Origin of the sequence: Glycocaulis sp. (assembly GCF_051859565.1) — a bacterium.
Lineage (GTDB): Bacteria > Pseudomonadota > Alphaproteobacteria > Caulobacterales > Maricaulaceae > Glycocaulis.
Genome location: NZ_JBHYFK010000005.1, coordinates 57130 through 114800, shown reverse-complemented (window position 1 = coordinate 114800; position 57671 = coordinate 57130). Strand labels below are relative to the sequence as shown.

47 protein-coding genes, 1 tRNA gene and 1 other RNA gene (1 of these 49 running past the window's edge) are annotated in these 57671 nt (G+C 63.5%); 13 read left to right on the top strand and 36 right to left on the bottom strand.

The window, feature by feature from the left end:
- Window positions 1–50: 50 nt before the first annotated feature.
- The 20 genes from ftsA to ACTIGC_RS08640 form a co-directional block, all read right to left on the bottom strand.
- Complete coding sequence (gene ftsA / locus ACTIGC_RS08735) at window positions 51–1364, bottom strand: cell division protein FtsA (protein ID WP_439634028.1); 1314 nt, start codon at window positions 1362–1364, stop codon at window positions 51–53.
- 6 nt (window positions 1365–1370) lie between these two features.
- Window positions 1371–2192 carry a cell division protein FtsQ/DivIB gene (locus ACTIGC_RS08730; RefSeq protein ID WP_439634027.1) on the bottom strand — a complete coding sequence of 274 codons (822 nt, stop codon included), beginning with the start codon at window positions 2190–2192 and terminating at the stop codon, window positions 1371–1373.
- A 92-nt stretch (window positions 2193–2284) separates the two neighbouring features.
- Window positions 2285–3202: a D-alanine--D-alanine ligase gene (locus ACTIGC_RS08725; RefSeq protein ID WP_439634026.1), complete on the bottom strand. Its 918-nt coding sequence runs from the start codon at window positions 3200–3202 to the stop codon at window positions 2285–2287.
- A complete protein-coding gene (murB, locus tag ACTIGC_RS08720; RefSeq protein WP_439634025.1) occupies window positions 3199–4134 on the bottom strand; it encodes a UDP-N-acetylmuramate dehydrogenase in 936 nt (311 codons plus the stop codon). The genes ACTIGC_RS08725 and murB overlap by 4 nt, the downstream gene beginning before the upstream one ends.
- A gap of 154 nt (window positions 4135–4288) precedes the next feature.
- A complete protein-coding gene (murC, locus tag ACTIGC_RS08715; protein WP_439634024.1) occupies window positions 4289–5698 on the bottom strand; it encodes a UDP-N-acetylmuramate--L-alanine ligase in 1410 nt (469 codons plus the stop codon).
- A gap of 25 nt (window positions 5699–5723) precedes the next feature.
- The gene (gene murG / locus ACTIGC_RS08710; protein WP_439634023.1) at window positions 5724–6821 is read right to left on the bottom strand and encodes an undecaprenyldiphospho-muramoylpentapeptide beta-N-acetylglucosaminyltransferase; all 1098 of its coding nucleotides are present in this window, start codon (window positions 6819–6821) and stop codon (window positions 5724–5726) included.
- Entirely contained in the window at window positions 6818–7966 is a 1149-nt protein-coding gene (locus tag ACTIGC_RS08705) for an FtsW/RodA/SpoVE family cell cycle protein (RefSeq protein ID WP_127565619.1), read from the bottom strand. Before ACTIGC_RS08705 ends, murG begins: the two co-directional genes overlap by 4 nt.
- Entirely contained in the window at window positions 7963–9375 is a 1413-nt protein-coding gene (murD, locus tag ACTIGC_RS08700; RefSeq protein WP_127565618.1) for a UDP-N-acetylmuramoyl-L-alanine--D-glutamate ligase, read from the bottom strand. Before murD ends, ACTIGC_RS08705 begins: the two co-directional genes overlap by 4 nt.
- 9 nt (window positions 9376–9384) lie before the next feature.
- A complete protein-coding gene (mraY, locus tag ACTIGC_RS08695) occupies window positions 9385–10485 on the bottom strand; it encodes a phospho-N-acetylmuramoyl-pentapeptide-transferase (protein ID WP_439634022.1) in 1101 nt (366 codons plus the stop codon).
- A 5-nt stretch (window positions 10486–10490) separates the two neighbouring features.
- Window positions 10491–11900: a UDP-N-acetylmuramoyl-tripeptide--D-alanyl-D-alanine ligase gene (locus tag ACTIGC_RS08690; RefSeq protein WP_439634021.1), complete on the bottom strand. Its 1410-nt coding sequence runs from the start codon at window positions 11898–11900 to the stop codon at window positions 10491–10493.
- Entirely contained in the window at window positions 11897–13375 is a 1479-nt protein-coding gene (locus ACTIGC_RS08685) for a UDP-N-acetylmuramoyl-L-alanyl-D-glutamate--2,6-diaminopimelate ligase (RefSeq protein WP_439634020.1), read from the bottom strand. Before ACTIGC_RS08685 ends, ACTIGC_RS08690 begins: the two co-directional genes overlap by 4 nt.
- Complete coding sequence (locus ACTIGC_RS08680; RefSeq protein WP_439634019.1) at window positions 13372–15183, bottom strand: peptidoglycan D,D-transpeptidase FtsI family protein; 1812 nt, start codon at window positions 15181–15183, stop codon at window positions 13372–13374. Before ACTIGC_RS08680 ends, ACTIGC_RS08685 begins: the two co-directional genes overlap by 4 nt.
- The gene (gene ftsL / locus ACTIGC_RS08675; RefSeq protein WP_127565614.1) at window positions 15180–15545 is read right to left on the bottom strand and encodes a cell division protein FtsL; all 366 of its coding nucleotides are present in this window, start codon (window positions 15543–15545) and stop codon (window positions 15180–15182) included. The genes ACTIGC_RS08680 and ftsL overlap by 4 nt, the downstream gene beginning before the upstream one ends.
- A complete protein-coding gene (rsmH, locus tag ACTIGC_RS08670; RefSeq protein ID WP_439634181.1) occupies window positions 15542–16537 on the bottom strand; it encodes a 16S rRNA (cytosine(1402)-N(4))-methyltransferase RsmH in 996 nt (331 codons plus the stop codon). Before rsmH ends, ftsL begins: the two co-directional genes overlap by 4 nt.
- A complete protein-coding gene (locus ACTIGC_RS08665; RefSeq protein WP_439634018.1) occupies window positions 16537–16998 on the bottom strand; it encodes a division/cell wall cluster transcriptional repressor MraZ in 462 nt (153 codons plus the stop codon). The genes rsmH and ACTIGC_RS08665 overlap by 1 nt, the downstream gene beginning before the upstream one ends.
- Before the next feature lie 227 nt (window positions 16999–17225).
- Window positions 17226–17636, bottom strand: an RNA gene (gene rnpB / locus ACTIGC_RS08660) — RNase P RNA component class A.
- A gap of 32 nt (window positions 17637–17668) precedes the next feature.
- Complete coding sequence (locus tag ACTIGC_RS08655) at window positions 17669–18349, bottom strand: N-acetylmuramoyl-L-alanine amidase (RefSeq protein ID WP_439634017.1); 681 nt, start codon at window positions 18347–18349, stop codon at window positions 17669–17671.
- Window positions 18346–19257: a DMT family transporter gene (locus tag ACTIGC_RS08650; protein WP_439634016.1), complete on the bottom strand. Its 912-nt coding sequence runs from the start codon at window positions 19255–19257 to the stop codon at window positions 18346–18348. The genes ACTIGC_RS08655 and ACTIGC_RS08650 overlap by 4 nt, the downstream gene beginning before the upstream one ends.
- A 73-nt stretch (window positions 19258–19330) precedes the next feature.
- Window positions 19331–19612: a hypothetical protein gene (locus ACTIGC_RS08645; RefSeq protein ID WP_439634015.1), complete on the bottom strand. Its 282-nt coding sequence runs from the start codon at window positions 19610–19612 to the stop codon at window positions 19331–19333.
- 153 nt (window positions 19613–19765) lie between these two features.
- On the bottom strand, window positions 19766–20467 hold the full coding sequence (locus ACTIGC_RS08640; protein WP_439634014.1) for a TerB family tellurite resistance protein: 702 nt from the start codon (window positions 20465–20467) through the stop codon (window positions 19766–19768).
- On the opposite strand from ACTIGC_RS08640, the gene ACTIGC_RS08635 reads away from it, so the two are divergent.
- A complete protein-coding gene (locus ACTIGC_RS08635) occupies window positions 20466–24107 on the top strand; it encodes a hydantoinase B/oxoprolinase family protein (protein ID WP_439634013.1) in 3642 nt (1213 codons plus the stop codon). The genes ACTIGC_RS08640 and ACTIGC_RS08635 overlap by 2 nt on opposite strands.
- Here ACTIGC_RS08635 and ettA read toward each other — a convergent pair.
- The 3 genes from ettA to ACTIGC_RS08620 form a co-directional block, all read right to left on the bottom strand.
- The gene (gene ettA, locus ACTIGC_RS08630) at window positions 24104–25768 is read right to left on the bottom strand and encodes an energy-dependent translational throttle protein EttA (RefSeq protein ID WP_439634012.1); all 1665 of its coding nucleotides are present in this window, start codon (window positions 25766–25768) and stop codon (window positions 24104–24106) included. The genes ACTIGC_RS08635 and ettA overlap by 4 nt on opposite strands.
- A gap of 94 nt (window positions 25769–25862) precedes the next feature.
- The gene (locus tag ACTIGC_RS08625) at window positions 25863–26828 is read right to left on the bottom strand and encodes a glutathione S-transferase family protein (protein WP_439634011.1); all 966 of its coding nucleotides are present in this window, start codon (window positions 26826–26828) and stop codon (window positions 25863–25865) included.
- Between the two features lie 50 nt (window positions 26829–26878).
- Complete coding sequence (locus ACTIGC_RS08620) at window positions 26879–27715, bottom strand: pirin family protein (protein WP_439634010.1); 837 nt, start codon at window positions 27713–27715, stop codon at window positions 26879–26881.
- Window positions 27716–27933: 218 nt separating this feature from the next.
- Between ACTIGC_RS08620 and rimK the strand changes: the two genes are divergently transcribed.
- Window positions 27934–29409 (top strand): 30S ribosomal protein S6--L-glutamate ligase, encoded by a 1476-nt coding sequence (rimK, locus tag ACTIGC_RS08615; RefSeq protein WP_439634009.1) that lies wholly within the window; start codon window positions 27934–27936, stop codon window positions 29407–29409.
- A gap of 70 nt (window positions 29410–29479) precedes the next feature.
- On the opposite strand, the gene ACTIGC_RS08610 is transcribed toward rimK, so the two are convergent.
- Window positions 29480–29974 (bottom strand): fasciclin domain-containing protein, encoded by a 495-nt coding sequence (locus ACTIGC_RS08610; RefSeq protein ID WP_439634180.1) that lies wholly within the window; start codon window positions 29972–29974, stop codon window positions 29480–29482.
- Between the two features lie 562 nt (window positions 29975–30536).
- On the opposite strand from ACTIGC_RS08610, the gene ACTIGC_RS08605 reads away from it, so the two are divergent.
- Window positions 30537–32489, top strand: a complete 1953-nt coding sequence (locus ACTIGC_RS08605; RefSeq protein WP_439634008.1) for an AAA family ATPase — start codon at window positions 30537–30539, stop codon at window positions 32487–32489.
- The gene (gene mcrC, locus ACTIGC_RS08600) at window positions 32489–33565 is read left to right on the top strand and encodes a 5-methylcytosine-specific restriction endonuclease system specificity protein McrC (protein WP_439634007.1); all 1077 of its coding nucleotides are present in this window, start codon (window positions 32489–32491) and stop codon (window positions 33563–33565) included. Before ACTIGC_RS08605 ends, mcrC begins: the two co-directional genes overlap by 1 nt.
- Window positions 33566–33843: 278 nt before the next feature.
- On the opposite strand, the gene ACTIGC_RS08595 is transcribed toward mcrC, so the two are convergent.
- Together ACTIGC_RS08595 and ACTIGC_RS08590 are read right to left on the bottom strand one after the other, a co-directional pair.
- Window positions 33844–33917 (bottom strand) — tRNA-Gly (locus ACTIGC_RS08595).
- Window positions 33918–33974: 57 nt separating this feature from the next.
- Window positions 33975–35387, bottom strand: a complete 1413-nt coding sequence (locus ACTIGC_RS08590; protein ID WP_439634006.1) for an alkaline phosphatase — start codon at window positions 35385–35387, stop codon at window positions 33975–33977.
- Between the two features lie 141 nt (window positions 35388–35528).
- Here ACTIGC_RS08590 and ACTIGC_RS08585 point away from each other — a divergent pair, with 141 nt between their 5' ends.
- Complete coding sequence (locus ACTIGC_RS08585) at window positions 35529–36029, top strand: GAF domain-containing protein (RefSeq protein WP_439634005.1); 501 nt, start codon at window positions 35529–35531, stop codon at window positions 36027–36029.
- Window positions 36030–36145: 116 nt separating this feature from the next.
- Here ACTIGC_RS08585 and ACTIGC_RS08580 read toward each other — a convergent pair whose 3' ends face one another.
- The 4 genes from ACTIGC_RS08580 to ACTIGC_RS08565 all read right to left on the bottom strand — a co-directional run bounded on the left by ACTIGC_RS08580 (window position 36146) and on the right by ACTIGC_RS08565 (window position 42041).
- Window positions 36146–36634 (bottom strand): hypothetical protein, encoded by a 489-nt coding sequence (locus ACTIGC_RS08580; RefSeq protein ID WP_439634004.1) that lies wholly within the window; start codon window positions 36632–36634, stop codon window positions 36146–36148.
- Window positions 36635–36659: 25 nt separating this feature from the next.
- A complete protein-coding gene (locus ACTIGC_RS08575; RefSeq protein WP_439634003.1) occupies window positions 36660–37898 on the bottom strand; it encodes a hypothetical protein in 1239 nt (412 codons plus the stop codon).
- Between the two features lie 198 nt (window positions 37899–38096).
- Entirely contained in the window at window positions 38097–40337 is a 2241-nt protein-coding gene (locus ACTIGC_RS08570) for a S9 family peptidase (RefSeq protein WP_439634002.1), read from the bottom strand.
- Window positions 40338–40556: 219 nt separating this feature from the next.
- Entirely contained in the window at window positions 40557–42041 is a 1485-nt protein-coding gene (locus ACTIGC_RS08565; protein ID WP_439634001.1) for a sigma-54-dependent transcriptional regulator, read from the bottom strand.
- A 316-nt stretch (window positions 42042–42357) separates the two neighbouring features.
- Here ACTIGC_RS08565 and ACTIGC_RS08560 point away from each other — a divergent pair, with 316 nt between their 5' ends.
- The 6 genes from ACTIGC_RS08560 (at window position 42358) to ACTIGC_RS08535 (ending at window position 47249) form a co-directional block, all read left to right on the top strand.
- Window positions 42358–43284 carry an alpha/beta fold hydrolase gene (locus ACTIGC_RS08560; RefSeq protein WP_439634000.1) on the top strand — a complete coding sequence of 309 codons (927 nt, stop codon included), beginning with the start codon at window positions 42358–42360 and terminating at the stop codon, window positions 43282–43284.
- Between the two features lie 86 nt (window positions 43285–43370).
- On the top strand, window positions 43371–43664 hold the full coding sequence (locus ACTIGC_RS08555; RefSeq protein ID WP_439633999.1) for an aa3-type cytochrome c oxidase subunit IV: 294 nt from the start codon (window positions 43371–43373) through the stop codon (window positions 43662–43664).
- Window positions 43665–43761: 97 nt separating this feature from the next.
- Window positions 43762–44886, top strand: a complete 1125-nt coding sequence (locus ACTIGC_RS08550; RefSeq protein ID WP_439633998.1) for a Re/Si-specific NAD(P)(+) transhydrogenase subunit alpha — start codon at window positions 43762–43764, stop codon at window positions 44884–44886.
- 131 nt (window positions 44887–45017) lie between these two features.
- Entirely contained in the window at window positions 45018–45353 is a 336-nt protein-coding gene (locus ACTIGC_RS08545; RefSeq protein ID WP_127569283.1) for an NAD(P) transhydrogenase subunit alpha, read from the top strand.
- A complete protein-coding gene (locus tag ACTIGC_RS08540; RefSeq protein WP_127565590.1) occupies window positions 45350–46756 on the top strand; it encodes an NAD(P)(+) transhydrogenase (Re/Si-specific) subunit beta in 1407 nt (468 codons plus the stop codon). Before ACTIGC_RS08545 ends, ACTIGC_RS08540 begins: the two co-directional genes overlap by 4 nt.
- 187 nt (window positions 46757–46943) lie before the next feature.
- Window positions 46944–47249: a hypothetical protein gene (locus ACTIGC_RS08535; protein WP_439633997.1), complete on the top strand. Its 306-nt coding sequence runs from the start codon at window positions 46944–46946 to the stop codon at window positions 47247–47249.
- Between the two features lie 108 nt (window positions 47250–47357).
- Here the strand turns inward: ACTIGC_RS08535 and thrS are convergent, their stop codons facing one another.
- A complete protein-coding gene (thrS, locus tag ACTIGC_RS08530) occupies window positions 47358–49193 on the bottom strand; it encodes a threonine--tRNA ligase (protein ID WP_439633996.1) in 1836 nt (611 codons plus the stop codon).
- A 96-nt stretch (window positions 49194–49289) separates the two neighbouring features.
- On the bottom strand, window positions 49290–50786 hold the full coding sequence (gene glpK / locus ACTIGC_RS08525; RefSeq protein WP_439633995.1) for a glycerol kinase GlpK: 1497 nt from the start codon (window positions 50784–50786) through the stop codon (window positions 49290–49292).
- A gap of 84 nt (window positions 50787–50870) precedes the next feature.
- Between glpK and ACTIGC_RS08520 the strand changes: the two genes are divergently transcribed.
- Together ACTIGC_RS08520 and ACTIGC_RS08515 are read left to right on the top strand one after the other, a co-directional pair.
- A complete protein-coding gene (locus ACTIGC_RS08520) occupies window positions 50871–51818 on the top strand; it encodes an alpha/beta fold hydrolase (RefSeq protein WP_439633994.1) in 948 nt (315 codons plus the stop codon).
- Entirely contained in the window at window positions 51815–52735 is a 921-nt protein-coding gene (locus ACTIGC_RS08515; protein WP_439633993.1) for an alpha/beta hydrolase, read from the top strand. Before ACTIGC_RS08520 ends, ACTIGC_RS08515 begins: the two co-directional genes overlap by 4 nt.
- A 189-nt stretch (window positions 52736–52924) precedes the next feature.
- Here ACTIGC_RS08515 and ACTIGC_RS08510 read toward each other — a convergent pair whose 3' ends face one another.
- The 4 genes in view from ACTIGC_RS08510 to ACTIGC_RS08495 are tightly spaced (at most 2 nt apart) and all read right to left on the bottom strand, a layout consistent with a single transcriptional unit that may run on beyond the window.
- Complete coding sequence (locus ACTIGC_RS08510; RefSeq protein WP_439633992.1) at window positions 52925–54397, bottom strand: flavin-containing monooxygenase; 1473 nt, start codon at window positions 54395–54397, stop codon at window positions 52925–52927.
- On the bottom strand, window positions 54387–56204 hold the full coding sequence (locus tag ACTIGC_RS08505) for an AMP-dependent synthetase/ligase (RefSeq protein WP_439633991.1): 1818 nt from the start codon (window positions 56202–56204) through the stop codon (window positions 54387–54389). The genes ACTIGC_RS08510 and ACTIGC_RS08505 overlap by 11 nt, the downstream gene beginning before the upstream one ends.
- A gap of 2 nt (window positions 56205–56206) precedes the next feature.
- Window positions 56207–57070, bottom strand: coding sequence for a 3-keto-5-aminohexanoate cleavage protein (locus tag ACTIGC_RS08500; protein WP_439633990.1), 864 nt, complete (start codon window positions 57068–57070; stop codon window positions 56207–56209).
- A protein-coding gene (locus tag ACTIGC_RS08495; protein ID WP_439633989.1) for a biotin carboxylase N-terminal domain-containing protein crosses the window boundary here: on the bottom strand, window positions 57067–57671 show its final stretch. Its footprint extends 1360 nt past the window's final position; 605 of the gene's 1965 nt are visible here — the last part of the coding sequence; the start codon falls outside the window, past its right edge — the gene reads right to left on this strand; its stop codon occupies window positions 57067–57069. The genes ACTIGC_RS08500 and ACTIGC_RS08495 overlap by 4 nt, the downstream gene beginning before the upstream one ends.

Sequence of the window (57671 nt, the reverse complement as noted above, 5' to 3'; positions counted from 1 at the left end):
GATATTTTAGCATTGGTTACAGGAACATAGAGCGAACGAAGGGCTGTTGCTCAGAAACTCTCTGCAAACCAGCGCCAGATCGCCGACGGTCCGCTTTGGGAGGCGGGCCGGGCCACGCGGCGCGCGGAGGCGGCCGTGATGAAGCGCGGCGGGCCGGATAGTATCTCGGCCGGTGCGCGTGCGTGACGGGCAAGCGAGCCGGTGCTGGCGGCGAAGCCAGGTCCAGCCAGCGCATCGCCCAGCCCGGCGATCGCAGCCGGGCGGCCCAGCCGCGTCTGGCGGCGCAGTACGCGTCCGGCCAGCTCGACCACGCCGGGAAGCTGGCTTGCCCCGCCCGTCAGCACAAGGATTCGTCCGGAAGCTTCGCTGAGCCCGGCGGCGGCCAGCCGGTCGCGAATCAGTTCGAAAATCTCTTCCAGCCGAGGCCGGATGATCGCGTTGAGCATGGCACGCGGATACTGATTCATGCCGGCATCCGGGCCAGCAGCAACCGGCGGGGCCTCGATCATCGCCCGGTCATCGTCAGGGCTGTCGAGCGCCGAACCGTAAAGCGCCTTGATGCGTTCAGCGGCATGAACGGGTGTGGACAGGCCGCGTGCAATGTCACGCGTGACGTGATTGCCACCCACCGGGATCATGTCGACATGCACCGGCACGCCATCTGCAAACACGGCAAGGCTTGTCGTGTCCGCGCCCATATCGATCACCGTCGCACCCAGCAGCGCCTCGTCCCCCGCCAGAACAGACAGGGCAGCGGCATAAGGCGAGGCGATCACTTCGCTCGCTTCCAGGCGGCACTGGGCGACAGCATTCATCAGATTGCGCAGCGGATCAGCGTCAGCGGAGATGACATGCAGATCCACCGCCAGGCTGCGCCCGGCCATGCCGCGCGGATCTTTCACACCGCGATTATCGTCCACCCGCCAGGCAACGGGCATGGCGTGCAGCATGGCGCGGCCCGGCCGCGCGCACTGCTGCAGCCCGGCCGACAGGACGCGGTTACGGTCACGTTCACTCACCTCGCGGCCCGAGACAGGCGCCTCGATCGACACGCGTTCGGACGCCGGGCTGCCGGCAGTGGTGACAAGGCTGACTTCGCTGACCGCGTGACGCGCCATGCGCTCAGCATTGTCGACGACCGCCCGGATCACGCTGGCCGCCGCGTCGATATCGACAACGCCGCCCGCGCGCATGCCGGCGCTGGAATGGTGGCCTACACCCACCACTCTCGGACGGGGGCCCGTCAGGGTCGCTTCCATCTTGACGATAAAGCAGACGGTCTTGGCGGCGCCTATCTCCAGCGCGGCGTATATACCCGGCTTGCCGTTCGCCGCATCGGCAGTCTTGCGCGTAAACAGGCCCATTTCGGCTCAGGCTCCCCGCTCACGGGCCGAAGCACCGCCTGCACGTTCCGGCCAGGCGCGGATCGCCATTTCGCCGTCGCCGCGCAGATCAAAAGCCTGGGCGTCCAGCTCCAGAACGCGCTGGTCGGCGTGCAGGGCTGCGATCAGGGCCACGGCGCTGGCGACGCCGGTTTCGGGAAGCAGGATGTCGCTGCCTGACTGCAGGCGCAGATTCCAGCGCCGCTCGCCCACACGTACCGCATGGGTGACAAGAGCGGCAAGTTCCGGCTGGCGGGCGAGCACGGTAATGATCTCCTCCGCCGCTTCATTGGCACCGGCCCCGACAAGGCGGGGCAGCGCGGCGTGGTCTGACGGGTTTTCTCCAGCCAGCACGATGCCGCGCCGGTCGATTACGTAATGCACGCCTTCATTCTGCCAGAGCGCATAGGGCGCACGCTCGGTAATGATGACACTGACCCTGTCCGGCCAGAGGCGGATGACCTGCGCGCTTTCAACCCGGCTCATGGCTTCGATAGCGGCGCGCGCCTGCTCAGGATCAATCTCGATCAGACCCCGGCCGGGCCGCGCGCCGATGACCTGCGCAATCTCGGCGGCGCTCACGTCACGGGCGCCCACCACATCCACGGCGCGAACAACATAGCCCGAACGGGTGAGGTGATCAGCAAAGGCGGCGCGCATCCCGTCGCCAGCCGGGCCCAGCCCGCCCGTCATGGCCAGACCAATGAATGCCAGTGCGGTCACGCCCGCGACAGCAAAAAAGCCCAGACGCAGCGCGGTGATCGTGCGGTAGCGCGCGGTGCGTATCTGGGCGCTGGCCCAGTTGACCATGGGGCGCTGGGGGATGGAGGCGGGCGGCTTGCGGGTGCGGGAGCGCGTTGCGCCGGAACTTCCGGCACGGGTGGGAGCTGTTCGAGAGCGCCTCACCTCTGACAACTGGCATCCTCCGCTATCCATTCGACAAGGTCGGGAAATCCGATACCGCAATGCGCGGCCTGTTCGGGCGCAAGCGATGTAGGAGTCATGCCCGGCTGGGTATTAATTTCGAGTAACCAAAGCTTGCCGTCGCCGCCCTCATCCCAGCGAAAATCGGACCGGGTGAGCCCCCGGCAACCAAGCTCACGATGCGCGGTGACGGCAGCCGCCATCGCCTGGTCAAAGACATGGGCTGGGATATCAGCAGGCAGGCGGTGAACCGATCCGCCGTCTGCGTATTTTGCCTCATAGTCATAAAAGGCTGTTTTGGGCACGATCTCGGTGACGGTCAGCGCCCGGTCACCCATCACGGCGACGGTCAGCTCCCGGCCCGGAATGAATTTTTCGATGAGAATGTCATCGCCATAGGGCCAGCTGTCGGCGGCGAGCGCCGCAGGCGGGCGGTTAGCGCCCTCGCGCACGATCAGCACGCCCACTGACGAGCCCTGATCATTCGGCTTGGCCACATAGGGCGCAGGCATGACGTGATCGCGTGCAGCGTCAAACCGGCTGACAATCTTTCCGTCCGGGCAGTTAAGGCCCGCAAGGCGCAAGACCGCCTTGGTCTTCTGCTTGTCCATCGCCAGCGCCGAGGCCAGCACGCCGGAATGCGTGTAGGGGATGCGCAGATATTCCAGCACGCCCTGCACGCGCCCGTCCTCACCCCACAGGCCATGGAGCGCGTTGAACACGAGATCGGGTTTGAGCGCCTTGATGTCATCGATCCAGCGCTCGTTCGCGGGGTCAATCTCATGGACCTCATGCCCCTTGGCGCGCAGGCCCTTGGCACATTCGCGGCCCGAGACCAGCGAGACCTCGCGCTCAGGGCTCAAGCCTCCGAGCAGAAGGGCGATGCGCTTGCTCATGCGTTTTCTCCTGCGGGCAGGCCAATACGTTTGACCTCCCAGTGCATCTCGACGTTTTCCTTCGACGCAATCTCGGCGCGGATTTCCTCCACGAGCCCTTCAAGGTCTGCCGCGCTGGCGCTGCCATCATTGATCAGGAAGTTGGCGTGCATCTCGGAAAAGCGCGCCCCGCCCTTGCGCCGTCCGCGCCCGCCAACCGCGTCCACCAGCTGCCAGGCAGACCGGCCTTTGCTCTGGGTCTGGTCGGGGTTCTTGAAGGTGGAGCCGGAGGTTTTCTCGCGGATGGGCTGGGTCGCGGCGCGCTTCTCGCTGATCGCGTCCATGCGCTCCAGAATGGCGGCCGGCTCATCGCTCCGGCCTTCAAACACCGCTTCGGTGAATATCCAGTCTTCGGGCGCGGAGCAGTGGCGGTAGGCATGGCCCAGCTCGTCCGGCTTCACGATCAGGCGGCGGCCCCGCCGGTCCAGCGCGATGGCCTCAACCAGTACGTCCTTTGTCTCCGACCCATAGCAGCCCGCATTCATGCGGATCGCGCCGCCGATTGTGCCCGGTACGCCGACATAAAATTCCAGCCCCGCAATGCCCGCCTTGGCGGCGGCCTTGGCCGCCATCTTGTCGAGCAGTGCCGTACCGATGCGGATACGATTGCCCGCCAGCACTTGCGCGCGTGCAAATGCCGGCGTCAGGCGGATCACCACGCCCGGCACCCCGCCATCCCTTACAAGCGTGTTGGAGCCCGCGCCCAGCACATGGACGGGAATGTCCTCAGGCGTCTCGGCCAGGAAGCGCGCAAGGTCCGCCTCATCTGCGGGCAGGTAGAGCACCTGCGCAGGCCCGCCTACACGCAGCCATGTAATGTCAGACAGCGGCGCGTTCTCGATATACTGCCCGCGCACTTCAGGCAGTTGGGGAAGGAGGGAGGGGAAGGTCATTTGCCGCCACCCTCTTTCTCCCCCCGCCTGCGGGGGGAGTGGCCTGAAAGGCCGAGGGGGGGAACAGAGAAAAAAACTCCCCCCTCCGTCAGCTGCGCTGACACCTCCCCCGTAAACAGGGGAGGAAAAGAAGCAGCAGCTCTAAAGTGACCACTCACAACACCTTCTCCAGCCGTGCGGGAAGCTCTGCCGCCCAGGCGGTAATGTCGCCCGCGCCGAGGCAGACGACGAGATCGCCGGATTTCGCGCGCGGCTTGATGTCATCGGCGAGCGTTTCACGCGAGCTGGCGGACGCATCGCGATGGCCGTGCGCCTGCAAGCCGGCGATGAGCGAGTCCTGATCGGCGCCCTCAATCGGGCTTTCGCCTGCCGAATACACGTCCGCGACGAGCACGCTGTCGGCATCGTTAAAGCAGGTACAGAACTCCTCGAAAAGATCGTTGAGGCGGGTATAGCGGTGCGGCTGGACGACCGCGATCACGCGGCCATCGCCTGCCCGCTGGCGCGCGGCTTTCAGCACGGCGGCGATCTCGACCGGGTGGTGGCCATAATCATCGACCACCGTGACGCCCTTGGCCGTGCCGGTGATGGTGAAGCGGCGCTTCACGCCCGCAAAACCGCCCAGAGCTTCGCGGGCAGCACTTTCCGTACAGCCCAGCGCCTGTGCCACGGCCACAGCGCCGGTTGTGTTCTGGACATTGTGTTCACCCATCATAGGCAGGGAGATGTCTTTCCAGACCACGCGTTCCTCGCCCGGCGGCTGGAAGGCGATGTCGAACACGGCTCCTTGCGGGCTGGTGCGCAGATTCACACAGCGCACATCGGCCTGCGGATTGAAGCCATAGGTGATGATGCGCCGGTCCTCGATACGCGCGGCCAGCGCCTGCACTTCGGGGTGATCGGTACACAGCGCGGCGAACCCGTAAAAGGGCAGGTTCTCGACAAACTGGGCGAAGGCATCACGCAGCGCATCGAAATCGCCGTAATGCTCCATGTGTTCAGGGTCGATATTGGTGATCAGCGCGACCGTGCCGCGCAGTTTGAGGAAGGAGCCGTCGCTCTCATCGGCCTCCACCACCATCCACTCGCCTTCGCCCATTTTGGCGTTCGAGCCATAGGCCGAAATGATGCCGCCATTGATGACGGTCGGGTCAAAGCCTGCTGCATCCATCAGCGCAGCGATAAGGGAGGTCGTCGTCGTCTTGCCATGCGTGCCACCCACCGCCACGGCGTATTTCAGGCGCATCAGCTCGGCAAGCATCTCTGCCCGGCGCACGACGGGAATACGTTTGGCACGCGCGGCCACCAGTTCGGGATTGTCGCGCTTTACCGCCGACGAGACGACGAGCGCGCCAGCGCCCTCCACATTCTCGGCCCGGTGCCCGATATGCACGACTGCGCCCTTGGCCCGCAGGCGCTCCACATTGGCACTGTCCTTGATGTCCGAGCCGGAGACCCGGTAGCCCAGATTGAGCATCACCTCGGCAATACCGCTCATGCCGATCCCGCCAATACCAACGAAATGCACCGGGCCGGTAGCGGCAGGCAGGTCAATCGGAGCCATGAATACTGTCCTTGAAAAGTCTGTGTCAGGTGCGCGCGTTTGCCGCCTCCTGCAGGAGCGATGCCAGACGCAAATGCGCATCCGGCTTGCCGGCCTGCAGGGCGGCCTCGGCCATTGAGGCGAGAGCTTCGCCATCGGCCAGCAGGGTTTCAAGCCGCGCCCGCAGCGCGCCCGCAGCGATCTCGTCCTCGGTGATGATCTGTGCACCGCCAGCCTGCGCCAGCCCCATGGCGTTCGCGCGCTGGTGATCGTCTGCCGCAATCTCCAGCGGCACCAGAAGCGAAGGCCGTCCCAGTGCGGCGATCTCCGACACGCTGGACGCGCCAGAACGCGAAATGATGAGGTGAGACTTTGCGTAGAGCGGTCCCATATCCTCAAAGAAGGGCTCGCAATGGGCCTTCACGCCCGCTTCGGCATAGAGGCGGCGCGACGCCTCGATCTGCTCGGCGCGGGTCTGCTGGGTCACCTCAAGGCGGGTACGCAAACCTTCAGGCAGACCCGAAATCGCTTCAGGCACGCCTACCGACAGGATGCGCGCGCCCAGCGATCCGCCAATCACCAGCAATCGGACAGGGCCACCTTCCTCAGGCGCGGCATAGGGCGTGCGTCCGCCCGCGAGGATCGCGCCGCGTACCGGATTGCCGGTGACCACATGGCGGGCCTTGCCGGGCAGGCGGTCCAGCCGGTCGAAGCCGGATGCGACCGCAAACGCGTTGCGGGCAAACACTCGGTTTACCCGTCCCAGCACGGAGTTTTGCTCATGGATCACGAAGGGTATGCGTTTCAGCCGGGCATGCGCCAGCGCAGGAAAGGCCGGGTAGCCGCCAAACCCGGCGATGAGGTCAGGCTGGAACTGCGCGACGATGCGCCCGGTGCTGGCAAAGCCTCTGGCCAGTTTCAGCGTGTTGCCCGCTGCGCGCGCCGGGTTCTTCACGAAGGGTGTTGCCGCCTCGATCTGGTCCACGCCCTCGCCAGGAAAGCCGCTGGCGTGGCGCATGCCGCGCTGATCTGTGACCAGGCGTATCCGCCAGCCCGCCTCGCGCAGGGTCTCCGCCACCGCCCGGGCTGGGAAGATGTGCCCGCCTGTGCCGCCTGCGGCAATGAGAAGCCGGGGGGCGCTCATGCCGGCACCAGCCGCGTGCTGCTGCGCTCAGGCAGGTAAGCCCCCGGCGTGCGCTTGGTCAGCGCCAGCAGCAGGCCCGCGGCAAATGCCAGAGACAGCATGGACGACCCGCCATAGGAAACGAAAGGCAGGGTCATGCCCTTGGCCGGGGCCAGTTCCAGATTGACGAGAATGTTGATCAGCGCCTGACCGCCAAACATCAGGGCGAGGCCTGCCACGGCGAGCTGCGCAAAATTGTCCGACAGGCGCATGGAGCGAGACCAGGCCCGCGCAAACAGGATAGCAAACAGGCCGATAATGGCCAGCGACGCGACCAGGCCAAATTCCTCTGCCGCAACCGAGAACACGAAATCGGTGTGCGCTTCGGGCAGATAGCGCTTGATCTCGCCTTCGCCGGGCCCGACGCCGGTAAAGCCGCCGCGCGTAATGGCGCCTACAGCCATCTCGGTCTGGGTGGGGCCGCTCGCGGAGGCAGGCGCAAGAAAGGCAGCGACCCGGTCACGCACATGGCCGAGGAAGAAATAGGCGCCGGCTGCACCGCCGAGCGCCACGCTGCCCAGAAGCGCGGTGTGGAGAAAGGACAGGCCCGCAGCCCACAGCATGGCGGCAAAAATGCCGGTCAGCAGGATGGACTGGCCGAAATCGGGCTGGCTGATGAGAAAGCATATCGCCAGCACGTAAATGCCTGCCGCCACGAGGCGCCCTGGTACCGGCGCGCCCTTGCTCTCCTCGGAAAACAGCCAGGCCGTTATCACGATGAAGGCCGGTTTGAAGAATTCCGATGGCTGCAGCGAGAAACTGCCAAAGCGCAGCCAGCGCGTGGCGCCGTTTACTTCGTGCCCCATCAGGGCAACGACAATCAGCGCCAGGAAACTGCCCACCAGCGCCAGACCGGCCAGACGACGCGCGCCGCGCGGGCTGAGCGCGGCTATTGCCAGCATCAGGATCATGGAGAGACCGGCGAAAAAAATGTGCCGGTAGAGATAGTAGAACGGATCACCGGGGCTGATGCGTTCGGCTGCGCTCGGGCTGGCTGCCATGGACAATGTCACACCGACAACCATCAGTCCGGCCACCGTGAAGAGCAAGGTGCGGTCCAGCCCGAACCAGAGGCGCGCCAGTCCGCTGCGGCTTGCCGTGTTCATGCCGCATCTCCCTTTGCTGCCCGCTCCAGCAAGTCCTTTACCAGAGCGCGGAATGTGTCGCCGCGATGCTCATAGCTTCTGAACTGGTCAAACGAGGCGCAGGCTGGTGACAATAGAATAACCGGCCGCCGATAGCCGCTTTCGGCGGCGTCCATGGCCGCGTTCTGCAGAGCGCGCTCCAGCGTGCCGGACATATCGGCGGGCACGTCACGGCCCAGCTGCTTGCGAAGCAGGTCTGCATCCTGCCCGATCAGATAGGCCTTGCGGATACGCCGGAAGAAGGGCTTCAGGCTTTCAACACCGCCCGATTTTGCCTGCCCGCCCGCAATCCAGAATATGTCATGATAGCAGGCGAGCGCCTGCGCGGCGGCCTCGGCATTGGTGGCCTTGGAATCGTTGATGAAGAGAAGCGATCCCGCCTCGCCGACACGCTCCTGCCGGTGTGGCAGGCCGGGAAAGCTGGCGATCCCGGCAATGGCGTCGGTAATGCTCACTCCAAGGGCACGCACAGCAGCATAGGCCGCCGCCGCGTTCTGCGCATTGTGCGAACCGGGAAGCGCTTGCGCGCGGTGCAGTTCCATGACCGTGCGGGCGCCGCCCTTCGCGGTGTCGTCGTAGAGCTTGCCTGCCAGCGCGTAGACACCGAATGACACGAGCCGCTGGCTGGAAACCGGGATCACATTCAGCCCCGCCTTCGATTTCAGTCGCGTACACACGCTGCGGCTCGGCTCGTCATCAACGCCGACAATCGCCGTATCGCCGTCCTGCTGATTGGCAAAGATGCGCTCCTTGGCCGTGCGGTAGCCCTCAATATCGCCGTGCCGGTCGATATGGTCCGGCGTGAGGTTCAGGAAGACCGCCACCCGGCAGCGCAGGCTCTCGATCAGATCGAGCTGGTAGGAGGATAGCTCCAGCACATAGATCGCGCCGGGACGCGGCGGCTCGAGGCCGAGCACGGCGTCGCCGATATTGCCGCCCACGCGCACATCACGCCCTGCGCTTTTCAGGATATGGCCGATCAGCGCCGTCGTGGTGGATTTGCCGTTCGTGCCGGTAATCCCGATCACCGTGACGCCGGGCGTATCGGCAATAGCCTGGGCGAACAGCTCCACATCACCAATGACCGGCGCACCGACCGCGCGGGCCAGCGACACCATGCGGTGCGGGGCCGGGTGCGTAAGAGGGATGCCCGGAGACAGCACCAGAGCGGCCATATCGCCCCAGTCACGCCGGTTGAGATCATCGAGCTCCAGACCGGCCTTTGCGGCGTTCTCGCGCGCGGCTTCGTTGTCATCCCAGGCGGAAACCTCTGCCCCGCCTGCCGCCAATGCGCGCGCAGCCGTTATCCCGGTGCGGCCAAGGCCGAACACCGCCACGCGGCGTCCCTTGTAGGCGGTAACCGGGATCATGCAGGCAAACTACCTCAGCTTGAGTGTCGAAAGACCGATAAGGGCGAGCACGAACGCGATAATCCAGAACCGGATGACAATGGTCGGCTCGGCCCAGCCCATCTTTTCAAAATGGTGGTGGATGGGCGCCATGCGGAAGACGCGCTTGCCCGTCAGCTTGAAGCTGGCCACCTGGATCATCACCGAGAGCGCTTCGAGCACGAAAAGCCCGCCAATAATGGCCAGCACGATCTCGTGCTTCACGGCCACGGCAATGGTGCCGATTGCACCGCCAAGCGACAGCGAGCCGGTATCGCCCATGAACACCATGGCAGGCGGGGCATTATACCAGAGAAAGCCCAGCCCGGCTCCGATGATCGTGCCACAGATCACAGCGAGCTCGCCGGTACCGGGCGTGAAGTTCAGGAACAGATAGTTGGAATAGACCGCCGAACCGACGAAATAGGCGATAAAGCCGAAGGAGCCGGCCGCGATCATCACCGGCACGATAGCGAGGCCATCCAGCCCGTCTGTGATGTTGACGGCATTGGACGCGCCCACAATCACGATCAGTCCGAACAGGAAAAAGCCATAGCTCAGAGGGATCAGCACATCCTTGAAGAAAGGCACGGCGATCGAGGTGGCAAAGCCTTCAGGGACATTGGGCGCGTTCGACAGAAGCTCTGTCATCCAGAACACGGCGATGAGCGCGACAACCGACTGCAGGGCGAGCTTCATCTTGCCGGAAATGCCTGCCGAAGAGCGCTTGGTCACCTTGCGCCAGTCATCGAGAAAACCGATGCCGCCAAACCCGGCCGTGACCAGCAGCACAACCCAGATATAGGGGTTGGAAAGATCGGCCCAGAGCAATGTCCCCGCCAGAATGCCCAGCAGGATGATGAAGCCGCCCATGGTGGGGGTGCCCGCCTTGGTGAGCACATGGGTTTCAGGCCCGTCATCGCGGATTGGCTGCGATCCCTTGGTCTTCAGCCAGCCAATGAAGGGCTTGCCGATAATGATGGCCACGAGGAAGGCCGTGACCAGCCCTGCCCCGGTGCGGAATGTGAGATAGTTCACGACGTTGAAAACGGCGATGTCGGAAGCGAGTTGGGAAAACAGGAAATAGAGCATGAAAATCAGCCTTTGATGACCGCGTTAACGGCACCGTTCCGCAAACTTGCGACTACTTTATGAACGCCCGAACCGTTCGAGCCCTTGATCAGCACCACATCGCCCGGACGCAGCATGGCGCATAGCCGATCAGTGGCGTCCGCCGGCGATGCCGCCATTGCGCCCTTAACCGATCCGGGCAGCGCAGACATCAGATGTTCCATCATCGCGCCAACGCCAATGACCGCAGACACACCGGCATCAACCAGTGGCGCTGCCAGTTCGCGGTGACGCTCCGGGGCGCTCTCACCAATCTCCAGCATTTCGCCCAGCACCGCGATGCGGCGGCCTTTGCCGTCAGGCGAATGTCGGGCGAGTGTGGCAATCGCGGAGGCCATGGACACCGGGTTGGCATTATAGCTGTCGTCGATGATGCGTGCGCTGCCGCCATCAAGTTCTATCATGAAGCTCGCGCCGCGCCCGGCCTGGGCTTCCATGCCGGCCAGCACATCGGCGACCTGCGCGCTATCAATGCCGGCGGCCACGCAGGCCGCCATTACGGCAGCGGCATTGTGGGCCTGATGTTCGCCCGGCGCCGGGATGGAAATGTCCACCATACGGCCCAGCACATCAAAGCGGCCGCGCCCGGATGTAGCCTGCTGGTCCCAGGAGAGGATACGCACCGCAGCGTGCCGCGCCCGGCCAAACTCGAACAGGAATGCCGCGCCGCTCTCGTTCACGCGCGCGCACAGCCGGGGGGCGTACTCGCAATCTGCCGGGATGATCGCCACGCCATCGCCTGCCAGCCCTGCAAATATCTCCGCCTTGGCATCGGCGATGGCTTCCATGGAACCCAGATTTTCCAGATGCGCCGGTGCGATGCGGGTGATGAGGGCGATATGAGGCTGCACCTGTGTGGTCAGGGCCGCGATCTCGCCGGCATGGTTCATCCCCATCTCGAACACGCCGCGCCTGGTACCTTGCGGCATGCGCGCCAGGGTCAGCGGCACGCCCCAGTGATTATTGTAGGATTTGACGCTCCAGTGCGCAGGACCGCTGGCGCGGAAGACCGCCGCAATGGCCTCTTTCACCGATGTCTTGCCGACCGAGCCGGTGACGCCCACACGTACAGCCTTGCTGCGCTCGCGCGCCGCGACGCCAAGGCGCTGCAGCGCTTCGAGCACGTCCGGCACGACAAGGCGTGGGCCTGTGCCTGCATCTTCGCGAGAGACTATGGATGCAGCTGCCCCTGCTTTCTCGGCGGCAGGCACGAAATCATGCCCGTCACGCTGGTCTGCCAGCGCCACGAACAGGTCTCCGGCCTCCAGAGAGCGCGTGTCGATGGAGACGCCCGAGGCCTGCCAGCTATCACCCCCTACGAGCCGCCCGCCAGTCGCGGCGGTGGCTTGCGCTGCTGTCCATAAAGGCCCGGTCATTGCCCCCGCTCCCCGGTACTGCCTGTTCTGGCGGCGAGAGCGCGGCGCGCGACCTCGCCATCATCGAACGGATGGACCACGCCCTTGATGGTCTGGCCGGTCTCATGGCCCTTGCCTGCCAGCAGCAAGGTGTCGCCCGCTTTCAGATCACCAATGGCGGTGAAAATGGCGCGCTCGCGGTCTCCAATCTCTTCGGCGTGAGGCGCCCCTTTCAGTATCGCTGCGCGGATGAGAGCCGGATCTTCAGACCGCGGATTATCGTCGGTAACGATCACCCGGTCGGCGAGTTTGGCCGCTATAGCGCCCATCTTTTCGCGCTTGGTCGGATCACGGTCACCGCCCGCGCCAAACACGACAATCACTTTGCCGGCGGTGTGCGGACGCGCCGCCCGCAGGAGCTTATCAAGACCATCGGGCGTATGAGCGTAATCGATGAGAACAGGCGCGCCCTCAGCCGTCGCGCCGACAAACTCCAGACGCCCTGCGACGCCTTTCAGCTTCTCCAGCGCAGCGAACACGGTATCGGCATCCACGCCGCTCGCTATCGCCATGCCGGCCGCCTGAAATGCATTACTGGCCTGGAACTCGCCCATCAGGGGCAGGGTCAAGGCATGCTCCTTGCCCGCATGAACAAAGCGCACATGCTGGAAGGCGGCGTGCGGGGTGATTTCCTTCAGCTGGATATCGCGCCCGTTCCAGCCAACGGTGAAAATCTGCTGGCGGCGTGCCTCGGCGCGGCGCACCACCGCCTCGCCCCACTCGCTATCCACCGTGATGACGGCAGGTGCGCCTTCGGGCAAAAGCTCATCGAACAGGCGCATCTTGGAGGCGAAATAGTCTTCAAAGTCCGGATGATAATCGAGATGGTCCTGGGTGAGGTTGGAAAAGCCCGCCAGCGCGATTTTTGCGCCGTCCATGCGCCGCTGTTTCAGCCCGTGGCTCGACGCCTCCATCGCCAGGTGTGTGACGCCTTCTTGGGCTAGCGCATCCAGCGCGGCATGCAGGGCGATGGCATCGGGCGTGGTGTAACCCACATCGGTGCGGCCAGAACTCCGCGTCACGCCGAGCGTACCCAGAGCCGCCGCCTCATGGCCTGCCGCCTGCCAGATCTGACGCAGGAATTCGACAGTGGAGCTTTTGCCGTTGGTGCCGGTAATGGCGGCGATGTATTTCGGCTGGGCCGGAGAAAACCGCGCCGCCATCTGCGCCAGGGCGAGGCGCGGATCATCGGCCTCGATGACGGGAACAGGCGCAGCCGTGCCACGCTCGGCCAGGACAGCCACAGCGCCTGCGTCGATAGCCGCCTTGATGAAGGCATTGCCATGGGTGGTCACGCCCGGCAAGGCGGCAAAGACAAAGCCGGGCTTTACCGCCCGGCTGTCCAGCGCCAGTCCGGTGACGGCCAGTTCCAGCATGCCTTCCGGCACGCTCACGCCAGCGGGAAGGATGTCAGCAAGCCTGCGCAGCGTACTCATGGGCGATCCCTGCCTGCAGCCAGTTCGACGGGCTCTTCCGGTCCTGCCCGCACCGGCGTGCGCGGCACGAACATGCGCGCCACCGTCTGCACGCGCGCGCCGGGGTCGGCTTCGCGAAGGCCCACACCCAGTACCGGCGCCACGCGCTCGATGATCTCGCCGCCTGTTGGCGCAGCATTCCAGCCAGCGGTGTTGAAGCCATGGGTCTCGCGGATGGGGCGCGGCTGGTCGAGGCTCACCACCAGCACGTATTGCGGGTCATCGAAGGGGAATATCCCGACAAAGCTGGTCAGCACATTACCGACCTGGTAGCGGCCATTGACGATGCGCTGGGCCGTGCCGGTCTTGCCGGCAATGGCGAGGCCTTCGCGGTCGGCCTGACCGCCGGCAACAGAGGCGCGCATGACGCCAAGCACCTGTGCCGCCGTTGCCGAACTCATCACCGGAATCTGCGGCACGATATCGGTCGGGCCAACGGGACGCAGGGTCGGCGGCGTGTAGATTCCGTCATTGGCCAGCGCGGCATAGGCCGCTGCCAGAGCCACGGGCGACACGTTGAAGCCGTGCCCGTATGAAGCCGTCATCACCTCTGCCCGGCCCCAGCGGGCAGGCAGCATCGGGTTCTGGCCCTCGATGATTTCCAGCGGCGGGCGCTCCCAAAGGCCCAGCTCTCCGAAGAAGCTGGTCAACACCTCTCCGCCGATCCGCTCCGCCATGCGGGCCGAGCCGATATTGGAGGAATGAATGATGACTTCCCGGGCGGTGAGTATACGCGACTGCGGACGGAAATCGCGAATGCGGTGCGAACCGATGGCAATCGGCGCGCGGGCATCGAATGTATCGTCAAGACGCACCAGCCCGGCCTCTATACCGGCAGCGAGGGTGAGCGGCTTGAATACCGAACCCAGCTCGTAAACGCCCTGGACGGTACGGTTGAAACGGTTTTCCGCCGGTTCACTGCCCGCCCGGTTCGGGTCAAAGTCGGGAAGGGAGGCCAGCGCGATGATCTCGCCGGTGCCGACGCGCATCAGCACCGCCATGGCGCCTTGCGCCGAGTAGCGCTCCACGCGCTCGCGCAGCACGGTTTCCAGCGCATCCTGCGCGCCCAGATGAATGGACAGGCTGACCGGACGGCCAGACCCGTCATTAAGCTCGTCATTAAAGGCGCGCTCCGCCCCGGCCAGGCCTGCCAGGTCCTGATCGGTAAAGCCTACCAGATGTGCAGCCAGCCGCCGGCGCGGATAGACCCGGCCCGGCTCCACCCGGAAGCCGATGCCGGGCAGGCCCAGCATGTGAATGGCCTGACGTTCGCGCGGGCCCAGCCCGCGCTCGATCCAGACAAAGCGGCGGTTTGATGAAAGATCACGCTGCAGGGTTTCCGCGTTCAGATGCGGAAGAACCGTTCGCAGCGCTTGAGCGGTCTCCGCCGGATCCCAGACCTGGCGCGGATCAGCGAAAACAGAATGGAAATCGAGATTGCTGGCCAGAATCTGACCATTGCGGTCAACGATCTCGCCGCGGCGCGACGCCACCTGCGCCACACGCACCGGCGCAGCCTCAGCAAACTCGCCCGTGACAGCCAGTTCTACCGCGCGGCCCGCCGCCACCAGAAATCCTGCGCCCACCAGAATACCGATAAAGCCAAGGCGCAGCCGCGTGCGCCCTAGCGCCTGACCGGCCTCGTCTTCCAGCCGGATGGTGGCGCTGGCATCGAAACCGGCTGATCCGTCCCCGCGCAAGGGCTCAAGCCCGGCGCGCGAACGCCGGATTCTTACCTTGCCGAAAAGACGCGTCAGCCAATTCGTCATTGACGCCCTCTTACCGGAGGTGTGGTGGACGGCCAGCTGGCCTGCGCCGTTTGCGGCGCCTGCGGCGACAGGCGTTCAGCTTCGGCGCGCACCTGTGCCAGCTCGGCCAGCGAGAGTTCCTGCGCCGACTGCACCGGCTCAAACCCCAGATGGGTGCGGGCCAGCGCTCTGAGCTGCTCGGGATCTTCCAGATGCGCGATATTGGCCGTCAGCGTGTTGATGCGCGAGCGCTCCTGAGCGAGCTCCACCTGCAGCCCTGCAAGACGGGCCTGAGCCGCATCGGTTTCTGCTTTGGCGACATACAGCGCTCCCAGAAGGATCACGCTGCCGAGAATGCCGAAAAAGAGGACGAGGCGTATCATGTGACACACTCCAGAAGGCGGCTATAAGGGGGCACGCCGGGCAGGCCGTCATCTTCGGCTGGCCAGGCAGGGTTGGTGGTGCGGACACCGGCCCGCAGGCGCGAGGAGCGCGCGCGCGGATTGGCGGCGATTTCGGCCTCTGAAGGTTCAATGGCCTTGCGGGTCAGCAGCGAGAAGCTGGGCGCCGGCCCCGCTTCCACTTGCGGTGCATGGCGCGAGCCCTGCCCCGCCATGCCGGCGCGGGCGCGCAGGAAGGTCTTCACGATGCGGTCTTCCAGCGAATGGAAGGTGACAACCGCCAGCACGCCGGTGGGCTTCAGGATGCGTTCCGCCGCGCCGAGCGCGCGGATCAGTTCGCCCAGCTCGTCATTGACATAGATGCGCAGCCCCTGAAACACGCGTGTGGCCGGGTGAATACGCCCCGGCTTGCCGCCAATTACCCGCGCCATCAGCGATGCCAGTTCAAGCGTGGCCTCAAAAGGCTTTGCGGCGCGGTCTTCCACAATGGCGCGCGCCGCACGGCGGGCATGGCGCTCCTCGCCATAGATTTTGAAGATCGCCGCCAGCTCGTCGGCGTCCAGATGGTTGACGGCATCGGCAGCGCTGGGACCAGAGCGGGCCATGCGCATGTCCAGCGGGCCGTCCTTCTGGAAGGAGAAGCCGCGCTCTGCCTCGTCGATCTGCATCGACGACACCCCCAGATCGAGCATTACGCCGTCGACACCATCACTGCCGGACAGCTCTACGATCTGCTCCATCAGGGAGAAGGGGCCGGACTGAAAGGCGAACGTGTCCGGGAAGGCCTTGCGCAGCGCGGCAGCAGCCTTTGCCGCTTCAGGGTCCCGGTCGATGCCGACCAGACGCGCGCCCTCGACGGCCAGCACCGCTCGGGCATAGCCCCCGCCGCCCAGCGTACCATCCACATAGAGCCCGCCCGCGCGGGGGCGGATGGCAGTGATCACTTCGTCGAGCAGCACCGGGACGTGCCCCATCATGCACCCTCCGGCCGAACGGCAGGGCGGCGCAGCGCGGCCTTGTTGTCGCGCGCAAAGCTGAGATCACGGGCATGGCGCTCGGCGTGCGCTTCGGGCGACCAGACCTCGAAGCGGCGGCCCATGCCGACAAAGGTCGCCTTTGCGTCAAGGCCGGCATGCTCGATGAATTCACGCGGCAGGGAGATGCGGCCGGTCTGGTCAAACGAGAGGGGGCGGGCGCCACCGAAAATCACGCGCTCAAAGGCCGTGCGCGCATCGTCATACGGGTCCATCGCATCGATGGCAGCGGCCATTTCGGCCATCAACGCCTCACCGCCACCTTCCAGGAACGGTCCGTTAAACGAACACCAGACATAGATACCACCGAAGCGCTCCGCCGACACCACGGCACGGAAATCGGCCGGGACGGAAACCCGTCCCTTGGCATCTATCCCGTTGGTTGTGGTGGAGAAAAACATCTCCTGCGGCGCTCCCCCGGCTTCCCACGTGCGACATCTGCCCCGATGTGGTTAATTATGGGATATCATGGGAAATGATGGGAAACAATGCCGAAGCCAGTGTCCAGCGCTGTTTTTACAGGCGCGCTCAAGTAAAACCGCAACATGTTGCGGCGCAATAAAACAGAACAGACAAAGAACAAAAAGTTAACGCCCGGCGCGCTGTTTGGAATTTGGCAGGAAATTGAAGCGTCAGGCGGCCTGTAAGCCGGGTTCTGTGCCATTCTTTCCGATATGGAAAGAAGCGGCAGCCATTCCTCTTGGATGGCGCTTGCACGCCACCTCCAGCGACCTACCCGGACGGAATGCAGAGGCGCACCTGCCCGCGCGAAGCGGACGCCCGTCCCTATTCGGTCTTGCTCCGGGTGGGGCTTGCCGTGCCCCCTTCCTTGCGGTCGGGGCGGTGGGCTCTTACCCCACCGTTTCACCCTTGCCGGCCCCGAAGGCCCGGCGGTCTGATTTCTGCGGCGCTATCCCTGAACCGGGGCTTGACCCCCGGCCCGCCGGGATTTCCCCGGCACCCTGCCTCCATGGAGCCCGGACTTTCCTCTCCCGCCCGCCTTTCGGCACTAGACGGAAGCGGCTGCCCGGCCGCCTGACGGGTGTTAAGTCGGCTTTCAGCAGGCAAAGGTCAAGCGGCGGCCACTTGCGCCGCCAGCGCCTCGATCAGGCCCATCCTCTCATCATCCAGCACGCCATCAAGGCGCACGGGCCGGTAGCGGCGCTGGAATTCGGTGAGAAGGATGCTCAGGGGCAGGTCCGGGTTATAGCCGATAGCGTTGAGGAGATCCGCCGCGCGCGGCTCATCCGGCCTGGCAGGAACCGCCCCGTCCGGCCACAGGCCCACGCCTTCGCGCGCCAGCATCTCCCAAGGAAACTTTTCGCCCGGATCGATCTTGCGGCCCGGCGCGATATCGCTGTGGCCGACCACATTGACCGGCGCAATGGCGTGCCGTGCAATGATCTCGCGTGACAGCGCGGTCACGGCGCTGATCTGCGCGGGCGGATAGTCCGGCAGGCCGAAATCATGCCCGCCATTGACGATCTCGATGCCGATGGAGGCTGAATTGATGTCGGTAATACCGCGCCAGTAGCTCAATCCGGCATGCCAGGCGCGCTTTGTCTCATCGACCATGGCGATGACGCTGCCATCTTCCTCCACCACATAATGGGCACTGACCTTCGCGGCAGGATCCGCCAGCCGGTCGATTGCGGCCCTGCCCGTTTCCATGCCTGTGTAGTGCAGGACCAGCATGCTGACCGGCAGGCTACGGTCATTGAAGTTGGGCGAAGGGTGGCGGGTCCGTGTCATCGCGGCTTTTGTATCACGGTTTCCGGCGGCAGTGTGCTGGACCGGCGCGCCGCCACCACGGCCACACCGGCAATCGCGATAAGGCCGCCAGCGATCAGCTGCCAGCTCACCGGGTCGCCTAGAAGAACCACGCCGGAAATGACCCCGATCAGCGGCCCCATCAGCGTCATCGGCGCGATCAGCGAGGCGTCATAGCGGCGCAAGAGCCAGTAGAACGCGCCGTGGCCGAAAATATTTACCAGCAGCACCGTGAAGAAGATGCTCGCCAGCAAAAGCCAGCCGCCCGCCAGCATGGCCTCTATCTGGCCGCGCTCGAAAATCAGGCTGGCGATCAGCAGAGGTGGCCAGGAGAACAGTCCGATCCATGCCTGCAAGGGGATGGTGGTCAGCTCGACGCGCTTGACGAAGATCGACCCGGCCGCCGCCGCCATCGCCGCACCGACGCCGGCCAGCAATCCGGCAGTGAAGGTGAACTCGGCGGGTTTAAGGACCACCATTGAGGCCCCGGCAAAGGCCATGCCCATGCCGGCCGCACGCACCCAGCCCACCTTTTCCTTCAGGAACATGATGGAGAGAATTGTTGTGAACGGCACCGAGAGCTGCACCACGATCGCGATGGAAGACGGCGTGGCGTAATGCAGGCCTGTGAACAGCAGGGCAAACTGGATCGCCCCCATGCCCAGACCTGCCCCGATGACCGGACCCAGCTTTTTCGGCAATGGCAGCAGCCAGGGCGCCAGCATCGCATAGAGCAGCGCAAAGCGGATGAAGGCAAAGAACAGCGGAGGCACGCCCTCGAAACCAGGCACAAGGTCCGGCGTGCCCGAAACAGACCATTTCGCCACAACGAAGTTGATGCCCCAGACAAGGCAGACGGCGAACAGAAGGGCAAAATGGCGCGGGCTCATGGCCGCGCTGTAGCGGGCCAGCGCACGGGCTTCAAGTCACGAAACGATAAGGGGTGTTACACGGCCAAACACGTTAGCTGCGCGGGGCGCTGGTCCCGTCCACCGTCCAGCCATGCGGCCCCCGGCGGGCGACCAGTACGGAGCTGTCCGTCTTCCGGCGGCCGCGCACCTTGCGGTAGACCCAGTACGCGCCAGCGCCCAGCACTGCCAGACCGGCAACGACAAAAGCCGCCGCTGTCAGCACGGCGGCAAGCAGCACCACAAGGCCGATGAAAGCTGCGGCGATGATCGCAGCCAGCACCGCCCGCAGCGCCTGCATGGCGGCATCGGAATTGAACGCTGGCTGTTGTGTCATCTGCTTCGCTCCAGAAGAGGCTGTGGCCTCGCGGCCAGCACTTGCGCCCCTAGAGTTGGGGGTTTGCGCACGCACGTCAATGGCAGGGGCGCGCGCCTGTCACACAATTAATGTCCAGTGCCCGTTATCGGCTCCCGGCTGCCCGCAAGGAAATCAGGAGGAAGCCAATGCCGGCTTCAGCCCCCGCTCGGCAAGGATTTTCTGGTAAGCTGTATTAATCACGGCCATTTTCTCGTCAGCAAGGCGTTGCAGTTCCGGCGGTGCGCCGCGCGCGATCAGGCGGTCGGGGTGATTTTGCGATGCGATCCGTCTGTAGGCGCGTTTCAGATCGCCATCTGCAATAGAGCGGTCCACACCCAGCACCAGATACGGGTCCTGCCCGTCAGATGCGCCATGCCCGGCCCGTATCCGGTCAAACTCGCTGTCTGAGAACCCGAAAATGCCCGACACCGAATGGAGGTATTCCATTTCCTCCGCTGTCAGCCGTCCGTCGGCTTTTGCAATGTGAAAGAGGCCATCAAGCACATCTTCGAGAATGGCCGGGTGAGCGCGGAAACGCCGCGCCAGCCGGCGCGCATAGCCCTCAAACCCCAGCGTTGTCTGCTTGGCGAGGTTGAAGGCGCGCATCAGCGAGGCCTCGAAACCTGCTGGCGCACGCAGGACCTGGCGGAAGGCGGCCACCTCGTCATGAGTAACCTCGCCATCGGCCTTGGCCATTTTCGCACCGAGCCCGATCAGGGCCATGGCAAATTCGGCATCGTCCACCCGATGGCCGGGCGGACAGTCGCCCTCTGGGCAGGCGAACGGGTCGGCCGGGCCGGTGATCAGCTCTGCAAGTTTGCGCCAGACGCTCATGCGCGCTTATCTGCACCGCAAAACCGGCGAACGGAAGGGGCAAATGGGCGCAGACAGCACCGCAAAGTGGGAGATCTGGATAGATCGCGGCGGCACCTTCACCGATATTCTGGGACTATCACCGCAAGGCGAGCTGCATGCGCTGAAGCTGCTTTCGGAAAGCGCAGCCTATGGTGATGCAGCCAGTGAAGGCGTGCGCCGTATGACCGGCCTGTCGGCCGGCGGGCTGCCCGCTGACACCGCAGCCAGCGTGAAGATGGGCACGACCGTCGCCACCAATGCGCTGCTGGAAGAAGATGGCGCGCCGACGCTCTTCATTACCAATGCGGGGTTTGAGGACTGCCTGCTGATCCAGGACCAGACCCGCCCGGACATTTTCGCCCTGCGCATTGACCGGCCCCGGCCCCTGCCCGCGCGGATCGCCGGGATTGCCGGACGGCTGGATGTGGAGGGACGCGAAATCGCCCCGCTGGATCGCAGTGAGGTGCAAGCCGTGCTAAAAGACGCCCGCTCTCAAGGCCTGCAGTCGGTGGCCATTGCGCTTATTAATTCGCATGTGAATGATATGCATGAGGCGAAAGTGGCGGAACTGACCCGCGCGGCCGGGTTTGATCATGTCAGCCTGTCGAGCGAGGTAAGCCCGCTGGTACGGCTGGTCCCTCGCGCCTCCACCACCGTGATCGACGCCTATCTGGACCCGGTGCTGCAGGATTATGCGGCCCGCGTGGACAAGGGGCTCGGCGGCATTCCGCTTTACTTCATGCAATCCTCCGGCGGGCTCGCCCGATCCGGGCACTTTCGGGCTCGCGATGCTGTGCTGTCCGGCCCTGCTGGCGGCGTGGTCGGCATGGCGCAGACAGCCAGGGCGGAAGGGCTGGACCGGGTTATCGGCTTTGACATGGGTGGCACCTCCACTGACGTCTCACGCTATGACGGGGACGCCTTTGAACGCCGCGACCAGGTGCGCATTGGCGGCCGCCTCTTGCGCGCGCCCATGCTGTCCATCCACACCGTGGCCGCAGGCGGCGGATCCATCCTGCATTTTGACGGGGAGCGCGCCCGCGTCGGCCCGCACAGTGCAGGGGCGAGGCCGGGGCCGGCGGCTTATGGGAATGGTGGCCCAGCCACCATTACAGATGCGAACATTGTACTGGGCCGAGTACATCCCGGATGGTTTCCGGACGTCTTCGGACCGGACGGCAATGCTCCGCTGGACATTGAAGCTGCGCGCGCGGCCATCCAACCGCTGGCGGCATCCATAGGAGCGGGCAGTGCAGAAGAAGCCGCCGAAGGGTTTCTTGCCATTGCTGCCGAAGCCATGGCCGGCGCCATCCGCCAGATTACCATCTCACAGGGCATCGATCCGCGGGACTACGCGCTGAACGCGTTTGGCGGCGCGGGCGGGCAGCATGCCTGTCAGGTGGCCGCTGCGCTCGGCATGAGCCGTATCATCATTCACCCCAAGGCGGGGCTTCTCTCTGCTCTGGGAATTGGCATGGCCGCCCTTCTGGAGACGCGCCAGGCCGGGCTGGAAGTGGCGCTGGACGCCGATGGCTTGCAGGCGGCGCAGGCGCGCCTGTCCGCACTGGAGGACGAGGCAAGCGAAGCGCTCAAAGCGCAAGGCGCCGGGGAGATACGCGTCACCAGCCAGCTACACCTTCGCGTGGCGGGATCAGACACCGCCCTGCCCGTTGCCATGAGCGGGCTCGATGCGGCGCGCGCCGCGCATGACGAGGCGCACCTTCGCCTGTTCGGATTTGCACCGCCTGTCAATGCTGTGTTGATGATCGAGTCGGTATCGGTGAAGGCGGAATCCCCTTCAGGCGCCGTTCTGCCCTCCACCCCGCACACGAGCGCGCAGAGCGTGGAGCCGGAGGATCGGACACGCATTTTCTCTGGCGGACGCTGGCACGACGCGCCGGTTTATTCGCTGGCGAAACTTGGCGGGGAGCAGATCATTTCAGGCCCCGCCCTGATCATGGAACCGGGCCAGACGATCACCCTGGATGAGGGGTGGACGGCGCGGCCGGGGCGCACCGGCGCCCTGATCATGGAGCGGACGGGCGAGGCCACAAGAACGACCGGCTCTACCGCGCTCGACCCGGTTACGCTGGAGCTTTTCAACCGGCGCTTCATGGGTATCGCCGAGGAGATGGGCGTGGTGCTGGAGCGCACCGCCCACTCGGTGAACATGAAGGAAAGGCTGGATTTTTCCTGCGCTGTCTTTGATGCAGAGGGCGGGCTCGTCGCAAACGCGCCGCACATGCCGGTGCATCTGGGCTCCATGTCGGCGAGCGTGCGTGCCGCACTCGATGCTCACCCCGATCTGGCCGCCGGCGAAGCCGTGGCACTGAACGCGCCCTATAATGGCGGCACGCATCTGCCCGACATCACGGTGATCCAGCCCGTGTGTGACGATAGCAGCAAGCGCCTCTTCTTCGTGGCCGCGCGCGGGCACCATGCCGATGTGGGCGGGATCGCGCCCGGCTCCATGCCGCCCTTCTCGAAAGCCATCGACGAGGAAGGCGTGGTGTTCGATGCCGTGAAAATTCTTTCGGACACGAAGTTTGATGAGGCAGCCGTGCGCAAAGCGCTGGGATCGGGCAAACATCCGGCCCGCGCGCCGGAGCGCAATATCGCCGATCTCAAAGCCCAGCTGGCGGCCTGCGCGCGCGGCGCGCAGGAGCTGCAACGCCTGATCGCCGAACAGGGTTTAAGCGTGGTGCAGGCCTATATGGGTCACGTGCAGGACAATGCCGAGCGCGCCGTGCGCCGCATTATCGGCGCTCTCGAAAGCGGCTCTGCGGTAATGGAGCTGGAAGGCGGAGAATGCATCTGCGTGACCATCACCACCAAGCCCGGCGACGGCACCGCCATAATCGACTTTACCGGCACCAGCGCGCAGATGCCGAACAATTTCAATGCGCCCAGCGCCGTTGCGCGCGCTGCCGTGCTCTACGTGCTGCGCTGCCTGGTCGAGGATCAGATACCCCTCAATGAAGGCTGTCTGAAGCCGGTGGAGATCATCATCCCCGAAGGCTCGCTGATCGCGCCTCGTCCGCCGGGCGCGGTGGTGGCCGGCAATGTGGAGACCAGCCAGCTCATCGTCGACGCTCTCTTCGCCGCTACCGGCCGCATGGCCGCCGCTCAAGGCACGATGAACAATTTTACCTTCGGAAACGAAACATATCAGTACTACGAGACGATTTGCGGCGGCTCCGGCGCGGGTCTTCTGGCTGATGGAAGCGGATTTGACGGCGCGGACGCCGTCCATACCCACATGACCAATTCACGCCTCACCGACCCGGAAATCATGGAGCTGCGCTATCCGGTGCGGGTGCTTACCCACCGGGTACGCGAAGGCTCAGGAGGCAGCGGAAAATGGCGCGGCGGGCATGGCTCGGTGCGCCGGATCGAGTTTCTTCAGGCCATGGAGGCCAGCCTGCTCTCCGGGCGCCGCCGTGTTGCCCCTCCCGGCCTGAAAGGCGGCGGAGACGGGGCACCCGGCAAGGCACGCGTTATCCGCGCCGATGGCCGCGTCGAGCAGCAGCCGGCCCTGTTCTCGGTCCAGCTATCGCCCGGCGATTCAATCGAGATCGAAACGCCGGGCGGCGGCGGGTATGGGAAATCTCGCGACTAACGCTCGAACTTCTGGAACTTGACGCGGGTCGGCACCAGCGCATCGGTGCCAAGGCGGCGTTTCTTGTCTTCCAGATAGTCGGAGAAGGCACCCTCGAACCACTCCACATGGCTGTCGCCCTCAAAGGCTAGGATGTGGGTGGCGATCCGGTCGAGGAAGAAGCGGTCGTGCGAGATGACCACGGCGCAGCCGGGGAAGTCTTCCAGCGCGGCTTCGAGCGCGGAGAGGGTTTCCACGTCGAGATCGTTGGTCGGTTCGTCGAGCAGGAGCAGGTTTCCGCCTTCTTTGAGCATCTTGGCGAGATGCACCCGGTTGCGTTCACCGCCCGAGAGCACGCCCACCTTCTTCTGCTGGTCGCCGCCCTTGAAGTTGAACGCGCCGACATAGGCCCGGCTCGGCACCTCATGCCCGCCAAGCGAGAGCATGTCGTGGCCGCCTGAGATTTCCTCCCAGACATTTTTCTTCGCATCCAGAGCATCGCGCGACTGGTTCACATAGCCGAGCTTGACCGTCTCGCCGATTTTCACCGTGCCGTTATCGGGCTGCTCCTCGCCGACAATCATCTTGAAGAGGGTGGTTTTACCCGCCCCGTTCGGGCCGATCACGCCGACCACACCGCCCGGCGGCAGCTTGAAGGAGAGGTCCTTGATCAGCAGCTTGTCCCCGAAGCCTTTGGAGACATTATCAAACTCCACCACATTGCCGCCCAGGCGCGGGCCCGGCGGAATGCGAATGGTGGCGGTGGAGATTTTCTCGCGATCGGCCGCGTCGCGCATCTCTTCGTATGACTTGATACGCGCCTTGGATTTGGCCTGACGGGCTTTCGGGCTGGAGCGGATCCACTCCAGTTCGCGGGCGAGCGCGCGCTGCTTGGCACCTTCCTCGCGCGATTCCTGCGCCAGACGCTTGGCCTTCTGCTCCAGCCAGGCCGAATACCCGCCCTGATAGGGGATGCCCTGACCGCGATCGAGCTCCAGCGTCCAGGTGGTGATGGAGTCGAGGAAGTAGCGGTCGTGGGTGACGATCAGCACCGCACCGTCATAGTTTTCAAGGTGATGCTGGAGCCAGGCCACGCTCTCGGCGTCGAGGTGGTTGGTCGGTTCGTCGAGCAGCAGCATATGCGGCTTGGACAGCAGAAGCTGGCAGATGGCCACGCGGCGGCGCTCACCGCCAGAAAGGTTCGCAACCGAAGCATCGCCGGGCGGGCAGCGCAGGGCCTCCATCGCCATCTCGATCTTGGAATCGATATCCCACGCATCGCGCGCATCGACCTGCTCCTGCAGGGCGGTCATCTTCTCCATCAGCTCGTCGGAATAGTCTTCCGCCAGCTGTATGGCGATGGCGTTGTATTCGTCGTAGATTTTCTTGTCTTCGGAGCCCTCGATGACGTTTTCCCAGACGGTCTTGGCCTCATCGAGCTTCGGCTCCTGCGGCAGATAGCCGACGCGCACGCCTTTTTCCGCCCAGGCTTCACCGGTGAAGTCAGTATCCATGCCCGCCATGATGCGCAGCAGGGTGGATTTACCCGCGCCGTTGACGCCGACGACGCCGATCTTGGCATCGGGCAGGAAGTGGAGCGAAATGCCGGAGAAGACCTGCTTGCCGCCCGGATAGGTCTTGGCCAGCTTGTCCATGTGATAGACGTATTGATAGGACGACATGAGCGAGGCTCCTTTGACGGCGCGGCAGGGGGAGAAAGTCCTGCCGCGCTATAGCGCAAGGACGCGCGCACTGGCAATGGAAGGGGTGAGCGCCCTAACGCCCGTCGGCCACATGCACATCCGGCCCCAGCGGCACGATGCCGGATGGATTGATCATGTCATGGCTCTCGTAATAATGCCGCTTGGCGTGCTCGAGATTGAAAATCTCGGCAATACCCGGCAGGCCGTGCAGACGGCGCGCGTAAGCGGCCAGATGCGGATAGTCGATCAGGCGTTTCAGATTGCATTTGAAATGGCCGTGATAGACAGGGTCAAAGCGCACCAGCGTGGTGTATAGCCGCCAGTCGGCCTCGGTCAGTTGCGTGCCCGTCAGATATTCGCGGCCATCGGACAGAAGGCTTTCCAGCCAGTCCAGGCTCTCGAACAGGGTAGTCACGGCCTCCTCGTACGCCTCGGCCGAGGTGGCAAAGCCGGACTTGTAAACCCCGTTATTGACCGTGTGGTAGATGCGCTCATTCAAGGCATCGATCTCGCCGCGAAGGGGTTCGGAATAGTAATCACCCGGCGCCGCGCCTACCCGGTCAAAGGCGGAATTGAACATGCGGATAATGTCCGCGCTCTCATTGGAGACGATGGTGTTTTTGTGCTTGTCCCATAGCACCGGCACGGTCACGCGGCCGGAATAGTCGCTCTTGGCCGCCGTATAGACCTGATACATGTAGTCGGCGCCGTGCAAGGGGTCGGGGATCACGCCGGGGCCATCTTTGAAGGTCCAGCCGTTTTCCTTCATCAGCCAGTGAACGACCGAGACCGGGATCATCTCTTCCAGCCCTTTGAGATGACGGAAGATCAGCGTGCGGTGCGCCCACGGGCAGGCCAGCGATACATAGAGGTGATAGCGTCCGGGCCCGGCCTTGAAGCCTGCCTCTCCACTGGGTCCGGCTGAGCCGTCTGCCGTCACCCAGTTGCGGAACACGCTGTCCTGGCGCTCGAACTTTCCGCCCGAGCTCTTGGTGTCATACCATTCGTCTTTCCAGACGCCGTCCACGAGCCGTCCCATAGGCGGTCTCCTTCAAGTCTGCTTCTATTGCCGCGGCGCTTTTTGGCCCTTCAGAACCGGCCCATCTGGTAGTCCAGCATGGCCTGGCGCACCTCGCCTTCGGTATTCATCACGAACGGACCGCCCCAGGCGATCGGCTCGCCAATCGGATAAGCGGCTGCCAGAATCGCGCGGGCACCTTCCGGCCCGGCCTCGATACGCACCGTGTCACCGGGGCCGAACACGCCCAGATGCGCTTCTGGCAGGGCGATGCCCGACACGCTGACCGCGCCGGTATGGATGGCGAGGATGGTGGTCTTGTCGGCCAGTATCGGCTCCTCGAACACAGCGCCCGGTTCCATAACGAGTTCAGCGTAGAAAGGCTGCGTCGAGATGTTCTTCACAGGGCCTTCAACGCCGGCGGAGGTGCGCCCGGCGACGATCTTTGCCACCACGCCCTCGCGGATATCGGAGGGTACTTCGTCAGCATCATATTCCTGATAGGCGGCAGGCTTCATCTTCTCGGCGGCCGGCAGGTTGATCCAGAGCTGGAAGCCGCTCATCAGGCCGTCTTCCTGCACCGGCATTTCGGAATGGATGATCCCGCCAGCGGCGGTCATCCACTGCACGCCGCCCGGCTCTATCACGCCTTCATGGCCCTTATTGTCCTTGTGGCGCATCCGGCCCGCGACCATGTAGGTCACGGTTTCAAAGCCACGGTGAGGATGCTCCGGAAACCCCGCCAGATAATCGTTCGGATTGTCAGAGTGGAATTTGTCGAGCATCAGGAACGGGTCCAGCACACGTAATTCCGGCGTGCCGAGCAGGCGGGTCATCTTGACCCCTGCCCCGTCAGAAGCGGCCATGCCGCGTGTCAGCTTCACCAGCGGGCGATAAATTCCGGCCATGGAGAGTCTCCTGCTAAGCGCGATTGACGACACATGGGCTATGCGGCGCGGCACGTCGAGGCAGACGCCTTGCAGATATATCTTTCCGCGCGGGAAGAAATTGACTTTGCGCCAGCAAGCGGGCCCGATGGACGCGCGTGAAATTGCGCGCTAAGGCAGGCGGCAACCGGGCAGCGCCCGTATCACGATCAGGACGCCAGAAGGCTATCGAGGGTTTGATGGATCAACCGTTTGTACTGGGTTGGGAAGAATGGGCGTCCTTCCCGGAGCTGGGTATTCCCGCGATCAAGGCCAAGGTGGATACCGGCGCGCGTACCTCTGCGCTGCATGCGGTGTCCGTGGAGCCGTTCGGACCGGACAACGCACCCCAGGTGCGTTTTGTCATTCACCCCATTCCCAGCCAGCCTGATGTGGAGATCACCTGCGCGGCCCCGGCGGTGGACCGGCGCGAAGTCACCTCGTCCAATGGCGAGTCCGAGCTGCGCTGGGTGATCGAGGCGATGGTCGATGTTGGCGGGCGCCAATGGCCGATCGAGCTGACCCTGACCAACCGCGAGAGCATGAACTACCGCATGCTGCTGGGCCGCACGGCCATCCGCGACGGGATCGTGGTCAATCCGGCAGTCTCCTATGTGCAGGGCAAGATCGGCTACAAGGTCTATTCCGACTATCCGCGCCAGAAGCCGGTCAAACGGCCCTTGCGCATAGCGATACTCACGCGCGAGCCTACCAATTATTCCTCCAAGCGCCTGAAAAAGGCCGCCGAGGCGCGCGGCCATGTCGCCGAGATGATCAACACGGCACGCTGTTCCATGGGCATCAACACGCTCTCGCCCGCGATCTATTATGATGGCCGCCGCCTGCCGCGCTTTGATGCGGTGATCCCGCGCATAGGCGCGTCCATGACCAATTACGGCATGGCCGTGATCCGCCAGTTCGCCATGACCGGCGCCTATATCCTGAACCCGGCTGCCGCCATTGGCGCGAGCCGCGACAAGCTCTATGCGCACCAGCTTCTGGCCCGCGCAGGCATCGGCATGCCCTCCACCGCCTTCGCTCACTCGCCCAAGGACACCAAGACGCTGATCGAGCTGGTGGGCGGCGCGCCGCTGGTGGTGAAGCTGCTGGAGAGCACGCAAGGGCGCGGCGTGGTGCTGGCCGATACGAAAAAGGCCGCCGAGAGCGTGATCGACGCCTTCCGCGGGCTGGAAGCCAATTTCATCGTGCAGGAATTCGTCAAGGAAGCCGGCGGAGCGGACATTCGCTGCTTTGTTGTCGGCGGCAAGGTGGTCGCGGCGATGAAGCGTCAGGCTTCCGCCGACGAATTCCGCTCCAATCTGCACCGGGGCGGCACGGCAGAGGCTGTGAAGATCACACCAGAAGAGCGCTCGACCGCCGTCAAGGCCGCCAAGGCGATGGGCCTCTCGGTCGCGGGCGTGGATCTCTTGCGGTCCAATTCCGGGCCGAAAATCCTCGAGGTGAACTCCTCGCCGGGCCTTGAAGGCATTGAACGCACCAGCGAAAAAGACGTCGCGGGCATCATCATCGAATACATGGAAAGCCAGGTGCAGACGGTCTCCCTGCCGCGCGCCTCAAGGCGCAAGGGCGTCCTCAAAGCCTCCGACGCGCCGGAAAACACCGAGTTGAAAGTCATCGAAGCCAGCGGCAAGGCCAGCGAGGAAGCCGGCGAATAGCAAGCACAAAAAGGGCCCGCCACCGGGGAGCGTGACGGGCCCTTTGACATGCCGAATCTATGGAGGGGGATCAGTTCGGCAGTATGACGGCGTCGATAACATGGATCACGCCGTTAGAGGCTTCGATGTCAGCCGTAATGACATTGGCGCCATCCACCGTGACCGAGCCGTCTTCACCGACGACCACGTTGACGGTCGTGCCTTGCAGGGTTTCAAGGTCATAGCTGCCCGGATCAACGCTGTCTGACGTGTAGCTGCCCGGCACGACGTGATAGGTGAGCACGGCCTGCAGCTGGGCCTGATTTTCCGGCATCAGCAGGGTGTCTACCGTGCCTTCGGGCAGTCCGGCAAAAGCCATGTCGGTCGGAGCAAACACCGTGAACGGGCCTTCGCCTTTGAGCGCATCAACAAGGTCAGCGGCCTGAACGGCAGCCACCAGCGTGTTGAAATCATCAGCGGCCACAGCCGTGTCGACAATGTCGGCCGGGCCGCGGTGATGGTCAGCAAGTACCGGCGCAGCCAGAAGCGCGGCAGCGGCAGCGGTCGAGGAAATCATGGCGGTCATACGCATCTAACAGTCTCCGTTTCTATTGCCGGAACGAGGCCGGGCGTCCGGGGGAAGCCGGCCAGCCTCGCGGATACCGGGAAGCGGTATCTTGTATCGAATACGCGATACTGAAGAGGGTGGATCACCTTGGGTGAAGAAAGTTGCTGAAAGCGGCGTGGCCGCGTGAAGGCGGGAATGGGCAGCGAGTGCCGCGCGGGCCGTCCGCGGGCCGTCCGCGGGCGTGAAGAGTGCCAGACGGACGCAGGCAACAGCCCGGCAAATCGACGGTGAAAGGAATTGAGCCTTCATCATCGTTGTCAGGGGGCATGGCACCCGCCCGGCGCTCCGCTCTCCGAAACGCCAAGGGCCGCCGGGCACTTTTGCCCGCAGTGAGGCGCGGACGCGCGGATACTCGGGGCGCAACCAAATTGGGTCGGACCGTCAACTCCACAACTATTATGGTCGCGACGAGCTCTGCAAACAATGCAGCTGCCAAATAATAGATGCAGCTCTGCATATATTAAGATCAATACTTGTGGATATTTTCTGCTTTTCGACAGATCGGAGCGTCGGCCGCTCGATGATTCAGGTGCTCACGACCAAAATGGGGCGCGTGCGCTTTTCGGTTGTGGGCACCGGAGACATGTTCATATCCCAACCCAACGCCTTGGCCTTTGTAAGCGATCCTGACATTCTCGCTTCAGTTGCAAGGGGAGGCAGGGTCGTGGGCTTACACAAGCTGAAGATCGAGGGCGTGCCACAATTCGTCAGCTATTTCGCACCCGTAATCGAGATCATGAGGGATCTCGGTGGCCCGGCCCGCCCTCGTGAAGTCATTGGTGAGCTGATTAAGCGGCATGAAATACCGGAGGAGTTTCTAGCGCTCACCAATCAGAATGGCCGCTCGAAGTTCGAGAACAGGGTACACTTTGCGCGCCTCTATCTGACCAACGCCGGAATGTTGACCTCGCCGGGCCGAGGCGTCTGGCAGATAACGGAACTGGGCCGCACGGCTGATCTTTCCCCTGAGTGGGCAGCCGACATCTTCCGGACGGCGCGGGTCAAGTTTGCAGGCGATGAAGATGACCAGGATGCTCCCAGCGATGACCCTGGTGCTGAAAAGGTGCATTACTGGTTTGTTGGCTCAATGTGGTCCGATGGCGACCAGACCAACAGGTTTTTGGAAGAAGGCATCTGGCAAAATGGCGATGAAGATAAATTCTCCGCGCTTGTCAGGCAGATGAAGTCTGGTGATCGTATCGCCATCAAAGCCTCTTTTACCCAAAAACATCACGTTCCATTCGAAAATCATGGCCGTACCGTAAGCGTCATGCGGATCAAGGCCATCGGCACGATAACAGAAAACCGCGGTGACGGCATGACGGTCGACGTCGATTGGCAAGAGCTGGATCCACCCAAGGACTGGTATTTCTACACCTACCGAAACACCCTTGCTCGTGCTCGCGTTGAAGACGAGGACTTGGCGCGACGACTTGTTGCGTTCACCTTTCATGGTGCCGGTCAGGATTACGACTATTTCCTCCGTCACACCTACTGGGCAGAGCGCTTCGCGCCAGAGGTCGATCCGCTGAGCGAAGCAGAAGCGGAACATGCCTCCGAAGATGACGCTTCGCCGATGATGGAGATCCATCCTTACACGGTGGACGACATCATTGCCGAAGGCGGTTTTCTGGGACGTGATGCCTTGCAGGGCCTCGTTGATCGCCTGTCATCGAAGAAGAACCTCATCCTTCAGGGACCGCCAGGCACTGGAAAGACGTGGTTAGCAAAGCGATTGGCCAAGGCGCACATCGGTAGCAGGGCGCCCCAGCCTGACCAGCTGCGCTCCGTTCAGTTTCACCCTTCACTGTCATACGAGGATTTTGTGCGGGGGTATCGCCCTTCCAGTAGCGGCCTGACACTGACGGACGGTATTTTCTTGCAAGTGGTCGACGCTGCCCGTGCCCAGCCTGATTTGCCTCATGTCCTGATCATCGAGGAGATCAATCGTGGAAATCCGGCACAGGTGTTCGGCGAGATGTTGACCTTGCTGGAAAACACCAAGCGCAGCCGGGCAGATGCGATCGAGCTGGCCTATCGGAAGATGCCGGGTGAGAAGATTCATGTGCCTGATAATCTGTATCTCATTGGCACCATGAATGTCGCCGACCGCTCGCTTGCCTTGGTCGATCTGGCTTTGCGTCGCAGGTTTGCTTTTGTAACCTTGGAGCCGCTATTGAATACCGCATGGGAAAACTGGTGCCGCGCCAAGAATTTCCCAGACGATATGATCACCCTGATCCGGGATCGCATATTCACGCTGAACGAAACAATCGCCCAGGATCGGGCGTTAGGGCCGCAGTTTCGGGTGGGGCACTCATATGTCACGCCCACAGACGAGGACATCCATGACCATTCAGCATGGTTTGCTGAAGTGGTCGATACCGAGATAGGCCCGTTGCTGGAAGAGTACTGGTTCGATGCCCCTGATCGCGCTCGGGGTGCGACCCAAGCGCTGCGTGAAGGCCTTTGATGGCCAACGCCATCCCCCTACGCAACATCTGGCTGCTTTTTCTCTACGCGGCTGATCTGGTGCAATTGAGGGGCAGGTTTGATCATCAGGTTGAAACGGCCCGGGATATTCCGGATTTGGTGGCAAGGCTGTTGACAGGTGTCGTTGATCAGCGCCTCCGACGAAACCTCTCACGAGGATACCGTTCCAGAGCGGCCCCGCTTTCACGGGTTCGTGGCCGCATCGATATGCTGGAGACCACGACCCGCCAGCTAATGGATCGGGGGCGCATCGCTTGCCGCTTCGAAGAACATACGATGGATACCCCACGCAACCGGCTTGTAAAGGCAGCCCTTCAACAGTTGGCGAGCCGCGTTCAAGACGATCTGATTGCAAATCGCTGCAGGCAATTGGCGCGTGATTTCACACGAATGGGCGTGATCGGTTCTCGTCCGTCGTGGGCTGAACTGGCCAGCGACCAGATCGGTCGCAATGAAAGTGCGGACCGTTTCATGGTCGCTCTGGCGCGCATGGTTTTTGATACGATTATCCCCACACAAGGCGCGGGGGATGTCTGGGGCAAGCTGCCTGATAGCAATGATCATCTGGTCCGCCGCCTATTTGAACGGGCCGTAGGCAACGCCCTGCGCCTTGAGTTGCACCCTCACGGTTGGACGGTAAGCCAAGGCAAGCGCTTATCATGGCCTGTTGAAGCGCCTTCGCCTGGGATCGCCGCAATCCTTCCTGGCATGCAGATCGATATTGAGTTGAACCAGGAGGCAACCGGGCGCCGCATGGTGATCGACACCAAATTCACGGCGATATTCACGAGTTCCGCCTATCGCAATGAAATTCTCAAGAGCCGCTACATCTATCAGCTTTACGCCTATCTGCGCAGTCAAGAGCAGCCGGAAGAACCCGCGACCCTGACAGCGGAAGGGATGCTGCTGCACCCTCAGACAGGAGGCAGCGTCGGTGAGGAGATGACCATTCAGGGCCACAGGTTTCGGTTCAAGACAATTGATCTGACGGCTGGCCCCGGGGAATTTGAGGCAAGCCTGAGAAGCCTCGTGTATGAGCCCGAATTGGCGGGATGATGTGGCTTGCACTAGAAATCCAACGGCAATGAAACCAGCCAACCTTCTGAAACTAGCTTATGAGGCCAGCCTTCGACGTCGCTTGGGAAGATGGTGCTGACCGTCATTGGCATCAGTGATCATCAGTGACGGTAGTACGAAAACACGGCCGGGGAACTGGCAGCGGCAGCGCCTTCAATGAGCCTACAATCAACCGCAAAAACTGTAGTATGTTTGTGAATGCGGTCCAGTCGGAAGCGCGCACCCAGCTTATAAATCAATAGATTAAATAGATAAACTGGAGCGGGTGAAGGGAATCGAACCCTCGTCTTAAGCTTGGGAAGCTTCTGCTCTACCATTGAGCTACACCCGCGACAGGCTCGCGCCGGACCGATGTACGGCGAAGGCCCATCGCGCGCAAGGGCGTTGGCTAGTTCGCAAACTCCAGTCCCATCGCATCGTGCATGGCCCGGTTCAGCGCGGTGTTATCCAGATAGATGCGGTTCTCCGGCGCGATGCCCCAAGCCTCCAGCCCGTCATCGCGCTGCGTGGCCTTGGCCCTGATCCGGTCAGCGCCGGCGCCATGCGCCCAGAGCGGCACCAGCTCGTTAGTGTGATTATCGGTGTGCCAGCGCGCCAGCGGCAGCATACCTGCACCCTGTCCGATGACATTCTGGAAGGCCTCATCCAGCGAGTCCGGGCCGAGCAGAAGGCCATTGCCGTGATCAGTGGTGACAACGATCAGCGTCTCCTCCCAGGAGGAGTGCGTCTCGACCCAGTCCACCACGGCCTCCACGGCCAGATTGAAAGCCACCTGCTCCTCAATGATGCGCGGCAGATTGTTGGAATGGGCCGCCCAGTCCACCGCGCCGCCTTCGATCATCAGGAAGAAGGGGGCGTCTTGCGCGTTGAGCACGTTGAGCGCGCCGGTGCTCATTGTGGCAAGTTCCGGCACGGTCGGGATGAGCGGATCATCCATGCCCTCGCCGTCACGTCCGAAGCGGATGGTTGCCGCCACCGGAACCGTGCCGATTATACGATCGCCAGCGGGGGCTTCCTGTTCACCGGACGCCAGCGCCGCAAAGCCCTCCAGCGTATCGATCAAGGTCCAGCCCGCCTCTCCGGCGCTGAGCGCCTGCCAGGTATCGGCCCCGCCGACATAGCTGTAATCCACATCCTCGCCGCTGCGCGGAAGCCCGTTATCGTCGAAATAGGGATGGCCTGCGCCCATCACTACGGTGGCGGCCCTGTCGGTCACGATCTGGCGGGCAATCTCTTCATAGTTCTGGCGCGAAATGTTGTGCGCGAGGAACGCCGCCGGGGTGGCATGGCTCCAGTACACGTCCGAAATGGAGCCGAACACGCCGCCATTGGCGGCCAGCGTCTGGCCGATATGGGCGAGCCGGGTGCCGTCCGGAGCGATATTGAGCGCGCCGTTATGCACCTTCACACCGCTGGCCAGCGCCGTGCCGGCTGCCGCGCTGTCGGTGGCATTGGTACGCAGATAACGATACCCCTCAAAGCCCTGCGGATAGGTCGTATCGCGCGCCTCAAACACATCATCGGTGGAGGTGTCATCCCAAGCGGGCACGCCGTCATAGCTGCCCGGCTCACCATCCTCGCGCCCTTGCGAGTAGGTCGTCATGAAGACGTGTACATCGAACCCGTCATAGACCTCCCCGCCCAGCTCGCCATGCCGGTAATGGCTGGCCGCCTGCCAGGTCGTCATGCCCGCCCCGTCGCTGATCATCAGGATCACATTGCGCGCTTCCTGTGCGTTGGCTGTTGAGGCCAGGCCAAGGGCAACAAAGCTGATCGCGGTAAAGCGGAGAAAACGGGTCATCATTCTTCTTTCAAGCAGCGGCTGAGGGATTATCAGAGGTAGCAGCCCGGTATGACAGGAGCATGAAACGGCACTGGCGGCGCAGCCAGCGTGCGCCTAAGTGTGATAGCTCAACTGCCACCGATGCCCGAAGGAGCACTCATGGCCGAAGCCCTCTCAAAAGCGCCCGCAGGCGAAACACTCGAACAGGCCTATGCCCGCGTGGCCGAGGAAATCGCGGCGATTGTGGCTGGCGAGACCAGCGAGACGGCGCGCTTTGCCACGGCGGCCTGCGTACTCGCGCAGAATTTCGCGCCGCGCTTCTTCTGGACGGGCTTCTATGTGGTTGACCCGCAGAAGCCGGAAGAGCTGGTGGTCGGCCCCTATCAGGGCACGCTGGGGTGTTTGCGCATCCCGTTCGGCAAGGGGGTGTGCGGCGCGGCAGCGGCCAGCGGCGAAACCCAGCTTGTCCCTGACGTGCATGCCTTTCCCGGCCATATCGCGTGCGACAGCCGGTCGAACTCGGAGATTGTCGTGCCGGTGTTTCGCGCCGATGGCTCTCTGGCCGCGGTGCTGGACGTGGATTCAGAAAGCCTCGACGCTTTCGGCCCGGAAGACAGAGACGGGCTTGAAGCGATCTGCAAGATACTGCTGACGGCGTAATTCAAGCCATGAAACCCCGGGCGAGCACTCCGCGAGACCCGGGGCCTCTACCAGAATTATCCTGAAACTGGTCCCGGACAGCTCTTCGGGCTTCCGGGAGTTCAGTGAGACCCGCCCTAAAACAGTCCCAAGAATTTCTTGCGCTTGCGCGGTGCCTCTGGTTCGGGGATGCCGTCTGCCCAGTCAGCCTCCGTCTCAGGCTCAACGGGCGACACAGCCTGCGCCTCGCCCGCAAAGCCCGCATCGGGCCGTTCGCCGGCAATGGACGGGGCGGGCTGAGCCTTCGGACGCGCCGGCGCATTGGCCAGCGGCGCGCCGGGCATGCAGATGTCAGCGTCGCACAAGGCATGGCCCACCACGCCCGATGTATTCAACGGCAAGGGCGAGTAGGGCCCTTGCGTGTCGGCAAGGCCCAGCTGGCTGCGCAATTCCATGCGGAAGGCACCGGCGCGCGTTTCAATGCGGTGGCGGCGGTCAGCCTCCTCACGCAGACGCGACAGATCGGCCGGGCGCGGCGCGCGCACGGCAATGGCGCTCTCATCGCGCACCTTGGCCAGGGCGGCGCGGGCGCGGTCCAGATCAAGCCGGGACGGGGTATCGTTCATGTCATTGCTCCTTGCCCGCCAGCCATCAGGCCTTGCGAGCATACCATTCCACGCCGCCCGTTTGCGAGATCATCACCACATCCACATCTCCGCCGACCCCGGTCTGGGTCTGGTGCAGGCTGCTTTTGAGGATGTTGAGCTCCACCAGCGCCTTGGAGGTCTCGGCGATCTGGCGCTTGCCCGAGGCCGACACGACCTGGATGAACGGGTTGATGAACTCTTCCTGGCTGACCTGATGGGCCGCCTTGATGAAATGGCCCGTCAGGGCAGGCAGGGCGCCCTGCCCGATCCGCTCCATCACCTCCCCGGCCGCTTTCGCGTCCAGCCCGGCCTCACGCAGAGCCAAATCGGCAGCGGCCTCATTGGTGATGAGATTCATCGAGATCATCATGTCGAACATGAGCGGGTGGATGCCGCGCAGGAAGGCATGGGTCATGTCGGCTTGCGCAAACGTGCGCACAAAGGCGTTCGGACCGTCATCGACACCCACCGCCGTCGTCTCGTCATGGGCGCGCTTCATCACCCCGTCGACCAGGATGGAGGCATAGTGGTGGACGTAGACCGGGAAAATGTCCGCTGTCCCCAGCCCGGCGAACACCAGACCCGCATAGGGTTCGAGAAAGGCCGGCTTGGTGACGATCATGTAGGCAAAGTCGAACAGGCGCGCGCGCATCGCCTCTTCCTGCCCGAACGCGCCCAGCGCATCGGCAATCAGCTGGTCCAGCATTGAGCCGTAAAGCTCGTAAAAGCGCTCGCGCGTGAGATGGCCAAACACCTCCAGATCGGCGCGCGGACGCCCGCTTTCGTCATGGGCGAGATGGCTGCGGTAAAGCTCCAGCGCGGCCTCGAACGCCGCTGCGTCGTCCTCATACCCGGCACCGGGATAGCTCGCCATGGCACGGGCATGGTTCATCAGGGTGAGGAAGGCGGCGCGCATCAGCCCCTCGAACTCCTCGCGCTCCTCGCGTTCGGGAAACAGTTTGCGATTGCCATCCACGAAAGCGAAGAAGGCTTTCGCGCAATCGGCGACGCTTTCAAATTCAGTGCTGCCATGCTGCTGGCGGAAGGCGTGGGCGATCTGCGACCATGAGCGCCCCAGCACATCGCCGCGCGAATAGACCATCAGCGCGACCGAGCCATTGAGCGGCAGGATTTTCTCCGCCTCCAACGTGACAACCGGCTCCGGCCCGCCGCCATAAGTGACCGCGCTGTCAGCGGCCAGCGCCACGGCCTGGCGGTTCATGATCATCACTTCAGACGTCATCGGCCCATTTTCCCCTCACCGGCGCGATTGTGCCCGCCAGTCTTTTTCCGGTCCCTCTGCCGGCCTGCTGGCCGCCCGTTAACGGAAGGTTACCGCGAAAAATCCGGCAATGTTAAGGACAAAACCGCCGGTTAACCGTGATTGGAAGTGCGGGATGTGCGCAAAATGCCACGGCGGCAGAACACCGGCCAGCCTGCCCTACTCGCGCAAATGCCGCTCGAAGAAGGCCATCTGTGTCTTCAGAAGATGTATCTGCAAGGGCGGCGGGCGGATGCCGTGGCGCTGGCCGGGATAGGTCATCATCTCGAACAGCTCCCCGCGCTCCTGCAGCTCGGCAAAGAGACGCGTGGAGTGGTCGAAGGTCACATTGTCATCGGCCATGCCGTGAATGATGAGAAGCGGCGTCTCATAGCCATCGAGATGGGCAAATACCGACCCGGCCTCATAGCCTTCCGCATTCTCCTGCGGGGTGGACATGAAGCGCTCGGTGTAATGCGTGTCGTAAAGCGCCCAGTCGGTAACCGGCGCGCCGGCAATCCCGGCGGCAAACCGGCCCGGCGCCTGCAGCGTGGTCATCAGGGTCATGTAGCCGCCATAGGACCAGCCCCACAGGCCGACCCGGTCCGCGTCAACGAAATCGCGCGCCTGCAGCCAGTCAAGCCCGGCCAGCTGATCCTCGACCTCCAGAATGCCCATGCGCAAATGCAGTGCGGCCTCGAAGGCATGACCGCGGTTAGTGCTGCCCCGGTTATCAACCTTGAAGAGGACATAGCCGGACTGGACCAGCATCTGGTCACGCAAGGACTGCCAGCTCCTGTGTACGGTCTGCACACCGGGTCCGCCATAGACCTGCACGATGGCAGGGCAGGGCGTGGATGCGGTGCAATGGTCCGGACGGTATATCTGCCAGTGCAGATCGGTCTCGCCATCTGCAGCCGTCAGCGTGCCGTATTCCGGCGAGACGTGGCGGGCGAGATAAGGCGCGTAAGGGTGCGCGTCGTTCAGCGGATTTTCTTCCACCCAGGCAATGCGCGTCCCATCCATAGCATAGAGCGCGGTATGGGGCGGCGTCTCGACATCGGAATACGTACCAATAAAGCCTGATCCGCCCGAACCCACCGATGCGCTCCAGCGGCCATTGCCTTGCGTGACACGCTCGGGCACGGCGCCGTCGAAACTGACCGAATAGAGATGGCGTTCCAGCGGGGTTTCCATCCAGCCGGTAAACCAGATCGTGCCGCTATCCTCGTCGATACCGGCAATGCCGTCGACAACCCAGTTGCCCGAGGTGATGTCCATCGCAGAGCCGTCAGCGTGAACCCGCCGGATATGACGGAAGCCGGACTGTTCGGACAGATAGATCAGACCGCCCCCGCTCAGCGGGTGGAGATCATGATCGAGATTGATCCACGTATCTGCGGTCTCCGTGATCCGCCGCGTCGCGTATTCCGTCCCGGTCGTGGGGTCGAGGGCCAGCAAGTCCCACTGCGTCTGGGCGCGGTTCTGGCGCTGCACCCAGAGCGTGCCACCAGACCGGCTCCAGTTGACGCGGTTGAGGTAGATATCGGTTTCGCTACCCAAATCCATGTCGACCACCTCGCCGGTCGCCAGGTCGATCACATGCAAGGTGACAATGGCGTTGGACGTTCCGGCACGCGGATAACGCTGCTCGGAGACAGAGACGCCTTCGGCTGAGATGCCGAAGCGCTCCACCACCATGACCGGGTTTTCGTCCACCCGCGCCACCGCAATGCGGCTGTCATCGGGCGACCACCAGTATCCGGTATAGCGGCTCATCTCTTCCTGAGCGACGAACTCGGCCATGCCCCAGCTGATCGCGCCGCCGCCTTCGGTCGTCAGGGCGCGTTCCTCGCCCGTGGCAAGGTCATGGACCCAGAGATTCTGCTCGCGGATGAAGGATACATAGCCGCCGCGCGGGCTGACTTTGGCGTCGGTCTCGAACTCTTCAGTTTCGGTCAGGCGGCGCGCCTCGCCGGTTTCCACATTGACGTAGAAGACATCTCCATCCAGCGGCACCAGCACGGCATCGCCAGCCTGATCCCAGTCATAGCTGACCACGCCGGTGGCCGTAATGCGCGCGCGCTCGCGATACTGGATTTCGGCCTCGGTCAGCTCACGCTCTTCAGGCGCTAGCTGGCGCGCATCGACGAGCACGTAAGAGCGCCCCGTCTCCACATCCATCGCCCAGAGATCCTGAACCGTGCGGTCGTCCTCCCGGGCGCGCAGGAAGCTGATCCGGCTGCCATCAGGGGAAAAGCGTACGACGCGCGCGGTCGGGCCGGTCAGATCCGGCGATCCGTAAAGGCGCTCTATTGTCAGGCGTTCGCCGGCACGCTGCGTATCGGCAGCGGGCGGAGTCTCACCGCTCTCGCAGGCAATAAGGGCGAGCGGCAGGAGGGCGGCAAGGGTAGCGCGCATGAAAAAACGTCCGGTCAGTTGAAGCTGACCGGACGCTACAAGGCTGATCGACTAATGGCCAGAGGCAGGACTTCTTGCTCCCATACCAACCTCATTCTTTCGTCATTCCGGGCGGAGCGCGTCAGCGCGCAGACCCGGAACCCAGATTTTCAGGCATGAACTGGGTTCCAGATAAGCCCTGACGGGCTTTCTGGAATGACGAGGGAAAGAGAAAAACCCTCACCCCGCCTCGCGGAAGTTATCCACTTCGAGATCGTATTCGCGAACCTTGCGGTAGAGCGTGGACCGGCCAAGGCCGAGCCTGCGCGCCACTTCCGCCATGCGGCCTGAATAGGTCTCGATGGCAAAGGCAATCAGATCGCGCTCGATGGATTCCAGCGGCCGCAAATGCCCGCCAGCGTCCGTAATATCCACCGGGAAGGCAGACACGTGACCGTTGGTTTCTCCGGACGCCGCGTCCATCGGCTCTGCCGGCGCTGCGGTTTCGGCAACGGGAGCCGGACGTTCGGCCTCGGCTGAACGCAAGGTCGGGTTGAGGCCGGAAATCTGCGGGAAATCCTCTGGCGTCAGGTAATCACCATCACACAGCACGACCGCGCGGAAGACGGCGTTTTCCAGCTGGCGCACATTACCCTTCCAGTGTTGGTGGGCGAGCAGGTCCATGGTCTCCGACGTCGCGTCGAGTACGGACTTGCCCTCTTGCGCGTTGAAGCGGGCGATGAAGTGGCGCACCAGCGCCGGGATGTCATCGGCCCGTTCAGACAGGCTCGGCACCTCGATCGGGAACACGTTGAGGCGGTAGAACAGGTCTTCGCGGAATGCGCCGCATTTGACCTGCTCGGCCAGATCCCGGTTCGTCGCCGAAACGATGCGCACATCGACCTTAACCGGCTTCTTGCCGCCAACCGGGTCGACCTCGCCTTCCTGCAGGGCACGCAGCAGTTTCACCTGCATGTCCAGCGGCAGCTCGCCGATTTCATCAAGGAAGAGCGTACCGCCATCGGCTTCCTGGAATTTGCCCATATGCTTGGCCACCGCGCCGGTAAAGGCACCCTTCTCGTGACCAAAGAGCGTCGATTCCACCAGGTTTTCCGGAATCGCGCCGCAGTTCACGGCCACAAAGGGACGGCCCGCACGGTCAGACGCGGCCATGATGGAGCGGGCAACCAGCTCCTTGCCGACGCCGCTTTCGCCGGTGATGAGGATCGGAATATTGGACTTGGCCGCGCGCTCGCCCAGCCGCACCACCTGACGCATGGCAGGCGCCGATGCGATCATGTCTTTAAAGCCGAGCTGGCCCGACTGGGTGCGTTTCAGACGCGTCACCTCACCCGTCAGATCCTTCACCTTGAAGGCATTGCGGATAGAGACCGCGATGCGCTCCGGGCTGGCAGGCTTCACGAAGAAATCCACCGCGCCTGCGCGCATGGCCTTCACCACCGTCTCGATGCCGCCATGGGCGGTGAGAACGATGACCGGCAGGTCCGGCTCGCGTGCCTTGATGGCTTCAAGCGTTTCCTGACCGTCCATGCCCGGCATGACCATGTCGAGCAGCACCACATCGATGCCGCCGCGGCGGATACGATCAAGACCCGCCTCCCCGCTTTCGGCCACTTCGGGGTGATGCCCCTGCTTTTCGAGAACCGCCTGCATCAGCCGGCGTTGCGTCGGATCGTCATCAACGATCAGAATAGTCTTGGCCATGTCACCCACACCTTTTTGTCCCACCTTGGTGAGGCGTGTCCCGGCCCGTCATGGCCGTCCCGCAGTTTTCTGCGTGAACGGCCGGACTCTTCTGGTGGACCCCGCCCCTGATGCGCACCGTTATGGGACACCTCCGGTTAAGGTCGCGTGTAGAGGCCGGTGAGAATTGGTTAGGGTAAATAGAGGGTTAGCAATATGTTGACGCCGGGGTGAAGCGCGTTGATTGACGCGTCGCGCGCGCGGGCCTACCCAATGCCTGCCTTTCCTGGCCCGGGACACTGCCCACGGCCCGTCATGTGAACGGACGCATTTTCTGATGACTGACCGCGAACGCCCCCCTTCCCCGCTTGCTGCACTCAAGGGGGAAAAGCTCACCGGCCCGAAATGGTTTGTGCGGGCGCAGGAAGCGCCATGCGAAACCGGGGACGCCGAACGGCTGGGCACAAGGCTGAGCTGGAAGGCATGGGGGGAGCGCGGCGCGCCGGGACTGATCCTCGTCCACGGCGGAACAGCTCACAAGGGCTGGTGGGACGCAATCGGACCTTTCCTTGCCAACGAAGGCTACCGCGTTGTCGCGACGGATCTGGCCGGCATGGGGGATAGCGGCTGGCGCGATGTCTATTCCATGAATGACCACGCGACCGATGTACTGGCTGCCGCCGAGCATGGCGGCGCCTTTGAAGCCGGCAAGCCCGTGCTTGCCGGTCATTCCTTTGGCGGTTTTGTCACACTGAGTGCAGCTATCTCCATTGGCGAGCGTCTGCGGGCCGGGATCATTCTCGACAGTCCGATACGCCCGCAGACCGAGCAACGCGGTGATCCGCCGCCGCGCCGGGGCGGGCGTGTCTATGACGATACCGCAACAGCGCTGGCGCGCTTCCGCCTGCTGCCCGACCAGCCTTGCGAGCATCTATGGCTGCTCGACCATATCGCGCGCGGCTCACTGAAAGAGACGAAAGGCGGGGTGACATGGAAGTTCGACCCTGACCTCTGGGCCAAGCTGACCTGGGAACGGCGTGACCCGGAGACGGCGGCGGCAAACCTGAAATGCCCGCTGGCCTTTGTGCGCGGCGCGCAATCGCGCCTGATGCAGGCAGAGACCTGGAACTATATGCGCGGCGCGTTCACCCAATCGCCTTTCATCAGTGTGCCGGACGCCAAGCACCACCTCATCCTCGATCAGCCGCTCGCGGTTGCCAGCGTGTTGCAGGCCTTGTGTGAAGGCTGGGCGAAACAGGCATGAATACGCGCCGGGCCGGTATTGGCCCCCGGCCAAACCCATGCTAATTGCCGCATCAACAGCCTTAATCGACCAGACGGAGCTCCGACATGGCATCTGACTATAACCGCGGCGAAATGGATATCTCCGAGCAGCACGGCATGTATGTCGGCGTGATGAAGGCAGGCGTCTCTTCCTCGCTGATACTGGCCTACACGGTCGTGTTTTTGACCTTCGCCTTTGCCACCGGCTCGGGCTGGTTCACGGCGCTCGGCTTTGGTCTGGCCGTGGGCGTCATTGGCGGCGTCATCATGAAGCAGGGGCCGTGGTACTGGATGACGACTGCGGTTCTGACCGTGCTGACGGCCATTATCGGCCTCGCGATCGCAGTATTCACAGGCTAGCGCGCGCGATAAGCCAAATTCACCTTTGCGCATCTGCGAGATTCGCGCATTGTGACATTCTGAACAAATCCCGCTGCGGGCCGGACAGGATGTCAAAATGCGCATAGCCGTTCTCATCGAAACCTATCCCGGCGAAGCCCGCGTCGCAGCAACACCCGATTCGGTGAAGGCGCTTGTGAAAGCCGGTGCCAGCGTATCGGTCGAAAAGGGCGCGGGGCTGTCAGCCAGCGTCACCGACGCGGCGTTCGAGGCCGCTGGCGCGAAATGCGTCACACGGGCCGCAGCCATCAAGGATGGCCAGCTTTTCCTGACCGTGCGCCGCCCCGATGCAGCTACGCTGGCCAAGTTGCCCAAGGGGGCCGTGCTGGTCGGCCTGCTCGATCCACATGGCGACAAGGATTTTGCCAAGGCGTGCGCGGATGCGGGCGTCAACGCGCTGGCGATGGAATACACGCCGCGTATCACGCGCGCTCAGTCCATGGACGCGCTTTCCTCACAATCGAATCTGGCTGGCTACCGCGCGGTTATCGAGGCGGCAGGGCTCTATGGCCGCGCCTTCCCGATGATGATGACCGCTGCGGGCACCGTTGCCGCCGCCAAGGCCTTCATCATGGGCGCAGGCGTTGCCGGCCTGCAGGCCATCGCCACCGCGCGGCGTCTGGGTGCCATCGTGTCGGCCAATGATGTGCGCCCCGCCGCCAAGGAACAGGTCGGCTCGCTGGGGGCAAAATTCATCGCGGTCGAGGACGAGGAATTCAAGGCAGCCGAAACCGCTGGCGGCTACGCCAAGGAGATGAGTGCGGAGTACAAGGCCAAGCAGGCCGAGCTTGTTGCCGCCCATATCGCCAAGCAGGACATCGTGGTGACTACGGCGCTGATCCCCGGACGCCCTGCCCCGCGCCTCATCACCAAAGCCATGGTAGAGACGATGAAGCCCGGCTCGGTCATCATCGACATCGCCGCCGGTACGGGTGGGAACTGCGAGCTGACCAGGGCCGACGAGATTGTCGAGCATGGCGGAGTGAAAATCGCCGGTTACACCAATCTGCCCGCGCGCCTGGCCGCCGACGCCTCGCAGCTTCTGGCCAAGAATTTCGTCAATCTCGCCCCGCTCCTTCGCGGTGAGGATGGCGCACTCTCGCCTCAATGGGAGGACGAGATCATCAAGGGGATGACGCTGACGCGCGATGGCGCGCTCGTTCATCTTTCCCTCGGAGGATAGTCCATGAAACGGCGTATCACGCAGATCATATTTGCCGGTGTTGCCATCATCACGCTGAGCGCGTTCGCCGCCGCCGCAGCATTCCTCGGCTAGCAGACAGACAGGCCCGCAGACGGGCCGGAGTGAGACGTATGGAAGCCATTGATCCGAATATCTACAGGCTGGCGATTTTCGTGCTTGCCATCTTCGTGGGCTATTACGTGGTGTGGTCGGTCACCCCGGCCCTGCACACGCCGCTGATGAGCGTGACCAACGCCATCTCCTCGGTGATCATTGTCGGCGCGCTCCTGGCCGCCGGAGCCGCCGCCATCGGGCCGGACAGCCGGTTTGCGCAAGGCACGGGCCTGCTCGCCGTGGTGCTCGCCTCGATCAATATTTTCGGCGGCTTCCTCGTCACCCAGCGGATGCTGGCCATGTACAAGAAGAAAGAGCGGCCTGCGGCAGCGCGCAAGGAGTCCGGTGAATGACCCCCAATCTCGCCGCCCTGTTCTATCTCGGCTCGGGCATTCTCTTCATTCTGGCGCTGCGGGGCCTTTCGAGCCCGGAGACCTCGCGCCAGGGCAATTATTTCGGCATGGCGGGCATGGCGATTGCCATCACCACCACGCTGCTCATGCTCAATATCGGCTTCACCGGCTTCATCATGATCGCCGGCGCGATAGCCATTGGCGGCACGATTGGCGCGGTTGTCGCGCGCCGTATCGCCATGACGGCCATGCCCCAGCTGGTAGCCGGTTTCCACTCGCTGGTCGGCCTGTGCGCAGTGCTGGTCGCTGCCGCCGCGCTCTATGCGCCGACCGCGTTCGGCATTGCTGACGAGACCGGCAATCTGAAGGCGCTTTCCCTCATCGAGCTGGGTATCGGCACGGCCATTGGCGCGATCACCTTCTCCGGCTCCATCATCGCCTTCCTGAAGCTGCAGGGCATCATGTCCGGCGCACCTCTGGTGTTCAAAGGCCAGCACTGGCTGAACCTTGGCCTTGGCATCGCGGCGGCTGTCTTCATCGCCTTCCTCGTCGCTTCGGGCGGTGATGCGAAAATGGCGTTCTGGATCGTCGCCGTACTCGCGCTCGCGCTCGGCGTATTGCTGATCGTGCCGATTGGCGGGGCGGACATGCCCGTCGTCGTCTCCATGCTCAACTCATACTCGGGCTGGGCGGCGGCTGCGCTCGGCTTCACGCTGGAGAACACCGCGCTGCTGGTCACCGGCGCGCTTGTAGGCTCATCCGGCGCGATCCTCTCCTACATCATGTGCAAGGGGATGAACCGCTCCTTTATCTCGGTCCTGCTGGGCGGGTTTGGCGGCGAGAGCGTCGCCTCGTCAGCCGCTGATACCGGCGGGCGCATCGTCAAGCAGGGGTCGGCCGAGGACGCCGCCTTCATCCTGAAAAATGCCGGCAAGGTCATCATCGTGCCGGGCTATGGCATGGCCGTGGCGCAGGCCCAGCATGCGCTGAAAGAAATGGGCGATGCCCTGAAAGCCGAAGGCGTGGACGTGTCCTACGCCATCCACCCGGTGGCGGGCCGCATGCCCGGCCATATGAACGTGCTGCTGGCCGAAGCCCAGGTGCCCTATGACGAGGTGTTCGAGCTGGAAGACATCAACTCCTCCTTCTCGCAGGCCGATGTGGCCTTCGTCATCGGCGCCAATGACGTGACCAACCCGGCCGCCGAGGATGACCCTTCAAGCCCGATTTACGGCATGCCTGTGCTGCAGGTGTGGAAGGCGGGCACGGTGATGTTCATCAAGCGCTCGCTGGGCTCTGGCTATGCTGGCGTCGAGAACCCGCTCTTCTTCCGCGACAACACGCTGATGCTGCTGGGCGATGCCAAGAAGATGACGGAGAGCATCGTCAAGGGCATGCATTAGGCGGCTTTTCCCTCGTCCTTCGAGACGTTCGCTTCGCTTACCCTCAGGATGAGGGAAAAGCGCCACACGCCCTCATGCTGAGGAGCCACGCAGTGGCGTCTCGAAGCGCGAGGGCATGCATTAACCCCCTTCACCGCCCGTTCATCACGGCTTTGAAAGGCTCTCCCGCAAGGGAGGGCCTTTTTCCATGCTGCTGGCTGCATCACCCCTCATCCTCGCCGCGCTGAGCGCCAGTCCCGCCGTCGCGCCGGACTGCAGCTTTAACGGCATCGCCCTGCAAGGCCGGGTTCAGGTGGTCACGAGTTTTCCCGATATCAGGGTGGAGCTCGTCCGGAGCTTTCCAGACCTCCGCGTGCAGCGGGTGACGAGCTTCCCGAACGCCTGCGGACGCTGGCAGTTTGTCGACAGCTTTCCCGACTTCAAGGTGCAGTTCGTCACGAGCTTCCCCGACATTCGCGTGGAGTATGTGACGAGCTTTCCGGGGGTGAGGTGAGCTTCGCTCCGTCGTACTTCGAGACGCGGCTTTCAGCCGCTCCTCAGTATGAGGGAGCTACACAACACCCCTCACCCCTCGGCCACGTGGTGCTCGAAGGGCGAGGGGTTACGCAGGCTGATCCTCACGCGTGTTGATCTCTTGTGTGATGCGGGCAATCACATCTTCCACGCTCACCGTGCCAAGATCGCCGTGATCACGGTGGCGCAGCGCCACCGTACCGGCTTCGGCCTCGGCATCGCCGACCACCAGCATGTAGGGAATCTTGCGGTTCTGCGCGTTGCGGATCTTCTTCTGCATGCGCTCGCCCGCCAGATCCGCCTCGGCGCGGATGCCCGAATGCACAGACTTGGTCTCCGCGTTGAACAGGCGCTTTTGTACCTGATTGGCGTAGTCCTCATGCCGGTCGGCAATCGGGATCACGACCGCCTGCACCGGGCTGAGCCACACCGGGAATTTGCCGGCATAGTGCTCGATCAGGAAGGCAACGAAGCGCTCATGTGAACCCAGCGGCGCGCGGTGGATCACATAGACCGGCTGTTTGGAGCCGTCTTCGGACGTGTATTCCAGATCGAAGCGCTTGGTGGCCATGAAGTCGAGCTGGTTGGTGGAGATGGCATATTCCGTCCCGACCACAGACTTGGCCATGAAGTCCACTTTCGGACCGTAGAAGGCCGCCTCGCCATCAACTTCCTTGTAAGGATAACCGGACTCGTCCATCGCCTCTTTGAGGATGCCCAGCGCCTTCATCCAGCCTTGCGTATCGTCGACATATTTGTCGAGATTGTCGAAGTCCGGCAGGGAAAGCCGCATCCAGAAATCCTCGATGCCGAACATGCGATAGTATTTCGCGTGCATGTGCATCACGGCCAGGAACTCGTCCTTGGCCTGGTCCTCGCGGCAGTAGATGTGCGCATCGTTCTGGCAGAAGCCGCGCACCCGCATCAGGCCCGAAAGCCCGCCCGACGCCTCATAGCGATAGACCTGTCCGTATTCGGACAGACGCACGGGCAGATCGCGATAGCTCCACTGGTCGTGGGCGTAGATCATGTGGTGGTGCGGGCAGTTCATCGGGCGCAGGTAATACTCCTGCTCGTCGATCATGATCGGCGCGTACATGTCTTCCGCGTAGTACGGCAAATGCCCGGACTTGTGGTACAGCTCCCCCTTGGTGATATGCGGCGTGGAGACGCGCTGATACCCGGAGGCGCGCTCTTCCTGACGGGCCAGATGCTCCAGCTCGTCGCGGATCACATTACCCGCCGGCAGCCAGAGCGGCAGACCCGCACCGACCTCTTCCACGATGGTGAAGAGCCCCAGCTCCTTGCCAATCTTGCGGTGATCGCGCTTGGCCTGCTCCTCAAGGCGCAGCACCTCGGCGTCCAGCTCTTCCTTGCTGTCAAAGCACAGTGCGTGGATACGCTGCAGCTGCGGGTTCTTCGCATCGCCGCGCCAGTAGGCACCGGCAATGGAGCGCAGCTTGAAATGGCCGACCTGGCCGGAATGATCGACGTGCGGGCCGCGGCACAGATCAACGAAATCGCCGAGCTTGTAGAAGCTGACGGAGTCCAGCCCGTCACCGGCCACGCTCTCGTCACCCGTTTCCTTGGCAATCGCCGTCGAGCCCTTGTCGCGAAGCAGCTCCAGCAGCTCGACTTTGAAGTCCTGTCCCTCGCGGCGCATGTACTCTATGGCGCTGTCGATCGGCAGCTCCTCGCGTACCATGGCGATGCGGTCTTTGCGCATCTCTTTCATGCGCTTCTCGATCGTGGCGAGGTCTTCCGGGGTGAGCGTGTTGGGCAGGTTGATGTCATAGTAGAAGCCGGTCGCGGTCGCTGGCCCCACACCGAACCGGGCCTCTGGCCAGATTTCTTTCACGGCAGCGGCCATTAAATGGGCCGCCGTGTGGCGCTTCGTATCAACGGGGAAGTCTTGCTGTGACATGGGCTTCTTGACGGTAAAGGGTGAACGTTAAGGGATCGGATTTAAGCGCGTGCGCTGCACAAGTCCATGACCGGATTCCATGTGAATGTAATATTGTTACATTGTGGTGCGCCGGAGCGCATCCGCCCAGCCTGCCAGATGACGCGTCCGCCAGCCCGGATCAGCCGCCGGAGCGAAGCGCTGATCGGCCTTCCACAGGCTGGCTGCCTCAGTGATGGAGGCAAAATGACCAGCCCCGAGCCCCGCCAGAAACGCCGCGCCCCAGGCGGTGGTTTCGGTGTTCACAGGGCGCACCACCTCCAGATCGCAAATGTCCGCCAGCCGCTGCAGGAAGGCGGCGTTGGCCACCATCCCGCCATCCACTTTCAAGGTGAGCGTCTGCGCCCCGTCTGCGCGCATGGCGGTCAGCAGGTCATGGGTCTGGAAGGCGGTGGACTCCAGCGCCGCGCGTGCAATCTCCGCCCGGCCTGCCCCGCGCGTCAGCCCGGTGATGAGGCCGCGTGCTTCGGGCTTCCAGTGCGGCGCGCCAAGCCCGGTAAAGGCAGGGACGAGATAGACCGGCGCGTCCGGGTCGGCGCTGGCCGCCAGCGCCTCCACTTCGGACGCCTTGGAGATCAGCCCCAACCCGTCACGCAGCCACTGGATCGTGGCGCCGGCAGAGAGGACTGACCCTTCCAGCGCAAAGGCGGATTTTCCGTCCAGCCGCCAGGCGGTTGTCGCCAGCAGGCGGTTGTGCGAGGTCACGCGGGTCCCGCCCGTGTTGAGGATCATGAAGGCGCCGGTGCCATAGGTCGATTTCATTTCGCCCGGCGACAGGCAGGCCTGACCGATGGCGGCGGCCTGCTGGTCGCCTGCAGAGCCCGTAATCGGTATCGCCTTGCCCAGCACCGATTTGTCGGCGACGCCCAGATCGCCCGCGCAATCGACCACGTCCGGCAATATGGCGCGCGGAATGTTGAACAGGCGCAAGAGCTCGCTATCCCAGCCCTGAGCCTCAAGATCATAAAGGCTGGTCCGGCTGGCATTCGTGGCGTCGGTGATATGGCGCTTGCCCTTTGTCAGCCGCCAGATGAGGAAGCTCTCCACCGTACCGAAGGCGAGCTTTCCGGCCTCGGCCCTCTTCCGGGCACCCGGCACGCTATCGAGTATCCAGCCGATCTTGGTGGCTGAAAAATAAGGGTCCAGCACCAGCCCGGTCTTGCCTGCCACCATCGGACCGGCGCCGTCGGCCTCCAGCTTCGCGCAGGCCTCGCCCGTGCGCCGGTCCTGCCAGACAATCGCATTGTGGACCGGCTCGCCGGTCTGGCGGTCCCAGACCAGAGTCGTCTCGCGCTGATTGGTCACGCCAAGGCAGGTGATCTCATAGCCCTTGGCTTCACCCGCCTTGATCGCCTTGCGCGCGGTGGAGAGCACCGTCGCCCAGATCACTTCCGGGTCATGCTCCACCCAGCCGGGCCTTGGATAGATCTGGTTGAACTCTTCCTGCGCCAGCGCAGCCACCTGGCCTTGAAGGTCAAACACCATGGCACGGCTGGAGGTCGTCCCCTGATCGATGGCCAGAATGGCGGGCGCTTTGCGCGAACGGCTGAGCATGGCTTCTCCCCCTGATGCCAAGATGGTGGCAGCGGCGTGAGAATGCAGGCTAAACTCATCAAAGCAAAGCGTAAGGGGACGTGGATGAGCGGGTTTGGCCTGGAGTTCGTGGAGAGTGCGACCGGCGCGCGTCTGGCGCTGCGGGTGATGGAAGCCCAGGGCCCTGCCAAGGCCATTGTGATCATCCACCACGGCCTTGCCGAGCATGGCGGGCGCTATGAGCGCTTTGCCCGCTATCTCTCAGGCCGCGGCTTTCACGTCAGCGCGCACGATCATCGCGGCCACGGCCAGACCACCGCCCCGGATGCGCCGCCGCGCGTCTACGCGCTCAAAGACGGCTGGAACAAGCTGATGGGCGATGCCCGCTTCGTGCGCGAGCACATGCAGGCGCGCTTTCCCGGCCTGCCAGTAATCGTGTTCGGCCATTCCATGGGCGGTGTCATCACCATGAACCAGGCCATGGACGAGCACCCCCATCTCGCTGGCGTCGCGGTGTGGAATTCCAATCTGGCGCTGGGCAGCCTTGCCGGGCTGATGCGCGCCGTGCTCTGGCTGGAGGGTTTCGTACGCAAGCCAACCGAGCCGAGCCTGTGGCTGAACGCGCTGACCTTCGAGGCCTGGGGCAAGCGGGTCAGGAAAGCGCGCACCGATTGCGACTGGCTTACCCGCATCCCCGAAGAGGTCGATGCCTATATCGCCGATCCGCTATGCGGCTGGCCCGCCTCACGCTTGCTCTGGCGCGATTTCGTCAACGGTTTTGAGCGGGCCGAAGATGGCGCGCGACTGGAGAACATGGCGCGCGACCTGCCGATCCATCTGGCGGGCGGCGGCGCAGACCCGGCAACCAATAATGGCAAGGCGGTAAAGATTCTCGCCGGAAGGCTCTACAATAACCGCTTCACCCGCGTGACGATGCGCCAGGATCCCAAGGCGCGCCACGAAACCCTGAACGATATCGGCCATGAGCAGGCCATGAGCGATTTTGCCGACTGGGCGGAACGCATCATCACCGAAGGACGCGAAACGCCATGACCATCGAGACCATTCCGGCCCGTAAAGGGCTTCGCATGCGTTCGCTTCTGGGCCGCCGCATGGCCCGCAAGGCTGGCCGCTCCAGCCTGTCGCCCGCCACCAGCGCGGAGCACGCCAGAGCCCGCATGGACAAGGCAGGCCGCCAGCTTCCCATGCCCAAGGGCGTGGAAGTGGCGCGCACGGAAATTGGCGGCTGCGATGCGCTCGCCTTCGCCCCTGAGAATGCCCGCAAGGGCGTCCTGATCTATCTACATGGCGGCGGGTATTCGCGCGGCTCCGCGCTCAGCCACCGCGCGCTGGTCGCCCGCATGGCGAGTGCATTCTCCCTCAACGCGGTCTCGGTCAATTACCGCATGGCACCCGAGCACCCCTGCCCGGCCGCGATCGAGGATGCCGTGGCCGCCATCGAGGCCGCGATGGAAGACGAAAAGGGGCCGGTCATCCTCGGCGGCGATTCGGCGGGTGGCGGGCTGGCATTGTCAGCGACGATCCGCCTGCGCGATGCAGGCAAGCGCATTCCCGATGCGCTGTATCTTTTGTCCCCCTGGACCGACCTCTCCATGAGCGGGGAGAGCGTGGCAGCCAAGGCGATGCGCGATCCCATGCTGAACCCCGGCTATCTGGGCGCGGGCGGCGAGCTTTATCTGGGCGGACGGCCCGGCACCGACCCGGAAGCCTCACCCCTCTTTGCGGAGATGAATGGCCTGCCGCCAACCCTCATTCAGGTCGGCTCCGACGAAATCCTGCTTAGCGATTCCACGCGTCTGGCCGAAAAGCTGGAAGCCGCCGGCGTGCCGGTGGACTGCGAAATCTGGGAAGGCATGTGGCACGACTTCCAGATCTTCTCCCCCCTCATCCCCGAAGCCGACTGGGCCATTGACCGGGCACGCGTCTGGGTGGAGCTGCAACTGGCTTAGACCTCTTTCCTCCCCCGTTTGCGGGGGAGGTGTCAGCGAAGCTGACGGAGGGGGGGGGACTTTTCTTTTCACCCCCCTCGGCCCTTCGGGCGTTCGAAGCTTCGCTTCTCACCCCGCCCGTGAACGGGGGGAGAAACCGCCGACCTCATCCTTTCGGACATAGTGGCGCTCAAGGACGAGGGCCGTGATCTAAACCCCCTCCCAGTCCCCATCATCACGAGTTCCAAGCGTGCGCGCAAAGCGGGTGGCGAGGCCTTCCCAGTTCTGCGTGATGACGCCATCTGCCGTCTTGTACCAGGAGGGGCAATCTCCGGCCCACACGGTTTTGGAGAGGCGTGTCTGCAGGTCCGCATTATAGCGGCTTTCTGCCTCCGGCCGGACGGCGAGGGTTTTCAACCCGCCATCGAGGATCAGCCCCACCTTGTCGGCTATATACTCTGCCTGCCGCTCCACCATGAAGATGATGGAGTTGTGCCCCAGATTGGTATTCGGCCCGTAGAGCATGAAGAGGTTGGGGAAACCGGCCACCGCCACGCCCTTATAGGCATGGGGGGAGGCGCCCCATACATCGCGCAAGGACCGGCCATCTGCGCCCGTTACCTCCAGCGTCGGCAGGAATTCGGTGGTCACAAACCCGGTGGCGAGAACCAGCGTATCGCTTGCAATCGTCTCGCCAGTGGCCGTCTCCACCCCGTCGGGCAGGACACGAGCGATACCATCCGTCACGAGGCGGACATTCTCGCGCTGCATCACCGCGAAATAGTCATTGGAGAGCAGGATACGCTTGCAGCCGGGCGCATAATCCGGCGTCAGCTTCGCGCGCAGCTCCGGATCCTTGATGCCTTTGGCGATCTTCCTTTTGCCGGTCCAGCGCGTGAAACGGCTGGCCAGAGAACCACGGACAAGCGCCGAATAGCGCAGCTCGTGGATGAGGAAACTTCCCAGCCGGTAGAGCCTCTGCCAGCCGGGAATGTTCGCGAAGGCCCATTTCTCTAGGGAAGTGAACGCCCTATCCGGCTTGGAGATGATCCAGTTGGGGGTGCGCTGGAAAACGGTCAGCTCGCGTGCCCGCTCGCTTACTTCCGGCAAGAGCTGGATGGCGCTTGCGGCATTGCCGATCAGCGCGACGCGTTGCCCGTCGAGCTTTACCGAACTGTCCCAGCACGCCGTGTGCATGACGGGGCCAGCAAAGCCGGAAAGGCCTGCAATGTCAGGCGTGAAGGGTTCGGAAAGCTGGCCAACGGCGCTGATGACGACGCGCGCGCTGGTCTGGCTGCCATCGGCGAAGCGGACCTGCCAGCGGCCTTCGCTTTCATCGAATGTCAGTGAACGGACGATGAGCCCGGTGCGCAGATGCGGCCCCAGCCCGAAGCGCTCTGCGCACGCTTCAAAATAGTCGAGTATCTCTGCCTGAAGCGCGTATTTCCGGCTCCAGTCAGGCTTTAGCGCAAAGGAGAAGGAGTAGAGATGGCTCGGCACATCGCAGCCGGCGCCCGGATAGCGGTTATCGCGCCAGACACCGCCAAACCCGTCTGACTTCTCCGCGATGATGAAATCATCCAGCCCGCGCTTCTTCAGATGATAGCCCATGGCAATGCCGGACATGCCTGCCCCGATGACAAGCGTGTCCAGCCTCTCCGGCAAGGGCCTGCTACTTGGCATAGAGGCTTTCAACAATCTCCCGGTGGCGTTCAATCACCACCTTGCGCTTCACCTTCATGGTCGGGGTCAGCTCGCCGCCCTCAACGCTCAAAGCGCCGGGCAGGATGGCAAACTTGCGGATATTCTCCACGCGGGCGTGGCGGGTGTTGAGCTGATCGACGCCTTCCTGAATGGCTTCAAGCACTTTGGGATGGCTGCGGATATCGCCTTCCAGCCCCTGCTTTTTGGCAAAAGCGGCGAGCCCGTCCGCGCTTAAGGTAAGCAGGGCCGCCAGATAGGGCTTTGCATCGCCTACCACGACCGCGTGCTCCACCAGCGGGATGTTCATCAGATCGGTTTCAAGATTGGCCGGGGTGATATTCTTGCCGCCCGCCGTGATGATGATGTCCTTGATCCGGCCGGTGATGAAGATGAAACCGTCATCATCGATATTGACCACATCGCCGGTGCGCATCCAGCCATCAGCCGTGAAGCTGTCGGCGGTGGCATCATTATTCTTCATATAGCCCTTGAAGACGTTCGGTCCCTTGACCAGAAGCTCGCCCTCTTCGGTGACACGGGCCTCCATGCCCGGCACCAGCCGCCCCACCGAGCCGAGGCGCGCCGCACCGGGGCCATTGAAGCTGGACGGTGCAGAGGTCTCCGACTGGCCGTAGCCCTCATAGATGACCAGATCGAGCCCGGCGAAGAAACGCAGAACCTCGATCGAGATCGGCGCCGCGCCGGAGATCAGCATGCGTGATTTATCCAGCCCCAGCGCGTCCTTCACCTTGGAGAGGACCAGCTTGTCGGCAATGGCCTTCTGGGCCTTGAGGAGCGGCGAGACGGATTTGTTGTCGACCTGAGCGAGATTGACCTCGCGCGCCGTGTCCATCGCCCATTTGGCGAGCTTGGCCTTGGGGCCGGTCGCTTCGGCGAGGCGGCCCTGAATGGTCTCGGCCATCTTCTCCCACACGCGCGGCACCCCGAAGAAGATGGTCGGGCGGCAGGCTTTCAGATCCTCGGCCAGCGTCTCCATGGAGCGCGCGAACCAGAGCGTGCCTGCTGCCGCGGCGTGATTATGGACGGAGGCCTGCTGCTCGGCGATGTGGGCGATCGGCAGATAGGAGAGCGAGCGGTCATTGCCGCCGCGCCCGAACATCTCGATCAGCGCCGATGCGCTCCACGCCACATTGCCGTGGCTCAGCATCACGGCCTTGGGCGGGCCGGTGGTGCCGGAGGTGTAGATGAGCGTGGCGATACCGTGCTCTTCGAGCGCGTCGAGGCGGGCCAGCAGTTCGCCCTCATGGTCCTCGGTGCCGAGCGCCATGAAGGCCTCCCAGCTCATCGTGCCTTCCGGGGCCTCGGCCCCGCGCATGACGACAATATGGGCAAGGTTCGGGCACTCGGCCTTGAGCTCCAGCGCCTTCCTTGCCTGCTCGGTATCTTCAACAAGATAGACCGGGCTTTCGGAGTGCTGGAGGATATAGGCGATTTCCGGCGGCGCGCTGGTCCAGTAAATCCCCGCAGGGCGTCCGCCTGCCATCATCGCGGCATGGGCCATCACCGCCCATTCGGGCCGGTTAAAGCCCAGAATCGCAACCGACTGATCCTTCAGAAAGCCGAGCGCCACCAGCGCGCGTCCGGCCTGCCTCGCCTCCTCTGCATACTCCCGCCAGCCCCGCGTCACCCAGCCCGATCCGTCATGGAAGACATAGGCGGCTGAATCCGGCTTGGTCTCGCCATTATCGATGAGGCGGGCCGGTGTGGACGAAAAGCGTTTGCCTCCGGCCAGACGCGGCAGATCAGCGGCGGTAGCAGCTAGCATGATTATCCTCCCCGAAGGTGCATCAGCGCGCGGGCTTCTGACGGAGAGGCAATCTCCCGGCCCGCATTTCTCGCACATTGAACCAGAGCTTCGATCAGAGCGCCATTGCCAGATGCGCGTTCCCCGTCCGGCAGGTAGAAGGTGTCTTCCAGCCCGGTGCGCAGCATGCCACCCAGCTCGGCAGCGCGCTGGTGAACCGGCCAGATTTCCGTGCGCCCGATCAGCGTCGTCTGCCAGGGATCGCCTTCGCGCTTGTATTCGGTCAGCAGCTCCAGCAGGCGCGCATCGCACGGCATGCCCGACGCCACGCCCATCACGAAGTTATAGTGGGCGGACGGGGCCATCCCGTTCTCGATATACATGTTGACCGAGCGGACAATGCCGACATCGAAGCACTCGAACTCCGGGTGCGCGCCAGTCTCGGCCATGGCGTCGATCATGGTCTGGATCTTCTCCACCGGATTATCAAACATCATGGGCGGCCAGGCCCACGACCCGTCGCTCCTCAGTTTGAGATAGTTCAGCGAGCCCGCATTGCACGCCGCGATTTCCGGTTTCACCTTGCGGATGCAAGCGACCGGGCCGGACACATCCGGGCCGACAATGCCGGTGGTCTGATTGATGATGACGCCGGGGCAGGCATCGCGGATCGCGTCGCACATTTCCAGCGCCAGATCCGGATCCCAGCTGGGGAAACCGCCCATCCCGTCTTCCTGCATGCGAAAATGCACGTGCATGACAGCGGCGCCCGCATCGTATGCCTCGCGCGCGCTTGCAGCCATTTCCGCAGGCGTGACAGGCACCGGGTGCTGCTTGGGATTGGTCAGCACGCCATTGATCGCGCAGGTGATGACGGCCTTGCTCATGGGTTTGATCCTTCAAGTTCCAGTTCAATCAGAAGCGTGCCGCCCGCGGCCTGCTGGCCTGCGGCTGCATGCACCGCCTTCACCACGCCGTTCGCAGCGGCGGTGAGGCGCATTTCCATCTTCATCGCTTCCATCAGGGCCAGCACATCGCCAGCCTTCACCGCATCGCCGGGCTTCACGTTCAGTGCCACCAGAGCGCCGGAAACGGGCGCGGTAATGCGCGAGGGATCGGACGCATCGCTACCTGAGAAGGCGGACGGTTCACGCACCGCCACGATGCGGCGCTCCAGCGCTATGTGCAGCGTGCCGTCTTCGCCTTCGGCCACGCAGGCCTGCCGGTCCACGCCATCGAGGCGGTAGCGCAGATGAGGCGCGTCTTCGTCCAGGAGAGTAATGGTATGGCGCGCCTCGCCGAGGCTCACCGTGACGGCGTGTACGCCGTCCTGCTCCACGAAGACATCAACCGCTTCCCCGTCAGCTTCCAGCGGCAGGGTGAAGCGCCTTACCGATCCGCCGCGCACCGCGCCCTCGGCAGGTGAGGCCAGCAAAGCTGCCGCAACAGCCATCGCCTCACCGGGGACGGGTTCCGGCGCGAACGGAC

Bases quoted from the DNA above. Each gene is read 5' to 3' on its own strand.
- ACTIGC_RS08550 (WP_439633998.1), top strand. From the start codon at position 43,762: ATGCGCATAGCCGTTCTCATCGAAACCTATCCCGGCGAAGCCCGCGTC.
- glpK (WP_439633995.1), bottom strand. From the start codon at position 50,786: ATGCTCAGCCGTTCGCGCAAAGCGCCCGCCATTCTGGCCATCGATCAG.
- ACTIGC_RS08560 (WP_439634000.1), top strand. From the start codon at position 42,358: ATGACTGACCGCGAACGCCCCCCTTCCCCGCTTGCTGCACTCAAGGGG.
- ACTIGC_RS08705 (WP_127565619.1), bottom strand. From the start codon at position 7,966: ATGAACACGGCAAGCCGCAGCGGACTGGCGCGCCTCTGGTTCGGGCTG.
- ACTIGC_RS08645 (WP_439634015.1), bottom strand. From the start codon at position 19,612: ATGACACAACAGCCAGCGTTCAATTCCGATGCCGCCATGCAGGCGCTG.
- ACTIGC_RS08680 (WP_439634019.1), bottom strand. From the start codon at position 15,183: ATGACGAATTGGCTGACGCGTCTTTTCGGCAAGGTAAGAATCCGGCGT.
- rsmH (WP_439634181.1), bottom strand. From the start codon at position 16,537: ATGGGGCACGTCCCGGTGCTGCTCGACGAAGTGATCACTGCCATCCGC.
- ACTIGC_RS08605 (WP_439634008.1), top strand. From the start codon at position 30,537: ATGATTCAGGTGCTCACGACCAAAATGGGGCGCGTGCGCTTTTCGGTT.
- ACTIGC_RS08580 (WP_439634004.1), bottom strand. From the start codon at position 36,634: ATGAACGATACCCCGTCCCGGCTTGATCTGGACCGCGCCCGCGCCGCC.
- murB (WP_439634025.1), bottom strand. From the start codon at position 4,134: ATGACCTTCCCCTCCCTCCTTCCCCAACTGCCTGAAGTGCGCGGGCAG.
- ACTIGC_RS08620 (WP_439634010.1), bottom strand. From the start codon at position 27,715: ATGGCCGGAATTTATCGCCCGCTGGTGAAGCTGACACGCGGCATGGCC.
- ACTIGC_RS08505 (WP_439633991.1), bottom strand. From the start codon at position 56,204: ATGCTAGCTGCTACCGCCGCTGATCTGCCGCGTCTGGCCGGAGGCAAA.
- ACTIGC_RS08565 (WP_439634001.1), bottom strand. From the start codon at position 42,041: ATGGCCAAGACTATTCTGATCGTTGATGACGATCCGACGCAACGCCGG.
- ACTIGC_RS08610 (WP_439634180.1), bottom strand. From the start codon at position 29,974: ATGACCGCCATGATTTCCTCGACCGCTGCCGCTGCCGCGCTTCTGGCT.
- ACTIGC_RS08730 (WP_439634027.1), bottom strand. From the start codon at position 2,192: ATGGTCAACTGGGCCAGCGCCCAGATACGCACCGCGCGCTACCGCACG.
- thrS (WP_439633996.1), bottom strand. From the start codon at position 49,193: ATGTCACAGCAAGACTTCCCCGTTGATACGAAGCGCCACACGGCGGCC.
- ettA (WP_439634012.1), bottom strand. From the start codon at position 25,768: ATGTCGTCCTATCAATACGTCTATCACATGGACAAGCTGGCCAAGACC.
- ftsL (WP_127565614.1), bottom strand. From the start codon at position 15,545: ATGATACGCCTCGTCCTCTTTTTCGGCATTCTCGGCAGCGTGATCCTT.
- ACTIGC_RS08545 (WP_127569283.1), top strand. From the start codon at position 45,018: ATGGAAGCCATTGATCCGAATATCTACAGGCTGGCGATTTTCGTGCTT.
- ACTIGC_RS08555 (WP_439633999.1), top strand. From the start codon at position 43,371: ATGGCATCTGACTATAACCGCGGCGAAATGGATATCTCCGAGCAGCAC.
- ACTIGC_RS08685 (WP_439634020.1), bottom strand. From the start codon at position 13,375: ATGAGTACGCTGCGCAGGCTTGCTGACATCCTTCCCGCTGGCGTGAGC.
- ACTIGC_RS08500 (WP_439633990.1), bottom strand. From the start codon at position 57,070: ATGAGCAAGGCCGTCATCACCTGCGCGATCAATGGCGTGCTGACCAAT.
- ACTIGC_RS08665 (WP_439634018.1), bottom strand. From the start codon at position 16,998: ATGTTTTTCTCCACCACAACCAACGGGATAGATGCCAAGGGACGGGTT.
- mcrC (WP_439634007.1), top strand. From the start codon at position 32,489: ATGGCCAACGCCATCCCCCTACGCAACATCTGGCTGCTTTTTCTCTAC.
- ACTIGC_RS08515 (WP_439633993.1), top strand. From the start codon at position 51,815: ATGACCATCGAGACCATTCCGGCCCGTAAAGGGCTTCGCATGCGTTCG.
- ACTIGC_RS08725 (WP_439634026.1), bottom strand. From the start codon at position 3,202: ATGAGCAAGCGCATCGCCCTTCTGCTCGGAGGCTTGAGCCCTGAGCGC.
- ACTIGC_RS08570 (WP_439634002.1), bottom strand. From the start codon at position 40,337: ATGCGCGCTACCCTTGCCGCCCTCCTGCCGCTCGCCCTTATTGCCTGC.
- rimK (WP_439634009.1), top strand. From the start codon at position 27,934: ATGGATCAACCGTTTGTACTGGGTTGGGAAGAATGGGCGTCCTTCCCG.
- ACTIGC_RS08650 (WP_439634016.1), bottom strand. From the start codon at position 19,257: ATGAGCCCGCGCCATTTTGCCCTTCTGTTCGCCGTCTGCCTTGTCTGG.
- murC (WP_439634024.1), bottom strand. From the start codon at position 5,698: ATGGCTCCGATTGACCTGCCTGCCGCTACCGGCCCGGTGCATTTCGTT.
- ACTIGC_RS08535 (WP_439633997.1), top strand. From the start codon at position 46,944: ATGCTGCTGGCTGCATCACCCCTCATCCTCGCCGCGCTGAGCGCCAGT.
- murD (WP_127565618.1), bottom strand. From the start codon at position 9,375: ATGATCCCGGTTACCGCCTACAAGGGACGCCGCGTGGCGGTGTTCGGC.
- ACTIGC_RS08510 (WP_439633992.1), bottom strand. From the start codon at position 54,397: ATGCCAAGTAGCAGGCCCTTGCCGGAGAGGCTGGACACGCTTGTCATC.
- ACTIGC_RS08585 (WP_439634005.1), top strand. From the start codon at position 35,529: ATGGCCGAAGCCCTCTCAAAAGCGCCCGCAGGCGAAACACTCGAACAG.
- ACTIGC_RS08625 (WP_439634011.1), bottom strand. From the start codon at position 26,828: ATGGGACGGCTCGTGGACGGCGTCTGGAAAGACGAATGGTATGACACC.
- ACTIGC_RS08690 (WP_439634021.1), bottom strand. From the start codon at position 11,900: ATGACCGGGCCTTTATGGACAGCAGCGCAAGCCACCGCCGCGACTGGC.
- ACTIGC_RS08640 (WP_439634014.1), bottom strand. From the start codon at position 20,467: ATGAGCGTCTGGCGCAAACTTGCAGAGCTGATCACCGGCCCGGCCGAC.
- ACTIGC_RS08655 (WP_439634017.1), bottom strand. From the start codon at position 18,349: ATGACACGGACCCGCCACCCTTCGCCCAACTTCAATGACCGTAGCCTG.
- mraY (WP_439634022.1), bottom strand. From the start codon at position 10,485: ATGCTCTATTTCCTGTTTTCCCAACTCGCTTCCGACATCGCCGTTTTC.
- ACTIGC_RS08575 (WP_439634003.1), bottom strand. From the start codon at position 37,898: ATGACGTCTGAAGTGATGATCATGAACCGCCAGGCCGTGGCGCTGGCC.
- murG (WP_439634023.1), bottom strand. From the start codon at position 6,821: ATGAGCGCCCCCCGGCTTCTCATTGCCGCAGGCGGCACAGGCGGGCAC.
- ACTIGC_RS08540 (WP_127565590.1), top strand. From the start codon at position 45,350: ATGACCCCCAATCTCGCCGCCCTGTTCTATCTCGGCTCGGGCATTCTC.
- ACTIGC_RS08520 (WP_439633994.1), top strand. From the start codon at position 50,871: ATGAGCGGGTTTGGCCTGGAGTTCGTGGAGAGTGCGACCGGCGCGCGT.
- ACTIGC_RS08590 (WP_439634006.1), bottom strand. From the start codon at position 35,387: ATGACCCGTTTTCTCCGCTTTACCGCGATCAGCTTTGTTGCCCTTGGC.
- ACTIGC_RS08635 (WP_439634013.1), top strand. From the start codon at position 20,466: ATGCGCGCTTATCTGCACCGCAAAACCGGCGAACGGAAGGGGCAAATG.
- ftsA (WP_439634028.1), bottom strand. From the start codon at position 1,364: ATGGGCCTGTTTACGCGCAAGACTGCCGATGCGGCGAACGGCAAGCCG.